Origin of the sequence: Streptomyces camponoticapitis, from assembly GCF_014646115.1 — a bacterium.
Lineage (GTDB): Bacteria > Actinomycetota > Actinomycetes > Streptomycetales > Streptomycetaceae > Streptomyces > Streptomyces camponoticapitis.
The window spans coordinates 173,015-214,052 of the sequence record NZ_BMMV01000015.1; the positions used below are offsets into that span (position 1 = coordinate 173,015).

Annotated in this window: 14 protein-coding genes (1 of these 14 only partly in view); 5 read left to right on the forward strand and 9 right to left on the reverse strand. The window is 71.8% G+C overall.

Annotation, left to right across the window (positions count from 1 at the left end; translation table 11 throughout):
* Nucleotides 1–11,853, forward strand: partial view of a type I polyketide synthase gene (locus IEY79_RS22880; protein WP_444544902.1) — the 3' portion only. Its footprint begins 7,299 nt before the window's first position; the window shows 11,853 of its 19,152 coding nt (coding positions 7,300–19,152); its start codon lies beyond the left edge, outside the window; its stop codon occupies nucleotides 11,851–11,853.
* Nucleotides 11,854–11,887: 34 nt separating this feature from the next.
* Entirely contained in the window at nucleotides 11,888–15,022 is a 3,135-nt protein-coding gene (locus tag IEY79_RS22885; RefSeq protein ID WP_373292599.1) for a type I polyketide synthase, read from the forward strand.
* A 207-nt stretch (nucleotides 15,023–15,229) separates the two neighbouring features.
* Here the strand turns inward: IEY79_RS22885 and thiO are convergent, their stop codons facing one another.
* From thiO to IEY79_RS22910, 5 genes are all read right to left on the reverse strand, one after another.
* Nucleotides 15,230–16,321, reverse strand: a complete 1,092-nt coding sequence (gene thiO / locus IEY79_RS22890) for a glycine oxidase ThiO (protein ID WP_189109437.1) — start codon at nucleotides 16,319–16,321, stop codon at nucleotides 15,230–15,232.
* Nucleotides 16,318–18,405, reverse strand: coding sequence for a type I polyketide synthase (locus IEY79_RS22895; protein WP_189109438.1), 2,088 nt, complete (start codon nucleotides 18,403–18,405; stop codon nucleotides 16,318–16,320). Before IEY79_RS22895 ends, thiO begins: the two co-directional genes overlap by 4 nt.
* Before the next feature lie 31 nt (nucleotides 18,406–18,436).
* Nucleotides 18,437–19,000 (reverse strand): FcoT family thioesterase, encoded by a 564-nt coding sequence (locus IEY79_RS22900; RefSeq protein ID WP_189109439.1) that lies wholly within the window; start codon nucleotides 18,998–19,000, stop codon nucleotides 18,437–18,439.
* A complete protein-coding gene (locus IEY79_RS22905; protein ID WP_444544904.1) occupies nucleotides 18,997–29,535 on the reverse strand; it encodes an SDR family NAD(P)-dependent oxidoreductase in 10,539 nt (3,512 codons plus the stop codon). Before IEY79_RS22905 ends, IEY79_RS22900 begins: the two co-directional genes overlap by 4 nt.
* Before the next feature lie 82 nt (nucleotides 29,536–29,617).
* Entirely contained in the window at nucleotides 29,618–31,216 is a 1,599-nt protein-coding gene (locus IEY79_RS22910) for an AMP-binding protein (protein WP_189109441.1), read from the reverse strand.
* A 226-nt stretch (nucleotides 31,217–31,442) separates the two neighbouring features.
* On the opposite strand from IEY79_RS22910, the gene IEY79_RS22915 reads away from it, so the two are divergent.
* Nucleotides 31,443–32,384 carry an ACP S-malonyltransferase gene (locus tag IEY79_RS22915; RefSeq protein ID WP_189109442.1) on the forward strand — a complete coding sequence of 314 codons (942 nt, stop codon included), beginning with the start codon at nucleotides 31,443–31,445 and terminating at the stop codon, nucleotides 32,382–32,384.
* Between the two features lie 16 nt (nucleotides 32,385–32,400).
* On the opposite strand, the gene IEY79_RS22920 is transcribed toward IEY79_RS22915, so the two are convergent.
* A complete protein-coding gene (locus tag IEY79_RS22920) occupies nucleotides 32,401–32,637 on the reverse strand; it encodes an acyl carrier protein (protein ID WP_189109443.1) in 237 nt (78 codons plus the stop codon).
* Between the two features lie 117 nt (nucleotides 32,638–32,754).
* Here IEY79_RS22920 and IEY79_RS22925 point away from each other — a divergent pair, with 117 nt between their 5' ends.
* The gene (locus IEY79_RS22925) at nucleotides 32,755–34,269 is read left to right on the forward strand and encodes an amino acid adenylation domain-containing protein (protein WP_189109444.1); all 1,515 of its coding nucleotides are present in this window, start codon (nucleotides 32,755–32,757) and stop codon (nucleotides 34,267–34,269) included.
* Here IEY79_RS22925 and IEY79_RS22930 read toward each other — a convergent pair.
* On the reverse strand, nucleotides 34,252–34,848 hold the full coding sequence (locus tag IEY79_RS22930) for a TetR/AcrR family transcriptional regulator (RefSeq protein WP_189109445.1): 597 nt from the start codon (nucleotides 34,846–34,848) through the stop codon (nucleotides 34,252–34,254). The genes IEY79_RS22925 and IEY79_RS22930 overlap by 18 nt on opposite strands.
* A 100-nt stretch (nucleotides 34,849–34,948) precedes the next feature.
* On the opposite strand from IEY79_RS22930, the gene IEY79_RS22935 reads away from it, so the two are divergent.
* Complete coding sequence (locus IEY79_RS22935; RefSeq protein ID WP_189109446.1) at nucleotides 34,949–36,514, forward strand: MFS transporter; 1,566 nt, start codon at nucleotides 34,949–34,951, stop codon at nucleotides 36,512–36,514.
* 111 nt (nucleotides 36,515–36,625) lie between these two features.
* On the opposite strand, the gene IEY79_RS22940 is transcribed toward IEY79_RS22935, so the two are convergent.
* Together IEY79_RS22940 and IEY79_RS22945 are read right to left on the reverse strand one after the other, a co-directional pair.
* Nucleotides 36,626–37,861, reverse strand: coding sequence for a cytochrome P450 (locus tag IEY79_RS22940; RefSeq protein ID WP_229701050.1), 1,236 nt, complete (start codon nucleotides 37,859–37,861; stop codon nucleotides 36,626–36,628).
* Nucleotides 37,862–37,909: 48 nt separating this feature from the next.
* A complete protein-coding gene (locus IEY79_RS22945; RefSeq protein WP_189109447.1) occupies nucleotides 37,910–40,945 on the reverse strand; it encodes a type I polyketide synthase in 3,036 nt (1,011 codons plus the stop codon).
* Nucleotides 40,946–41,038 lie beyond the last annotated feature (93 nt).

The window sequence follows — 41,038 nt, forward strand, 5'->3', positions numbered from 1 at the left end:
GTCAGGAAGCTGCTGCTGACCAGCCGCAGCGGCCGTACGGCGGACAGCACCCTCACCGCGGAGCTGGCCGGACTCGGCGCCGAGGTCACGGTCGCGGCCTGCGACGCGTCGGACCGGCAGTCGCTCGAAGCCCTGCTGGCGGGTCTCCCGGAGGAGTCCCCGCTCGGCGCGGTGGTCCACTGCGCCGGTGTCCTGGACGACGGCGTGGTCACGGAGCTCACCCCGGACCGGCTGGACGACGTGCTCCGTCCGAAGGTGGACGGCGCGTGGAACCTGCACGAGCTGACCAAGGACATGGACCTGGACGTCTTCGTCCTGTTCTCGTCGGTGGTCGGTGTCCTGGGCTCTCCCGGACAGGCGAACTACGCCGCCGCCAACTCCTTCCTCGACCAGCTCGCCGAGCACCGCCGGGCCGCCGGACTCCCCGCGAAGTCTCTCGCGTGGGGTCTGTGGGAAGCCGGTATGGCCGACACTCTGGACGAGCAGGACCGGGCGCGCATGAACCGCGGCGGACTGGCGCCGATGCCCACCGAGCGGGCGCTCGGGCTCTTCGACTCGGCCCTCGCGACGGCGCGAGCGGTGCTCGTGCCCGCCGGTGTCGACGTCTCCGGCGCACGCTCGCAGCGGGCCTCTATGCTGTCGCCGCTGCTCGCCGAACTGCTTCCCGCCCAGGCACCGCCCGCCGAGCGAAGCGGCGAGGCCGTGGACGAGTCGTCGCTGCGTCAGCGGCTCGCCGGCGTGTCCGAGGACGAGCAGCGCGAACTCCTCCTGGAGGTGCTGCGCAAGCACGTCGCGGCCGTCCTGGGTCACAGCTCGCCGCTCGCCATCGACCCCGAGAGCTCGTTCAAGGACCTCGGCTTCGACTCGCTGGCCGGTATCGAACTCCTTATGGTGCTGGGCGAGTCGATGGGACTGCACCTGCCGTCCACGATGCTGTTCGACCATCCGACGCCCGACGCGCTGATCACCCACCTCAGGGACGAACTCGTGGACGACGAGGCCCCGGTGGAGGACGCGGTGGTCACCGCCGTCGTCCCCGTGGCCCCGCGCGACGACGACGACCCGATCGCCGTCATCGGTATGGGTTGCCGCTATCCCGGTGGCGCGACCACGCCGGACGAGCTGTGGCGGCTGGTCACGGAGGGGGTGGACGCCATCGGCTCCTTCCCCTCCAACCGCGGCTGGGATCTTGAGGAGTTGTTCGACCCCGACCCGGATGTGCGCGGGAGGACCTATGCCCGCACGGGCGGATTCCTCTACGACGCCGACCGGTTCGACCCCGAGTTCTTCGGCATCAGCCCCCGTGAGGCGCTCGCCCTCGACCCCCAGCAGCGGCTGCTGCTGGAGACCACGTGGGAGACGTTCGAGAACGCGGGCATCCGCCCCGACGCCCTGCGCGGCAAGCCGGTCGGCGTCTTCGCCGGTGTCGTCACCCAGGAGTACGGCTCCCTCGTCCACAAGGGCAGCGAGCCTGTCGACGGCTTCCTGCTGACGGGTACGACGGCGAGTGTCGCCTCCGGGCGAGTCGCCTACACACTGGGTCTTGAGGGTCCGGCGGTCACGGTCGACACGGCGTGCTCGTCGTCTCTGGTCGCGATGCACCTGGCGTGCCAGTCGCTGCGGAACGGCGAATCCACCATGGCTCTCGCCGGTGGCGCCACCGTCATGGCCAACCCGGGCATGTTCCTGGAGTTCAGCCGCCAGCGCGGGCTGGCGCCCGACGGCCGCTGCAAGTCGTTCGCCGGCGCCGCCGACGGCACGATCTGGGCCGAGGGCGCGGGCATGGTCCTGCTGGAGCGGCTGTCGGACGCCAAGGCCAACGGCCACACGGTGTTGGCCGTCATCCGCGGCTCGGCGGTCAACCAGGACGGTGCGAGCAACGGCCTCACCGCTCCGAACGGTCCCTCTCAGCAGCGCGTCATCAACGCCGCGCTGGCCGGAGCCGGTCTTACCGCCGACCAGGTCGACGCGGTCGAGGCCCACGGCACGGGCACCCCGCTGGGTGACCCGATCGAGGCCCAGGCACTGCTCGCGACGTACGGCCAGGACCGCGAAGAGCCCCTGTGGCTCGGCTCGTTGAAGTCCAACATCGGACACGCCCAGGCCGCCGCCGGTATCGGCGGAGTCATCAAGATGATCCAGGCCATGCGCCACGGCACCCTGCCGCAGACGCTCCACGTGGACGAGCCCAGCCCGCACATCGACTGGACGTCCGGCAATGTGCAGCTGCTGACGGAGGCCCGCGACTGGCCGGAGACCGACCACCCGCGTCGCTCCGCCGTCTCCTCCTTCGGCATCAGCGGCACCAACGCCCACGTCATCCTCGAACAGGCCCCGGTCACGCCGGAGCCCGTGGAGAACGACCAGGAGCAGGACACGCCCCAGGCGGCCCTCATCCCCTGGCTCCTGTCCGCCAAGACCGACCAGGCGCTCCGCGACCAGGCGCGGCAGCTGCGCGCGTACCTCGAACTCAACCCCGAGGTGCGTCCCGACCGGGTCGCCCACGCTCTCGCCACCACCCGGGCCCAGTTCCAGTACCGAGCCGTGGTGTTCGGGAACGAGCACGAGGCGTTCGACCGCGCGCTGGGCTCGCTCACCCTCGGTGAGCCGTCCCCCGCGCTGGTCCGTGGCACGCCCCACCCCGGCAAGACCGCGTTCCTCTTCACGGGACAGGGTGCGCAACGGGCCGGTATGGGCCGGGAGTTGTACGAGACCTACCCGGTGTTCCGCGACACGTTCGACGAGGTCTGCGCCACTCTCGACCGGCATCTGAACGCCGAAGTCCCGGTCAAGGACGTCGTCTTCGCCGACGACCCGGAACTCCTCAACCAGACCCGGTACACCCAGTCCGCGCTCTTCGCGATCGAGACCGCGCTCTACCGCCTGGTCGAATCGTTCGGTGTCACGCCTCAGTACTTGGCCGGACACTCGATCGGTGAAATCGCCGCCGCGCATGTCGCGGGGATCTTCTCCCTCGACGACGCGTCCCGGCTCGTGGCCGCCCGCGGCTCGCTCATGCAGGCCCTGCCGGCCAACGGCGCCATGATCTCGCTGCGCACCACCGAGGAGCAGATCCTTCCGTTCCTCGAAGGGCACGAGCACCACGTCACCATCGCCGCGGTCAACGGCCCGGACTCGATCGTCATCTCCGGCGACGAGAAGGCCGCCACCCAGATCGCGGAAACGCTCGCCGAAACCGGTGTCAAGACACGGCGCCTGACGGTCTCCCACGCCTTCCATTCGCCCCACATGGAGCCGATGCTGGACGAGTTCGAACTCGTCGCCGGAGAGCTGATCTACCACAGCCCGACGGTCCCGATCGTCTCCGCCCTCACCGGCGAACTCGCCGATCACTACATCACCACTCCGCAGTACTGGGTCCAGCACGTCCGCGACGCCGTCCGCTTCGCCGACACCATCACCACCCTCGACCGGCTCGGCACCCGGCACTACCTCGAACTCGGACCCGACCCCGTCCTCACCGCCATGGCACAGGACAGTGTGCCGGACGACGTCGACGCCATCCACGTCGCGACCCTGCACCGCGACCGGGACGAGAACCAGAGCTTCCTCACCGCCCTGGCCACCGCGCACGCCAACGGCACGCAGGTCCGCTGGACCCCGGTGATCGGCGAGAGCGCGGCCCCCGCGCCCGGCCTGCCCACCTACCCCTTCCAGCGCCAGCACTACTGGCTGGAGGCGGCGAAGCCCACCTCGGGCGCCGACGGTCTGGGGCTGACGGCGACCAGTCACCCGGTGCTGACCACGCTGGCCGAACTCCCGGACGGCGGCGGGCACCTGTTCACCGGCCGCGTCTCGGGGAACGATCCGGACTGGGTGGCCGAGCACATCATCTTCGGGACGATGATCGTCCCCGGTGTGGCCTTCGTCGACCTCCTTCTCCACGCGGCACGCCATGTGGACTGTGAGCACATCGAGGAACTCACCCACCACGTGTTCCTCGCCGTGCCGGAGCGTGCCGCCCTTCAGCTGAGGCTTCTCGTCGAGCCGGCGGACAGCTCCGGAAGCCGGGCCTTCGCGTTCTACTCCCGGCCGGAGGACGTTCCGGTCGAGACCGACTGGACCCTCCACGCCACGGGAGCGCTCGGAGCCGAGCGCAGGGAAGTCCCCGCGGGTGCCGACTCGCTCAGGAACGAGGTCTGGCCGCCGGACATCTCGGACACCATGGACGTGGCGGAGTTCTACCGCCGGGTCACCGACGGTGGCTTCGGCTACGGACCGCTGTTCCGGGGGCTCAAGAAGGCCTGGCAGGACGGCAACACGACGTACGCGGAAGTCTCCCTGCCCACCGGCGCCGATCCCGGCGACTACGGCATCCACCCCGGTCTGCTCGACTCGGCGCTCCAGCCGGCCGCGCTGATCATGGGCGAGACCGAGGCGGACGACTCGATCCGGGTGCCGTTCTCCTGGGCCGGTGTCTCGCTCCACGCGACAGGGGCCAGTTCCCTGCGGATCCGCCACACGTGGACCACACCCGACACCGCGTCACTGGTCATCGCCGACCAGACGGGGACGCCGGTCATGACGATCGACTCCCTCGCCATGCGTACGGTCGGCGCCGACCAGCTCGCCGCCACCCGTGCGGCCGACGCCGGGGAGCTGTACAAGGTCGACTGGACCGAGGTCCAGTCGGTCGATGACAAGACGCAGAGCGCCGGCGCCAGGTGGGCCGTGGTCGCCGACCCGGGCAACGCCCAGGTCGCGGCGGCACTCTCGCCGCTCGGCGCGGCGGTCGAGGTGGCGCCGGACGCCATCACGCTTCCGACGGCCCCGGGCGACGACACCACCAGGCCGGACGTGGTCTTCGCCTGGTGCGTCTCCGAGCCCGGCAGCGACCCGGCGCGGACCGCCCGCTCCTTCACGCATCGCGTGCTCGGCCTCGTCCAGACGCTCCTGTCCGACGATCGGCCCGACTCCCGCCTGGTGCTCCTCACCAGGGGCGCGATGTCCATGGGTACCGGCGGCGAGGCCGATCTGGCCGGAGCGGCGGTGTGGGGACTGATCCGCACCGCGCAGACGGAACACCCCGACCGGTTCACACTGATCGACCTCGACTCCTCGGATTCGTCCCTGCGGGCCCTCCCGGCGGCTCTCGCCACCGACGAGCCCCAACTGGCCGTTCGTGACGGCCGGCTTCTCGCCCCTCGCCTCGCCCGTGTCGGCGCGAGCTCCACTGACTCCGGCGCGACCGCGTCCGCGGCGCCGTTCGACCCGGACAAGACGGTCCTCATCACCGGTGGCACCGGCGCGCTGGGCACGCTCCTCGCCCGTCACCTCGTCACCGAGCACGGCGTGAGGAAGCTGCTGCTGACGAGCCGGCGCGGACGTACGGCGGACAGCACCATCACCGAGGAACTCGCCGAACTCGGCGCCGAGGTCACGATCGCGGCCTGCGACACGGCCGACCGGGACTCGCTGGAAGCGCTGCTGGCGAGCCTGCCGCAGGAGCACCCGCTCGGCGCGGTGGTCCACTGCGCCGGAACCCTCGACGACGGCATCGTCACGGCGCTGAGTCCGGAGCGGTTCGACGGGGTGCTCCGTCCGAAGGTGGACGGCGCGTGGAACCTGCACGAGCTGACCCGCGACCTGGATCTGAACGCCTTCGTGATGTTCTCGTCGGTGGTCGGTGTCCTGGGCTCTCCCGGACAGTCCAACTACGCGGCAGCGAACGTCTTCCTCGACGAACTCGCCGAGCACCGCCGGGCCGCCGGACTCCCCGCGAAGTCCCTCGCGTGGGGTCTGTGGGAGAGCGGCATGGCCGACACGCTCGACGAGCAGGACCAGGCGCGGATGAACCGCGGCGGTCTGCTGCCGATGCCCGCCGAACAGGCGCTCGGCCACTTCGACGCGGCTCTCGAAGCCGATCAGGTCGTGGTGGTCCCGGCCAAGCTCGACCTGGCCGGGCTGCGTGCCCGCGCCGCCACGGTCCCGGTCGCGCCGGTCTTCCGCGGTCTCGTCCGTACGCCCCTGCGCAGCGCCGCCCAGTCGGCCGGCGCCGGAGCGGAGGCCGGGGCGCTGGGCCAGGCGATCGCGGGCCGTCCGGAGGCCGAGCAGGACAAGATCATCCTCGACTTCCTGCGCAACCACGTGGCCACCGTCCTCGGACACGGATCGCCCAACTCGATCGACCCCGTGCACTCGTTCAAGGAGCTCGGGTTCGACTCGCTCAGCTCCGTGGAGCTGCGCAACTCGCTCAACAAGGCGTCGGGGATGCGACTGCCCTCCACGCTGCTCTTCGACTACCCCACCCCCACCGTGCTGGCCGGCTACATCCGGGGCCAGCTGGTGGGCAGCGGGCAGGCCGAGGCGGGTAACCAGGTGGCTCGCCGCACCACGCGCGGCGCGTCGTCGCGGAGCGACGCGGCCGACCCGATCGTGATCGTGGGTATGGGCTGCCGCTTCCCGGGTGCCGACACGCCCGAGGCGCTGTGGCAGCTGGTCGTGGACGAGCGCGACGCGGTCGGGGCCTTCCCGGACAACCGTGGCTGGGACATCGAGAACCTCTTCGACGCCGACCCGGACGTGCGCGGGAAGTCGTACGCCAGTGAGGGCGGATTCCTCTACGACGCCGACCGGTTCGACCCCGAGTTCTTCGGCATCAGCCCCCGCGAGGCGCTCGCCCTCGACCCCCAGCAGCGGCTGCTGCTGGAGACCACGTGGGAGACGTTCGAGAACGCGGGCATCCGCCCGGACGCCCTGCGCGGCAAGCCGGTCGGCGTCTTCGCCGGTGTCGCGGCGGCGGAGTACGTCTCGCTCACCCACCAGAGTGACGAACCCGTCGAGGGTTACCTGCTGACGGGTACGACGGCGAGTGTCGCCTCGGGACGTATCTCGTACACGCTGGGTCTGGAGGGTCCGGCGGTCACCGTCGACACGGCCTGCTCCTCCTCGCTCGTCGCGATGCACCTGGCGTGCCAGTCGCTGCGGAACGGCGAATCCACCATGGCTCTCGCCGGTGGCGCCACGATCATGGCCAACCCCGGCATGTTCATGGAGTTCAGCCGCCAGCGCGGGCTCGCTCCCGACAGCCGCGCCAAGTCGTACGCGGGCGCTGCCGACGGCACGATCTGGGCCGAGGGCGCGGGCATGGTCCTGCTGGAGCGTCTGTCGGACGCCAAGGCCAACGGCCACACCGTGCTTGCCGTCATCCGCGGCTCGGCCGTCAACCAGGACGGCGCGAGCAACGGCCTCACCGCCCCCAACGGACCGTCCCAGCAGCGCGTCATCAACGCCGCGCTCGCCGGCGCCGGGCTCAGCCCCGACCAGGTCGACGCGGTCGAAGGACACGGCACCGGAACGCCCCTCGGCGACCCGATCGAGGCCCAGGCACTGCTCGCGACCTACGGTCAGAACCGCGAAGAGCCCCTGTGGCTCGGGTCGTTGAAGTCCAACATCGGACACGCCCAGGCCGCCGCCGGTATCGGCGGAGTCATCAAGATGATCCAGGCCATGCGCCACGGGACACTCCCCCGGACGCTCCACGTGGACGAGCCCAGTCCTCAGATCGACTGGGAGTCGGGCAATGTGCAGCTCCTCACCGAGGCGCGTGCCTGGCCCGAGACCGACCACCCGCGCCGCTCCGCCGTCTCCTCCTTCGGCATCAGCGGCACCAACGCCCATCTGATCCTTGAGGAAGCTCCCACCCCGACCCACCCGGAGTCGGCGCACGACACCGAGCCGACGGTCACCACGGTCCCCTGGCTCCTGTCCGCCAAGACCGAGCAGGCGCTCCGCGACCAGGCGCGGCAGTTGAGCGCGTATCTCGAACGCGACACCGAGGTGCGGCCGGACCAGGTCGCCCACGCGCTCGCCTCCACCCGGTCCCAGTTCCAGCACCGCGCCGTGGTCGTCGGTGAGGGTCGTGACGAACTCCTCGCGGGACTCCTCGCGCTGAGCGAAGACGAGACCTCACGTACCGTCGTCACCGGAACGGCACGCCAGGGCGGTACCGCGTTCCTCTTCACGGGACAGGGTGCGCAGCGGGCCGGTATGGGCCGGGAGTTGTACGACACGTACCCGGTGTTCCGCGACACGTTCGACGAGGTCTGCACGACTCTCGACCGGCATCTGAACGCCGAAGTCCCGGTCAAGGACGTCGTCTTCGCCGACGACCCCACCCTGCTGAACCAGACCCGGTACACCCAGTCCGCGCTCTTCGCCATCGAGACCGCCCTCTACCGCCTGGTCGAATCGTTCGGTGTCACGCCCCACCATCTGGCCGGACACTCGATCGGTGAGATCACCGCCGCCCACGTCGCCGGCATCTTCACCCTGAACGACGCCTGCCGACTCGTGGCCGCACGCGGCTCACTCATGCAGGCCCTGCCCGCCAACGGCGCCATGATCTCCCTGCGTGCCACCGAGGAACAGGTCCTCCCGCTGCTGGAGGGCCACGAGCACCACGTCACCATCGCCGCGGTCAACGGCCCGGACTCGATCGTCATCTCCGGCGACGAGAAGGCCGCCACCCAGATCGCGGAGACGCTCGCCGAAACCGGTGTCAAGACACGGCGCCTGACGGTCTCCCACGCCTTCCACTCCCCTCACATGGATCCCATGCTGGAGGAGTTCGAACGCGTCGCCGCGGATCTGACGTACCACAGCCCGACCGTCCCGATCGTCTCCGCCGTCACCGGCGAACTCGCCGACCACCGCATCACCACCCCGCGGTACTGGGTCCAGCACGTCCGCGACGCCGTCCGCTTCGCCGACACCATCACCACCCTCGACGGACTCGGCACCCGCCACTACCTCGAACTCGGACCCGACCCCGTCCTCACCACCCTCGCCAACGAAACCCTCAGCACCACGAACGGCACCCACGCCTCGACCCCGGCCTCCGTGCTCCGCAAGGGACACCGCGAGGCCGCCGCACTCCTCACCGCCCTCGCCACCGCGCACACGGCCGGCGCTCCCGCCGACCTCACCGCCCACCTGCCCTCTCGCCGGACCCGGCCCGACCTCCCCACGTACCCCTTCCAGCGCCAGCGCTACTGGCTGGACCAGGCGGCTCCCGCCTCAAAGGTCCGACACGGCTCGGGGCACCCCCTCCTCACGGCGGCGATCCCTCTGCCCGACGGGGAAGGCGCGGTGTTCACCGGCCGGGTTTCCCTCAAGGCGCAGCCCTGGCTGCGGGACCACGTGGTGCACGGAACGGTCGTGCTGCCGGGTGTCGCCTTCGTGGATCTCCTGCTGCACGCCGGCGGGTACGTCGACTGCGACCAGATCGAAGAGCTCACGCACCACGCGTTCCTCGCGGTGCCCGAGCAGGGTGGCCGGGAGCTGCGGGTCACCGTGGGCGCCGCGGACGAGGGCGGGCGGCGACCGTTCTCCCTCTACTCGGCACCGGAGAGCGAGGTCGCCGAGGAGGCGGCCGAGTGGACGCGGCACGCCAGTGGCTTCCTCACCGGCTCGGCGCCGGAGCCCGACTTCGATCTGACGGTCTGGCCGCCCGCGGAGGGCGAGGCCGTCGAGATGGACGAGTTCTACCGGGGCTTCATCGGGCGCGGATACGACTACGGGCCGCTGTTCCAGGGCTTCAAGGCGGGCTGGCGGGTCGGTGACACCCTCTACGCGGAGATCGCGCTCCCGGAGGGCACGGACCCCGAGGCGTACGGCATCCACCCCGCGCTCCTCGACTCGGCACTGCACCCGCTGATGCTCTTCTGGTACGGGTCGGACGCCGTACGGCTGCCCTTCTCCTGGAGCGGTGTGGCTCTGCACGCCTTCGGCCCGTCCCGGCTGCGGGTGCGGCTGACCCGCTCCGAGCGGGATCTGATGTCGCTGGCGGTGGCCGATCCCACCGGCGCCCCGGTCCTGACCATCACCGGTCTGTCCATGCGTGAGGTGGCCTCCGACCAGGTCGCCGCCGCCCGTGCCCAGCAGAGCAACGCCCTGTACGAGATGGGCTGGAGCCCCCTCTCCGCGCCGGCGTCCGTCGACGGCGGCCGGTGGGCGGGACTCGGTCTGACGGACCTGACGGCCGCGCTCCGCGGAGCCGGGGTCGACGTGGTGGACCACTCCACCCTCGCCACACTGGGCGGGCCGGCGTCGAACGGCGCCAGGCCGCCGAAGATCGTGCTGGCCGGGCCCGGACGCTTCGACGGCGACGACCTCGCGGCGCACACCCACACCTCGGTCGACGAACTGGTGAGGCTGATCCGGGACTTCGTCTCGGACGACGCCCTCGCCGACTCGCGGCTGGTGGTGGTGACCCGGAACGCGGTGGCCACGGAGGACGGCGAGGAGGTGCCGGACCCGGCGGGGACCGCGGTATGGGGTCTGATGCGTACGGCGGGGTCGGAGTACCCCGACCGGTTCGTGGTCGTCGACATCGACGGCTCGGACGCCACTCTCGCCGCGCTCCCGGCGGCACTCTCCACGGGTGAGCCGCAACTGGCCGTCCGCGAGGGCAGGTTGCTCGTACCTCGACTGGTGCACGCGACGCTGCCCACCCAGGAGGACGGCGGGGACGCCGAAGTGACCGGTGCCGGGTTCGACCCCGAGGGGACCGTACTCATCACCGGCGGCACCGGCACCCTCGGCAGCCTGCTGGCCCGCCACCTGGTGGAGCGGCACGGCGTACGGCATCTGCTCCTGGCGAGCCGGCGCGGCGCGGCCGCGGACGGTGCGACGGAGCTGGCCGCCGAGCTGAAGGCACTGGGCGCCGAGGTGAGCATCGCTTCCTGCGACACGACGGACGCCGAGGCGGCGGCCGGACTTCTGAAGTCGATCCCCGACGCGCACCCGCTGACCGGTGTGTTCCACACGGCCGGCGTGCTCGACGACGCCGCGCTCTCCTCGCTGACGCCGGAGCGGCTGTCGGCGGTGATGCGGCCGAAGGTCGACGCCGCCTACCACCTGCACCAGCTGACCGAGTCCATGGACCTGGCCGCGTTCGTCCTGTTCTCCTCCGCGGCCGGCGCGATCGGCAACCCCGGTCAGGCCAACTACGCGGCGGCGAACACCTTCCTGGACGGGCTCGCCTCCCACCGCCGGGGGCGGGGCCTGCCGGCCCTCTCCCTGGCGTGGGGCCTGTGGGCGCAGACCAGCGAGCTGACGGCGGGTCTGGACCCGGCCGGACGGGCGCGGCTGGACCGCGGCGGCATCGGCGCGATGCCCACGGCGCAGGCGCTCGCCCTGCTCGACGTCGCGCTCGCCTCGGACCGGACGCTGCTGGTACCCGCCAAGCTCAACCTCGCCCGGCTGGGCGAGGGCGACGCCCCGGTCCCGCCGGTCCTGCACGGACTGGTCCGCCCCCGCAGCCGGCGCGCCGCGGCCCAGGGCGGCACCACGGCCCCGAACGCGCTGCGGCAGCGACTGCTCTCGTCCCAGGACGAGGCCGCGCAGCTGGACATCCTGCTCACCTACATCCACGGCCAGGTCGCCGCGGTCCTCGGCCACGGTTCACCGGACGCCATCGACCCCGACAACGGGTTCCTGGACATGGGGCTCGACTCGCTCACCACTGTCGAGTTCCGTAACAACCTCAACCAGGCCACCGGGCTCCGGCTGCCTCCGACCACCCTGTTCGACTACCCGACGCCGGTTCAGCTGGCTTCCATGCTCCGCGCGGAGCTGGCACCCGAAGGGGCCGAAAGCGCCTCGGAGGAGCTTCCGCGGACGGTGGTCGCCGAACTGGACAGGCTGGAGGGCAGCCTCGGGACCGTCGCGCCCGGCGCCCGTACCGCGGTCGTGGCACGGATGCAGGCCCTCCTGCAGAAGCTGGACGGCCTGGACGACGCCGAACGGCAGGGAACGAACGTGGCGATCGACAGCGCGACGGACGACGAGATCTTCGACTTCATCGACAACGAGCTGGGGCTGTCATGACTCGGCACACGACTCGGCAAAGGAGCGGCGTCGCATCATGAACGAGGACAAACTGCGGGACTACCTGAAGCGGGTGACCGCCGACCTCCAGCGGACCCGCCGGCGGCTGGCCGAGGTGGAGTCGCGGGACAGTGAGCCCATCGCGGTCGTGGGCATGGCCTGCCGGTTCCCCGGCGGGGCCGGCACGCCCGAGGAGCTGTGGGAGCTCGTCGCGGAGGGCCGCGACGCGGTCGGCCCGTTCCCGGACAACCGGGGCTGGGACCTGGAGGAGCTGTACGACGCCGATCCCAACGCGTCAGGGAAGACGTACGCCCGTGAGGGCGGCTTCATCTACGACGCCGACCGTTTCGACTCCGAGTTCTTCGGCATCAGCCCCCGCGAGGCGCTCGCCCTCGACCCCCAGCAGCGACTGCTGCTGGAGGTGACGTGGGAGAGCCTGGAGAGCGCCGGGCTGGCGCCGGCCGAGCTGCGTGGCAGCCGTACCGGGGTATTCAGCGGCGTCTCCGGGCACGAGTACGCGTCGCTGATCCACCAGGGCCCCGAGGATGTCGAGGGGCACCTGCTCACCGGCACCACCCTCAGCGTGGCCTCCGGGCGGATCGCGTACACGCTAGGGCTGGAGGGTCCGGCGGTCACCGTCGACACCGCCTGCTCCTCCTCGCTGGTGGCCCTGCACCTGGCCTGCCAGTCACTGCGGAGCGGTGAGTCCACCATGGCTCTGGCCGGTGGCGCCGCGGTGATGCCGACACCGGGAATGTTCGTGGAGTTCAGCCGACAGCGCGGTCTGGCGCCCGACGGCCGGTGCAAGTCGTTCGCGGGCGCCGCCGACGGCACGATCTGGGCCGAGGGCGTGGGTGTCGTACTGCTGGAGCGGCTGTCGGACGCCGAGGCCAACGGACACCGGGTGCTTGCCGTCATCCGCGGCTCGGCGGTCAACCAGGACGGCAAGAGCAGCCAGTTGAGCGCGCCCAACGGGCCGGCTCAGCAGCGGGTCATCCAGGCCGCCCTGGCTGTCGCGGGGCTCACTGCCGACCAGGTCGACGCGGTCGAAGGACATGGCACGGGAACGCCCCTCGGCGACCCGATCGAGGCCCAGGCGCTCCTCGCGACGTACGGCCAGAGTCATGGGGCGGACCAGCCGCTGTGGCTGGGGTCGTTGAAGTCGAACATCGGTCACGCCCAGGCCGCCGCCGGTATCGGCGGAGTCATCAAGATGATCCAGGCCATGCGGCACGGCACCCTGCCCAGGACGCTCCACGTCGACGAGCCCAGCCCCCAGACCGACTGGACCACCGGCAACGTACGGCTCCTCACCGAGGCGCGCGCCTGGCCGGAGACCGACCACCCGCGCCGCTCCGCCGTCTCCTCCTTCGGCATCAGCGGCACCAACGCCCATCTGATCCTTGAGGAAGCCCCCACTCCGGCCGATCCGGCGCCGGGCACGACGCCGGAGACCACCACGGTCCCCTGGCTCCTGTCCGCCAAGACCGAGCAGGGCCTCCGGGAGCAGGCGCAGCGCCTGGTCGACCACGTGACCGAGCACCCGGATCTCCGGCCCGCCGACATCGCGTACTCCCTGGTCGCCACCCGGACCGCCTTCGAGCACCAGGCGGCGGTGGTCGGCAAGACCCGTGACGAACTGGTCGAGAGTCTGCGCACGCTCGCCCAGGACTCCGGTGCCGCCTCCCTCCAGGGGCACTCCCGCTCGAAGAAGGTCGCCTTCCTCTTCACCGGCCAGGGTGCCCAGCACCCGGGCATGGGCCGGGGGCTCTACGACGCGTACCCGGTCTTCCGGGAGGCGTTCGACGAGGTGTGCGCCAACCTGGACCGGCATCTGAAGGCCGAAGTCCCGGTCAGGGAAGTCGTCTTCGCGGACGACCCCACGCTCCTCAACCAGACCCGCTACACCCAGCCCGCCCTCTTCGCCTTCCAGACGGCCCTCACCCGGCTCCTGGCCGCCGACTTCGGCGTCACGCCCACGCATCTCATCGGTCACTCGATCGGCGAGATCGCCGCGGCCCACACGGCGGGGATCCTCTCGCTGGACGACGCCTGCCGGCTGGTCGCCGCCCGCGGCTCGCTGATGCAGGCCCTGCCCGGCGGCGGCGCCATGCTCGCCGTCGAGGCGACCGAGGAGGAGGTGATCCCGCATCTCACCGAGCGTGTGGGTATCGCCGCCGTCAACGGCGCCCGTTCCGTCGTCGTCTCCGGCGACGAGGAGGACGTCAACAACATCGGGCTGGAGTTCACCGCCCAGGGGCGGCGCACCCGCCGGCTGACGGTGAGCCACGCCTTCCACTCCCCGCACATGGACCCGATACTCGGGGACTTCCACGACATCGCCGGGACGCTGGCCTACCACGCGCCCCGGATCCCCCTCGTCTCGACCGTCACCGGCCGTCCGGCCGGCTCCGAGATCATCGGCGCGGCCTACTGGACCGATCACATCCGCAACACCACCCGCTTCCTGGACGGGCTCAACCAGCTCCAGGAGCAGGGCGTCACCACCTTCCTGGAGATCGGTCCCGACGGCGTACTCACCGCGCTCACCCGCTCCGCGCTGCCCAACGCCACCGCCGTACCGCTGCTGCGTCCGAACCTTCCCGAGCCGGCCACACTCCTGGGCGGCCTGGTCCAGGCCCATGTGTGCGGAGCCGCCGTCGACTGGGCCGGGTTCCTCGCGGCACGCGGGGCGCGGACCGTCAGCCTTCCGACGTACGCCTTCCAGCGCCGCCGCCACTGGCTGGAGGTGCCCGACCCGACCGGTTCGGCAGCGGGTCTCGGCCTGGAGCCGGCCTCGCATCCGCTGCTGGCCACGGCCACCGAACTCCCGGACGGTACACGGCTGTTCACGGGCCGGGTCACGCTGGCCGGCCACGCGTGGCTGGCGGACCACACCGTCATGGGGACGGTGATCCTCCCGGGCACGGCCTTCGTCGAGCTGGCGCTGCACGCCGCGCAGACGGTGGGTCTCGACGAGATCGCGGAGCTCGTCCTGAACGCGCCCGTCACCTTCGGGTCGCAGTCCGCCGCTCTTCTCCAGGTGATCGTGGGGCCCGACGACCCGTCGGCGGGCCGCTCGCTCACCATCAGGTCACGCTCGGAGGAGGACCACTCCTGGACCGACAACGCGACGGGCACCCTGAGCGCCCTCACGGCGGTCCACTGACCCCCGGGGTCCGGAGTCCGGAAGAACGACACCGGCAGCCGTCCACGATGCCCGAGAGGGCGCGTGGGCGGCTGTCGGTCTCTGTGCTGCCTGTGTGTTCGACGGGCTCCCGCGCCCGGGCGAGTCACGCGCGCACGGAAACGTCCTCCCTCCCCGCACGATCGCCGCGTCGCGGCTTGCGGGGAGGGAGGACGTCGGAGGGGTCCGTCAGGAGAAGCGGAGCGGGGTGAACGGCGGCGCCGAGTCGTGCGGGGTGGTGTCCGTCAGGTACGAGGCCATGATCGAGGCCGTGATGGGAGTGAGCTGGACGCCCATCCGGAAGTGGCCGGAGGCCATGTACACGTCCGGTACCGCGGTCGGGCCGATGACCGGGAGCCCGTCGGGCGAGGCGGGGCGGAGCCCGGCGCCGATCTCCGCGAAGCGCAGGGAGCCGACGCCGGGGATGAACTTGGCCACCCGGGTCAGCAGGCTCTGGGTGCCTTCGGCCGTGACCGTCTCGTCGTAACCGGTCTCCTCGTAGGTGGAGCCGACGACGAGCTCACCGTCCAGGCGGGGCACCAGGTACAGGGACGCGCCGCCCGTGGAGAGGGCACGCGACGTCAGGTTGAGCAGCGGCGTCTCGGAGTGCAGACGGAGGATCTGGCCCTTGACGGGACGGATCTCCGGGATCGCGCCCTCGGGCAGGCCCTCGATCTGGTGCGTCCAGCAGCCGGCGGCCAGCACGACGCGGTCGAAGGGGACCTTGTCGCCGTTGTCGAGGACGACGGTGTGGTCCTCGACGCGGGTGGCACCCCTGCGGATGACGGTGCCGCCCAGGGCTTCGATGGCCGTGATCAGCGCGGGCTGGAGGATGCGCGGGTCGACGGCGCCGTCGTCCGGCATCAGCACGCCGGCGAGCACGGGCCCGAAGGCCGGCTGGAGCTTGGCGCACTCCTCGGGGCTGAGGCGTTCGGCGTGGATACCGAGCGACTCCTGGAAGGCGAACTGCTGGTCGAGGTCGCGCAGGGCGTCCTCGTCGAACGCCACGTCCAGTACGCCGTCCCGGCGGAAGCCGGCGGGAGCGAACTCCTCCAGCTCGGCGATGAAGGACGGGTAGAGGTCGCGGGAGGCCAGGCAGAGGCGCAGCAGCTCCTCCTGTTCGTAGAGCTGTCCGCTGTGACCGGGGAGCATGCCGGCGGAGGCGTGGGACGCCTTGCTGCCGGGGGCCGGGTCGATCACCGTGACGGAGACGCCTTCACGCGCGGCCCGCCATGCGGTGGCCAGGCCGATGACGCCACCGCCGACGACAACAGTTTTCATGAATTGCTCTCCTGGAGGAGTTGACGCAGATGGGAGGCGAGACCTGCGGGTGTCGGATGGTCGAAGACGAGGGTCGCGGGCAGGCGCAGCCCAGTGGCGGCCGCCAGATGGCGGCTGAGTTCGAGGTTGCCGATGGAGTCCAGGCCGATCTCGCCGAACTCCCGGTCCGGGTCGATGTCGTCGGCGCTGTCGTAGCCGAGGACGGTGGCGGCCACGGCGCGGACGAACTCCACCGCCGCGGCGTCGCGTTCGTCGTCCGGCAGGTCGGCGAGACGGCTGACCAGTGTGTCGGTCACGCCGTGCTTGCCGGTGCGGGCGGGCGCCAGCTCTTCCAGGACGGCCGGGATGTCGCCGGTGAGGCCCGCCTCGTTGAGGCGGACGGGCGAGAGGACCGCGTCGTCGCCGGAGAGCGCCACGTCGAAGAGGGCCAGGCCCTGGTCGTACCCGAGGGGGGCGAAGCCGGAGCGCTTCATACGGTTGCGGTCGGCGGCCGACAGGTCGGAGCCCATGCCGCCCTCGCTCTCCCACAGACCCCAGGCGAGGGACATGCCCTGGAGGCCGTGGGTGCGGCGGTGGTGCGCGAGCGCGTCGAGTACGGCGTTGGCGGCGGCGTAGTTGGCCTGTCCGGCGTTGCCGGCCAGCCCCGCCACGGAGGAGAACATCACGAACACGCAGTCCGGGTCCCGGATCAGCTCGTGCAGGTGGAGCGCGGCGTCGACCTTGGGGCGCAGGACCTTGTCGAGTCCGCGCGGGGTGAGGGTGCCGACCGCGGCGTCGGCCAGCACACCCGCGGTGTGGATGACGGCGGACGGCGCGGGGATGCCGGCCAGCGCGCGCTCCAGGGAGGGCCGGTCGGCGGCGTCGCAGGCGATCACGTCGGCGCGGGCGCCCAACTCGTCGAGTTCGGCGACCAGTTCGGCGGCGCCGGGCGCGTCGGGACCGCGCCGGCTGAGCAGGACGAGGTGTTTGACGTCGTGCCGGGTGACCAGGTGCCGGGCGAACAGGCGGCCGAGCGCTCCGGTGCCGCCGGTGATCACCACGGTGCCGGTGAGGCTCTTGCGCCCCTGCGGGGGCGGGCACCGTACGAGGCGCGGCCGGAGCAGCGAGCCCTGGCGTACGGCGAGCTGCGGCTCGTCGGAGGCCACGGCGGCGACGAGGGCGCGGCCGGAGTTGCCGGGGTCGTCGACGTCGACCAGCACGAAGCGGCCGGGGTGCTCGGACTGGGCGCTGCGGAGCAGACCCCAGACGGCGGCGCCCGACACGTCGGAGAGGTCCTCCTCGGCGCGGGCCGCGACGGCTCCGCTGCTGACGAGGACGAGACGGGACTTGGCCAGGCGGTCGTCGGCCAGCCACTCCTGTACGAGCATCAGGGCGCGCTGCGCGGCCGAGCGCACGGGCGAGTCCTCGTCCGTGCAGGAGACGACGACCACGTCCGGCACGGAGGTGCCCTCGCGCAGCACGGAGTCGAGCTCGCTCAGTGAGGGGTAGGAGTCGAACGAGCGGCGGGTGGCCTTGAGCGCGCCGGTGAGTCCGATGCGGTCGGTGCCGAGGAATCCCCAGTGCAGCTGGTCGGCGTGGTCGCTCTGCTGGACGACGGACTTCCAGGCGACGCGCAGCAGTTGGGTGCGCTGCGCGGCGGCATCGAGCTGATCGGCCGTGACGGCTCGCCTGACGAGGGTGCCGACCGTGGCGACCGGTTCGCCGTCGTCGCCGGTGAGCGCCAGGGAGACGCCTCCGTCGCCGGGGACGGTGTGGATACGGACGGCGCGGACGCCCGTCCGGTGGACGCGTATCCCCCGCAGCGCGAAGGGCAGGAACGTCCTGTCGTCGCGTTCGAGGTCAGGCACCAGCGCCGCTTGCAGCGCGGTGTCGAGGAGCGCCGGGTGGAGGAGGTAGTCGTCGCCGCCGGCCGTGCTGTCGAGCGCGGAGTCGGCGTAGACCTCCTCGCCGTGCGACCACACCGACCGCAGGCCCCGGAACGCGGGCCCGTACTGGAGCCCGCGGTCGGCGAAGCGGCTGTAGAGGTGCTCGATGTCGACCTCACGGACTCCGTCAGGAAGCCCGGGCCGTTCTGCTTTGCTCATTGTCGCTTCCTTCGCGAAGTCCGGACGGGGGTCAGATCACGGGCGGGTTGGTGACGGCGGCGGTGACCTCGCCGTGGCTCTCGCCACCGTGCTCGTCGGCGTAGTGGCACCGGGTCCGCAGGATCACCAGGGCTTCGCGCAGGTCGTTGGCGTCCCACTCGGCGATGTCGACAATCTCGATCTCGCCCTTGAAGCGGCGGCCGCGCATGGCCTTGCGGAAGGTGCTCTTGAAGTCGGTGATGAAGACGTCGGCGAGCTGCCGGGTCCAGAACTGGTCAAGCGTCCACCGGGAGAAGGGCTCGACCAGCGATTCCTTCACCGACTTGGCCATCAGGTAGTAGGCCATCTGGTTGAAGCAGATGTTGAACTCGACCGAGTTGAAGTGCCCGGTGTCGTCGATGTAGCAGGACTCGGGGATCTCGAAGGTGCACGCGGCGGAGAGTCGTCCGCCGTCGCGGGGGTCGCCTTCGGAGGTGACCGTGGCCGAGGTGAGGTACTCGCACCGCTTGGCCCGGTAGGGGGTCAGCACACGGTGCAGGAGTTCCTCGTCGGTGGCGAATACGCTCCGGTCGGTGTCGTCGAGCAGCTGGGTCATGTGGGGTCTCCTGATCGTCGCGCGGTGCGGAGAAGTTCGGCCAGGTCCATGCTCTGGATCGCGGCGGTGCGGTCCTCGGTGTCCTCGGCCGGCTCCGGCTCGGGTTCCGGTTCGTTGATCGCCATTTCCTCGAGCAGATGCCTGGTGAGGACGAGCGCCGTCGGGTGGTCGAAGACGATCGTCGCGGGCAGGCGCTCCCCGACGGCCTCACCGAGGCCGTTGCGGAACTTCACGGCGGCGAGGGAGTCGAAGCCCATGTCGCGGAACGACCGTTCGGCGTCGACCTCGTCGGCGTCGGCGAAGCCGAGGGTGGCGGCGGCCTGGGCGCGCACCACGTCGAGCAGCGCCTGTTCGCGGCGGGTCGGCGTGAGCCGGGCCAGCCGGTCGCGCAGGCTCTCGGCGGGTTCGGCGGCCGGCGCGGCGACGTCGACGACACGGCGGGCCGGGCCGCGTACCAGGTCGCGCATCAGATACGGCACGTCGGCGCGGCTCTGCCCGCTCAGGTCGAGCCGGACAGGTGCCAGGAACGCCCGGTCGAGCGCTCCCGCCGCGTCCAGCATCGCCAGTCCCTCCTGGGAGGCGATGGGCAGGACGCCGTCGTTCTGCATGACGGCCACGTCGGCCTCGGCCAGTTCGCCGGTCATACCGCTGGCCTCCTCCCACAGTCCCCAGGCGAGCGACTGTGCGGGCAGCCCGTTCGCGCGCCGGTGCGCGGCGAGGCCGTCGAGGAAGGTGTTGGCGGCGGCGTAGTTGCCCTGGCCCGCGCCTCCGGTCACGCCGGCGGCGGACGAGAAGAGTACGAAGGCCGAGAGGTCCTGGTCCGCGGTGAGTTCATGCAGGTTCAGCGCCGCGTCGACCTTGGGGCGCATCACCGCGGCCATCTTCTCCGGTGTCAGCGAGGAGATGATCCCGTCGTCGAGGACGCCCGCGGTGTGGACGACTCCGGCGATGGTGCGGTCGGTCAGTACGGCGGCCAGCGCGTCCCGGTCGGCGGTGTCGCAGGCGACCACCTCGACGCGCGCGCCGAGTCCGGTGAGTTCGCCGGAGAGTGCGGCGGCGCCGGGTGCGTCGGGGCCGCGCCGGCTGGTGAGCAGCAGGTCGGTGACGCCGTGGGCGGTGACCAGGTGCCGGGCGACGAGGCTGCCCAGGGTGCCGGTGCCGCCGGTGATCAGTACGGTGCCCGGCCGGTCGCCGAAGACGGTGGCTGCGGTGCCCCGGTCGCCGGTGACCCGGGCGAGGCGGGGGCGGAGCACGGCATCGTGCCGGATGGCGAGCTGGGCTTCGCCGGTGGCGACCGACGGGCCGAGATCGATGGCGGTGTCCTCGGCGCCGGGGTCCAGGTCGATCAGGACGACGCGGCCGGGGTTCTCCGTCTGGGCGCTGCGGACGAGGCCCCAGACGGCCGCTCCGGCGAGGTCGGTGACGTCCTCGTCGGCGACCTGGACGGCGCCCCGGGTGACGACGGCCAGTACGGCGTCCTCGGCGCCGTCCTCCAGCCAGGACCGGAGGACACCGAGCGTCGCGGCGGTCTCGGTGTGGGCCGCCTCGGCGGTGTTGCCGCCCGCGACGCGGTGCACGACCGTACGGGGGGCGGAGCCGCCCGGCGCGGCGGGTGCCCACACGAGCTCGAACAGTGAGTCGTCGTACGCGCCTGCCTGGGCCGGCCCGCCCGCGGCCACCGGCCGCAGGACGAGCGACTCGACGGACGCGACGGGGCGGCCGGCGGTGTCGGTGAGGCGCAGTGCGACCTCGTCCTCGCCCAGGCGGGTCATCCGCAGTCTGAGCGCGGCGGCTCCGGACGCGTGCAGGTCGACCCGGGTCCAGGCGAACGGCAGCGTGACCCGTTCGGCATCGGTGGCCAGCAGCGCGGTGGCGTGCAGGGCGGCGTCGAGTACGGCCGGGTGGAGCCCGAACCGCTGGGCCTCGGCGGCGGCCCGCTCGGGCAGCGCGATGTCCGCGAACACCTCGTCACCGGAGCGCCAGGCGGCGCGCATGCCCTGGAACACCTCGCCGTAGACGAGGCCGTCCTCGGAGATGGGCTCGTAGAAGCCGGTGAGGTCGAGCGGTTCGGCGCCCGGCGGCGGCCAGGAGGCCGGCTCGTGGGCCGGTTCGGGACCGGCGTCGGCGAGGGTGCCCTGGGCGTGCCGGGTCCAGACGGTGTCGGCGGGGGCGTTGTCGGGCCGCGAGTGGATGGACACGGTGCGCAGGTCGGCGTCGACGGTGACCTGGATGGCCACGCCGCCGCGTTCGGGCACGACGAGAGGTGCCTCCAGGGTCAGCTCGTCCACGCGTCCCCGGCCGACCTCGTCCCCGGCCCGGACGGCCAGTTCCACGAAGCCCGATCCGGGGAACAGCATGGTGCCGCCGACGACATGGTCCGCGAGCCACGGCTGCGCGGAGAGCGACAGGCGTCCGGTGAGCAGCACTCCCCCGGCCCCGGCGAGCGGTACCGCCGCGCCGAGCAGCGGGTGGTCGGCGGGCTGCTGGCCGACGCCCAGCGCGTCGCCGGGCTGCTCGGTCATGTGGAGCCAGTAGCGCTTGCGCTGGAAGGGGTAGGTGGGCAGGTCGACGCGCCGGGCGCCGGTCCCGGCGAACTGGCTCTCCCAGTCGACGGCCGCGCCCCGCACGTACGCCTCGGCCAGCGAGGTGAGGAACTCGCGCGGGCTGCCGGAGTCGCGGCGCAGTGTGCCCACGAGCGTGGCGGCGACCCCGGCGGACTCGGCGGTCTCGTCGAGTCCGGTGAGCAGACCCGGGTGCGGGCTGGCCTCGACGAAGATCTCGAAGCCGTCGGCCAGCAGCGCCCGGGTGGTCTCCTCGAACCGGACGGTCCTGCGCAGGTTCTCGTACCAGTACTCGGCGCCGAGGCTCTCGGTGTCCAGCGGTCCGGCGGTGACGGTGGAGTAGAACGGGACGGAGGAGGTACGCGGCGTCAGTCCGGTGAGTTCGGTGAGCAGCCGGTCGCGGATCTCCTCCACGAAGACCGAGTGCGAGGCGTAGTCCACGGGGATACGGCGGGCCTGGACACCGTCGGTGTCCAGCCTGGCGCGCAGTTCGTCGAGGGCTTCCGGGCTGCCGCACACGACGACGGAGCCGGGGCCGTTGACGACGGCCAGTTGGAGGCGGCCGTCCCATTCGGCGAGGTACTTGGCGGCGTTGTCGGAGGACAGCGCGACCGACATCATGCCGCCGCGGCCCGCGAGGTCCTGGCGGATGACCTGGCTGCGCAGGGCGACGACGCGGGCGCCGTCCTCCAGCGACAGCGCGCCCGCCACGCAGGCGGCGGCGATCTCGCCCTGCGAGTGGCCGACCACGGCGGCCGGTTCGACGCCGGCGGCGCGCCAGGCCTCGGCCAGCGACACCATCAGCGCCCACAGCGTGGGCTGTACGACATCGACGGCGTCCAGGACCGGTGCGCCGGGGGCGCCGTGCAGCACGTCGAGCAGGTTCCAGTCGACGTACGGCTCCAGGGCCTTGGCGCATTCGCCGAGGCGGGTCGCGAACGCCGGTGAGTGCTCCAGCAGTTCGACGCCCATGCCCTGCCACTGCGAGCCCTGCCCGGGGAAGACCAGTACGGCGCGCGAGTCGCCGCGCCGTACGCCCTGGACGAGGGAGGGGTGCGAGTTCCCGGCGGCCAGCGCGTCGAGCCCGGCGAGCAGGCCGTCACGGTCGGCGTCCACGATCACGGCGCGGTGTTCCAGGGCGGCGCGACCGCGCACGAGCGTGGCGGCGACGTCGAGTTCGTCCACGTCGTCGTGGTCGCGCAGATGAGCCGCGATCCTCGCCGCCTGGTCGCGCAGCGCCTCGGGCGACGAACCGGACACGGTCAGCGGCAGGATGGCGGGGCGCTCGCCGCGCGGTTCCACGGGTGCGGGTGCCGGTGCCTGCTCGACGATCACGTGCGCGTTGGTGCCGCTGACGCCGAACGAGGACACCGCGGCGCGGCGCGGGCGGCCGTCGGCCGGCCACTCCCTGCGCTCGCCGAGCAGTTCGACGGCGCCCTCGGTCCAGTCGATGTGCGGGGAGGGCGTCTCGGCGTGCAGGGTGGCGGGCAGTACGCCGTTGCGTATGGCCATGACCATCTTGATGACGCCGGCGACACCGGCGGCGGCCTGGGTGTGTCCGAGGTTGGACTTGACCGAGCCGAGCCACAGCGGGTCACCGTTCCGGCGTTCCTGGCCGTAGGTCGCCATCAGCGCCTGGGCCTCGATCGGGTCGCCGAGGGTGGTGCCGGTGCCGTGGCCCTCGACCGCGTCGATGTCGGCGAGGGTGAGTCCGGCGGAGGCCACGGCCTGCCGGATGACCCGCTGCTGGGCGGGGCCGTTGGGCGCCGACAGACCGTTGGACGCGCCGTCCTGGTTGACGGCCGAGCCGCGGATCACCGCGAGCACCGGGTGTCCGGCGCGGCGCGCGTCCGAGAGGCGTTCGAGCAGCAGCAGTCCCGCGCCCTCGCCCCAGCCGGTGCCGTCGGCGGACGCGCCGTACGCCTTGCAGCGGCCGTCGGCGGCCAGGCCGCTCTGCAGGCTCATCCCGACGAATGTCTCGGGGGTGGCCATCACGGTGACACCACCGGCCAGGGCGAGCGAGCACTCGCCCTGCCGCAGCGACTGCATGGCCCAGTGCATGGCCACCAGGGAGGAGGAGCAGGCGGTGTCGATGGTGACCGCGGGGCCGGTGAGACCGAGGGTGTAGGAGATTCGGCCGGAGGCGATACTGCCCAGTCCGCCGCCGTCGGTGAAGCCGGCCAGGTCCTCGGGGACGGTGCCGGGGCGGTTGGACCAGTCGTGGTTCATGACCCCGGCGAAGACGCCGGCGGCGGTGCCCTTCAGTGAGAGCGGGTCGATACCGCCCCGCTCCAGGGCCTCCCAGGCGACCTCCAGGAGCAGGCGGTGCTGGGGGTCCATGGCCTGGGCCTCCTTCGGGCTGATACCGAAGAAGGCGGGATCGAAGTCGGCGGCGTCGTGGAGGAAGCCGCCCTCCCGGGTGTACGTCGTGCCGTGCTTGCCGGGCTCGGGGTCGTAGATGTCCTCGGTGTGCCAGTCCCGGTCCTCGGGGAACGGCGTAATGGCGTCGGTGCCTTCGGCGACCAGCCGCCACAGCTCCTCGGGGGAGGTCACGCCGCCCGGGTAGCGGCAGCCCATGGCCACGATGGCGATGGGCTCGTCCGTCGCGGCCCGTACGGTGGCCCGCGGCGCGGCGACGACGGGCGCCGCGCCGCGCACGGTTTCCAGCACATGGTCGACCAGGGCGCGCGGGGTCGGGTGGTCGAAGATCAGCGTGGAGGTGAGCCGCAGCCCGGTGGCCGAACCGAGCGCGTTACGCAGCTCGATGGCGGCCAGCGAGTCGAAGCCCAGCTCGGTGAAGGCGCGGCGGGGGTCGATCGCGGTGCCGCTGTCGTGGCCGAGGACGGCGGCGATCTGCGTCCGGACCAGATCGAGGACGATCCGCTCGCGTTCGGCGTCCGGCTTCCCGGCGAGGCGGTCGGCCAGCGCTCCGCCGGGACCGTTCGCGGCCGCCGCCGCGGCGGTGTTCCGCCGGGCGGGCGCGCGGACCAGGCCGCGCAGCATCGGCGGGATGCCCTCGGTACGGGCCCGCAGCGCGGGTGCGTCGAGGCGCAGCGGGACAAGTGCGGGCGCGCCGGTGAGCAGCGCCTGGTCGAGGAGGGCGAGGTTCTCCTCGGAGTTCAGGGCGGGAAGCCCGGATCGCTCGGCGCGGCGCAGCGTCACCTCGTCGAGGCGCGCGCCCATTCCGGCGTCGCCCGCCCACAGGTTCCAGGCGAGGGCGGTCGCGGGGAGGCCCTCGGCGGCGCGGTGCTCCGCGAGGGCGTCCAGGAAGGCGTTGGCGGCCGCGTAGTTGCCCTGCCCGGCGGACTCCAGGGTGCCGGCCGCGGAGGAGAAGAGCACGAACGCGGCGAGCGGGAGGTCCCGGGTCAGCTCGTGCAGGTGCCAGGCGCCGTCGGCCTTGCCGTGGAAGACGGCGCCGACCTGCTCGGGGGTGAGCGATCCGGCCAGGCCGTCGTTCACGACCCCGGCGCTGTGGACGACACCCGTCAGCGGGTGTTCGCCGGGGATCGTCTCCAGCAGCGCGGCCACGGCGTCGCGGTCGGCGACGTCGCAGGCGGCCACTGTCGCTGTGGCGCCCAACTCGGCCAGTTCGGCGACGAGTTCGGCGGATCCGGGACTGTCGGGGCCGCGTCGTCCGGTGAGCAGGAGGTGCTTGATTCCGTGCTGCTGGACGAGGTGGCGGGCGACGACTCCGCCGAGACCTCCGGTGCCGCCGGTGATCAGCACGGTGCCGTCGGGGTGCCACGCGACGGGGCGCGGGTCCTCGGGTACGGGGGTGCGGGCGAGCCGCGGTACGAGCAGCTCGCCGTCACGCAGGGCGAGTTGCGGCTCTCCGGTGGCCAGGGCGGCTCGCAGCTCGTCCTCGGGGACGTCGCGGTCCGTGCCGACAAGGACGAAACGCCCGGGGTTCTCGGCCTGGGCGGAGCGCACCATCGCCCACAGGGGCGCGAGGGCGAGGTCGTACGGGGCGCCCCGGGTGACGATCGCCAGCCGGGTGTCGTCGCGCAGCGCGTCCTGGATCAGCGTCAGGGCGTGCAGGGTCGCCTCGCGCGCCGCGTCGGCGGGCGCGCCGGGGAAGGCCGCGGGGACGTACGCCAGTTGGAACTCACCGGCGGCGGTGTCCGGCTCCGCCGGGGTCCGGATCCCGGTCCATTCGACGCGCAGCAGCGAGCCGCCTCCCGCGCCGCCGGAGGTCCGTACGCCGTCCATCGGCACGGGCCGCTGGACGAGGGACCGTACGGTGGCGACGGGCGCCCCGCCCGCGTCCGCCAGCTCGACCGTGACCTCGTCCGGTCCCGTCTGGACCAGATGGACACGGACGGCCGTGGCGCCGGAGGCGTGCAGTTCGACGCCGAGCCAGGCGAACGGGAGCCGCACCTGGCCGTCGTCCTCCGGCCCTTCGGCGGCGTGCAGCGAGGCGTCGAGGAGCGCCGGGTGCAGTCCGAAACGGTCGGCGCCCGCCTCGTCGAGGGAGACCTCGGCGAACACCTCGCTCCCCCGACGCCAGGCGGCCTGTACGCGCCGGAACGAGGGCCCGTAGCCGTATCCGCCGGCCGCGTGGCGCTCGTAGAGGTCCTCGATGTCGACCGGCTCCGCGTCGGCCGGCGGCCACTGGGTGAAGACGGCCGGGTCGGCCGTGGCGCCCTGGCCGTGCTCGGTCAGGATGCCGCTGGCGTGACGGGTCCAGTTCTCCTCGCTGCCCGCGGGGCGGGAGTAGATCTCGACCGAGCGGCGGCCCGAGGTGTCGAGCGCGCCGACGACGACCTGGACCTCCACACCGGCGGCGGTGGTGACCGTCAGCGGTGTCTCCAGGGTGAGTTCCTCGACCGCGGCGCAGCCCGCCTCGTCCCCGGCGCGGACGGCCAGTTCGACGAGACCGGTACCGGGTACGAGGACGACGCCCGCGATGACGTGGTCGGCCAGCCACGGCTGGGACCGGGTGGACATCCGGCCGGTGAGGATCAGTCCGTCGGCGCCGGCGAGGTGGACGGCGGTGTCCAGCAGCGGGTGCCCGATCGTGCCCGGCCGGCTGCTTCCGCCGTCCAGCCAGTAGCGCTTGCGCTGGAAGGAGTAGGTGGGCAGCGCGGTGCGGCGGGCGCCGCGGCCGTCGAAGAAGCGGTCCCAGTCCACGGCGACGCCGTGGGCGTGTGCCAGACCGAGCGCGGTGACGGTCTGGCGCTCCTCGTCGTGCCCGTCGCGCAGCAGCGCGGCGAACGCGGCGTCGGCGCCGCCGTCGGCGAGGCACTCACGGCCCATGGCCGACAGGACGGCGTCGGGGCCCAGTTCCAGGTAGGTGGTGACGCCCTGGGACTCCAGGTGGCTCATCTGGTCGGCGAACCGCACCGGCTCGCGTACGTGCCGCACCCAGTGGTCGGCGTCGAACTCGGTGACGGGCTCGCCCGTCAGGTTGGACACGACGGGGATGCGCGGCGGCAGATAGGTCAGGGTCTCGGCGACCCGGCGGAAGTCGTCGAGCATCGGCTCCATGAGCGGCGAGTGGAACGCGTGCGAGACACGCAGCCGGCGCGTCTTGCGTCCTTCCTCGGCGAAGCGGGCGGCGACGGCGAGGACGGCGTCGGTCTCACCGGAGAGCACGACCGCGGCCGGGCCGTTGACGGCTCCGATGCCCACCTTGTCGGTGAGGTACGGGGCGACCTCCGCCTCCGACGCCTGGACGGCGACCATCGCGCCGCCGTTGGGCAGTTCCTGCATCAGCGTGCCGCGCGTGCCGACCAGCAGGGCCGCGTCGGCCAGCGACATGACACCGGCGGCGTGGGCGGCGGCGATCTCACCGATGGAGTGTCCGGTGAGGAGGGCGGGCGTGACGCCCCACGACTCCAGCAGCCGGAACAGGGCGGTCTCGACCGCGAAGAGCGCGGCCTGCGCGTAGCGGGTCTGCTGGAGCAGTTCGGCGCCCGGCGAACCGGGCTCGGCGAACAGCACCTCGCCCAGGGGCTCGTCGAGGTGGAGGTCGAGGTGGTCGGCGGCGTCCTGGAGCGCCCGCGCGAACACCGGGAAGGCACGCACCAGTTCGCGGCCCATGCCGGGACGCTGGCTGCCCTGGCCGGTGAAGAGGAAGGCGGTACGGCCGGTGGCCAGCGTGGTGCCGGTGAGCAGTCCGGGCGCGGTCTCGCCCGTGGCGAGGGCGGTGAGGGCGCGGCGCAGTTCGTCGCGGTCGGCGGCGACGACGGTGGCGCGGTCGCGCAGCGCGGCGCGGGTGGTGGCGACGGAGTACGCGATGTCCAGCGGTGACGCTTCGTCGAGCGTCGCCAGGAGCCGTTCGGCCTGGCCGCGCAGGGCGTCCTGGCCCCGGGCCGACAGCGTGAACGGCACCGGCCGGCCGGCCGGGGGCTGTTCGGCGGCCTCGCCGGTCTCGGTGACGGCGGGCGGGGCCTCGATGATGACGTGGGCGTTGGTGCCGCTCGCGCCGAAGGAGGAGATTCCCGCGCGCTGCGGCGCGTCGGTGGTCTCCCACGGGACGGGCTCGGTGAGGAGCCGGACGGTGCCGTCGGACCAGTCGACGTGCGGGGTCGGCTCGTCCACGTGCAGGGTGCGGGGCAGGGTGCGGTGACGCATCGCCTGGACCATCTTGATGATCCCGGCCGCGCCGGCGGCGGCGCCGGTGTGTCCGATGTTGGACTTCACCGATCCCAGCCACAGGGGGTTGTCGGCGGAGCGTCCGCGTCCGTAGGCGGCTACCAGTGCCTGGCCTTCGATGGGGTCGCCGAGCATGGTGCCGGTGCCGTGGGCCTCGACGGCGTCGATCTCGTCGGGCGTCAGACGCGCGTCGGCGAGCGCCTGGCGGATGACCCGCTGCTGGGCGAGTCCGTTGGGCGCGGAGAGGCCGTTGCTCGCGCCGTCCTGGTTGATGGCGCTGCCCCGGATGACGGCGAGCACGGGGTGTCCGTCGCGCAGCGCGTCGGAGAGCCTGGCGAGGACGAACACGCCCGCGCCCTCGGCGAAGGAGGTGCCGTCCGCCGCGTTGGCGAACGCCTTGATCCGTCCGTCGGGGGCCAGTCCGCGCTGCCGGCTGAAGGTGGTGAACGTGCCGGGGCTGGAGATGACGGTGACGCCACCGGCCAGCGCCAGCCCGCACTCCCCGCCCTGGAGCGAGCGCACGGCCAGGTGAAGGGCCGTCAGCGAGCCGGAGCAGGCGGTGTCGACGGTGAGGGTGGGGCCTTCGAGGCCGAGGGTGTAGGCGACGCGTCCGGACACGACGCTGGGCAGGTTGCCGCCGAGTACGTAGCCGTCGAGACCTTCGGGGGCCTCGTGGGTGCGGGGCCCGTACTCGTGCGGCTCCACACCGATGAACACACCCGAGGGTGTGCCGCGCAGCCGGTCCGGGTCGATGCCGGCGTGCTCCAGCGCCTCCCAGGCGGTCTCCAGCAGCAGCCGCTGCTGGGGGTCCATCGCCAACGCCTCTTTGGGGTTGATCTGGAAGAAGTCGGCGTCGAAGTCCGCGGCGTCCGGCAGGAATCCGCCGTGCCGTACGTAGCTGGAGCCGGTGGCGGAGGGGTCCGGGTTGTAGATGCGGTCGAGGTCCCAGCCGCGGTCGGCGGGGAAGTCGGTGAGCACGTGGGTGTCGTCGGCCACGATGCGCCACAGGTCGTCGGGCGAGGTGACGCCACCGGGGTAGCGGCAGCCGATGCCGACGATCGCGATCGGCTCGCCGAACGCCGACGGGGCGGCGGGCGCGGTGGCCGCCGCCGACTCGTCGGGGGCTCCCGCCCCGGCGGTGCCGTGCACCACGTCCACCAGGTGGTTCGCCAGGGCCACCGGCGTGGGGTGGTCGAAGCCGACGGTGACGGGCAGCTCCACCCCCAGCTCGGCGGTGAGCCGGCGGTGCAGCTGGACCAGGCCCAGTGAGTCCAGGCCTCCCGCCAGGAACGGGTGGTCGGCCGCCACATGGATGGCCCCGTCCCCGTAGGCGTCCGGATCGGCGGCGCGCAGCACGGCTGCGGCTTGCGCCAGCACCAGTTCCAGCATCGCGGCCCTTGACTGCTCGGTCATGTGCATACTCCGCAACGAAGAAGAGGCTTGGAGGCGGTCGGGGTGGTCAGGACGCCACGTGGGCGGCCAGGGCGGCGCGGTCGACCTTGCCATTGACGGTCAGCGGGAAGACGTCCACCACGCGCACACCCTGCGGGACCATGTAGGCGGGCAGCGCGGCGCGGCAGAACGCGACGACTGCCTTGGCGTCCGGCGCGGGGCCGTCGGGGGCGCAGGTGACGAACGCGTGCAGCAGCGGGTCGCCGTCCGGGCGCGGCAGGATCATCGCGACCGCGCCGGTGATGCCGTCGAACTGACCGATACGGCGTTCCACCTCGCCCAGTTCGACGCGGTTGCCGCGGATCTGGACCTGGGAGTCGGCGCGGCCGTGGAAGTACAGCTCGCCCTCCTGACCCATGGACGCCAGGTCGCCGGTCTTGAACACCAGTTGCCCCGAACGGGGGTTGAGCGGGTCGGGGACGACGACGGCGCGGGTGGCCTCGGGGTCGTTCCAGTATCCGGAGAAGAGCGAGGGGCTGCGCAGGTAGATCTCGCCGAGCACGCCCGGCTCGTCCACCGGGCCGCCGTCGGGACCGACGAGCAGCATCTCCGCGCCGGCGACGGCGTAGCCGATCGACAGCCGCTCGGTCTCGGCGGGCAGCGGGTTGGGCACCTCGGTGATGGACGCGGCCATCGTCTCGGTGGCGCCGTAGCCGTTGGTGAAGTGGGCCTTCGGCAGCAGTTCCTGGAGGCGCCGCAGCTCCTCCAGGGGGAAGTTCTCGCCGGAGAACGCGATGCGGCGCAGGATGCCCTCCTGGCCCATCTCGGCCAGCATGTCGGGCTCGTGCTGAAGGACGGGACGCCAGACCGACGGGACGCTGTCGACCTGTGTGGCGCCGGTGTCGCGCAGGTACGACAGGAAGCGCCGGGGCCAGTTGAGGCGGTCGCGCGGTACGGGCACCAGCGTGGCACCGTGCCCGAGGGCGAGCCCGATGTCGAACAGCGCGAAGTCGAACTGGAGCGGCGAGGTGCCCGCCACCCGGTCCTCGGAGGTGATGAGCTCCGCCGCCTCCGCACCGCGCAGGAACGCGATGACCCCGCGGTGGCTCATGACGACGCCCTTGGGCCGGCCGGTGGTGCCCGAGGTGAAGGTGATGTACGCGGTGTCGAGGGGCGTCACCACGCGGCGGCGCCGGACCCGCGGCAGGGGCTGACGCTCGACGGTGAGGCCCTCGGGGCCGAACCGGGCGGTGCCGACCGACTCCGGTATGCCGGTCCGCTTCCCGTGCGCGGACTGCAGGTACAGCGCGGGCTCGGCGCTGTCGATGATCGTCAGGAGGCGCTCGTCGGGCACCTCGGGGCTGGTGGGCACGAACGGCAGTCCCAGCGTCGCGCAGGCGAGGAGGGTCGCCACGGCGTCGGCGTTGGTGTCGGACTCCAGGATGACGCGGTCGCCGACCTCCAGGCCGAGGGCGCCGAGCCCTTCGACGCAGGCGTCGACGCGGCGCTCCAGCTCGCCGTAGGTGACCGTCTCCAGACCGCCGTCCGCGGCCGCCTGGATCACGGCGGGCCGGTCGGGGGCCCTCCGGGCGGCGGCCAGCAGATAAGTCCGCAGATTGTCCACCGATGCGTGCGCCCGGGCCGGACGAGCTCCATTCGGGCTCATGCGCCACCCTTCCGATTCAGCGTTTGACGACCAACTAATGCCAGCCCGTTTCTAACAGGTGCGCTTTTCGCCCCACAAGGACTCCTGGCCGGTCACCCCAGAACTAGGGGGCATTAGGGGTTATGCCGTCAGGGGGCCCACACAAGACTGAACCGGAAACATAGGACCGAAGTGCCGGGCTTTCGGAACGTACCCGATAAGCGCGGAAAACAGGGAGAGCGAGAATATGTCGGCGATTGTCTTTCCGGGAATCGGCCCGACGCGGTTCGCCGACTCGGCGCGCTTCATGGCGGCCCATCCCGTGGCCCGCCGGCTCGTCGCCGAGACGGACCGGATCCTGGGCTATTCCCTCCTCGACCGGTACCGGGAGAGCGAGACCCAGGACGGTGTGGGCGCGTTCCCGGAGCCGGCGCGGATCGCGTTCCTGGTCAACTGCCTGGCGCTGGCCGAGTGGACGGTCGCGGAGCACGACGTGGAGCCGGTGGCCTGCGCGGGTGCCAGCTTCGGCGGCACGGCCGCCGCGGTGCACTCGGGCGCGCTGCCCTTCGCCGAGGCAGTCGAGATGACCCTGGCGTGGGGCCGCCGCGTGGACACCTATTTCGCACGTGAGCACCGCGACATCGTCACCCAGTCGTTCGCGCGCGTCCCGGCCGACCGGCTCGCCGAGATCCGCGCGGAGCTGGACGCGCGGGGCGACTGGAACGAGGTGGCCTGCCACGTCGACCACGACTTCCACATGCTGTCGGTGTACGAGGACGTGGTGGAGTGGCTGCAGGGACGGCTCCGCGCGGCGGGCGGTCTGCCGCTGTACGTCATGCGGCCCCCGATGCACTCGGGGGTGTTCGCCGCGCTGCGCGAGGAGATCGCGACCGAGGTCACCGCGGACATCAAGTTCGCCGATCCCCGTGTCCCCGTGGTGTCCGACCACGACGGATCGCTGGTGGAGACGGGCGAGGGTGTACGGGAGTTGCTGCTGGACGCCGTGACGCACACCGTGCGCTGGCCGGCGGTCGTCGACACGATCAAGGGCCTTGGCGCCGAGCGGGTCTACGTCACCGGGCAGGACGCGTTGTGGGGCCGTGTGGAGGTCATGACCGGCGCGTTCGAGGTGATCGCCGTGAAGCCGGACACGGCTATGCGACCGCGCCGTCGCAGCACGATCGCATAGCAGCGGGAAGAACCGGTCAGCGCATGGCTTCGAGGGTTTTCCAAAGAGTTCCGGGAGTCGCGAAGTTTTCCGTGTCGAGGGCATCGTCGACGAAACGGACGCCATATGTGTCCTCCAGCGAGGACAGCAGTGAGACCATTCCCATGGAGTCCAGGCCGAAATCGCGCAGACTCAACTCGGCGGTCAACTCCTCATTCGGTTCCAGCAAGGGAATCTGTTTGCGGAGAAGTTGCTCGAAAGACTCGTCCCACATGCGGGCTCCTGTGTTTTCCCGACGTTTACCGAATAGTCGGCGTCGCTGCCAACCTAATCTCTGCGCAGTACCGGTCGGCACCCCTATCCACCCCTTTTCCTCTTCGGAGTACGGACTATGACCCAGACACCCGTCCCTGGAAACGGTCTGCATGAACGGTTCCTGCGCGGCCTGGCCCTGTCGCCCGGCCGTACGGCGATCCGTGTGGACGCCGAGAGCCTGACGTACGAGGAGATGCACGAGCTCGCCCTACGCCGGGCCGGGGCGCTCCGCGACAGGGCTCCGCAGGGGCCGCACAACGTCGCCGTGCTGGCCGACAAGAGCCTGACCGCGTACGTCGGGATCATGGCCGCGCTCTACTCGGGCGCCACCGTCGTACCGCTCAATCCCCGGTTCCCGGCCGAGCGCACCCGGTCCATGCTCACCGCCGCGAACGTCTCGACGGTCATCGCCGACGGGGCCGGCCGGGCCGCGCTCGCGGAGACCGAGCTGGATCTGAGCGTCCTCGACGAGGCCGCGCCCGCGAAGGCGCTCGACGCGCCGGAGGCCGTGCTGCCGTCCGACATCGCGTACGTCCTGTTCACGTCGGGGTCGACGGGCCGCCCCAAGGGCGTGCCGATCACGCACGAGGCCAACGTCCACTACTTCGACCTGCTGGACGAGCGCTACGACTTCAGCCCCGACGACGTGTTCTGCCAGAACGTCGGCCTGAACTTCGACTGCGCGATGTTCGAGCTGTTCTGCGCCTGGGGCAAGGGGGCGCCGGTGCACGCCATCCCCGCCGCCGCCCACCGGGATCTGCCGGCGTTCTTCGCCGACCGGCGGATGACCGTGTGGTTCTCCACCCCGAGCGGCATCTCCTTCGTCCGGCGGATGGGCAGCCTGAAGCCCGGGTCGATGCCCACCCTGCGGTGGAGCTTCTTCGCCGGTGAGGCGCTGCTGCACGAGGACGCCGCCGACTGGCAGGTCGCCGCCCCCCAGTCGAAGATCGAGAACCTGTACGGGCCGACCGAACTGACCGTGACCATCACCGGGCACCGCTGGTCGCCCGAGACCTCTGAGCGCCAGTCGGTGAACGGCGTGGTCCCGATCGGCAAGGTGCACCCCGGCCACGACCATCTGCTGCTGGACGAGGACACGGAGTCCGCGGTGCAGGGCGAACTGTGCGTCACCGGACCGCAGATGACACCCGGCTACCTGGATCCCGAGGACAACGAGGGCCGGTTCCTGGAGCGCGACGGCCGCCGCTGGTACCGGACCGGTGACCGCGTACGGCGTCTGGACGACGGCGAGCTGGTCTACCTCGGCCGGCTGGACGCCCAGGTACAGGTCCAGGGCTTCCGGGTCGAGCTGGCCGAGGTCGACCACATCGTCCGCCAGTGCACGGGAGTCCAGAACGCGGCCACGGTGACCCGCCCGGCAGCGGGCGGCGGGCTGGAGCTCGTCCTCTACTACACCGGTGAGCGCATCCCTCCGGTGACGCTGCGGCGCGAGCTGTCCGCGTATCTGCCCGACCCGATGATGCCCAGGGCGTTCCTGCACGTGGCGGAGTTCCCGCTCAACTCCAACCGCAAGGTCGACCGCGCGCAGCTGGCCCGCGAGGCCGCCGCCGCGTCAGAGAGCCGTACCTGACCGGAAGTGCCGGGCGTTCTCCGCGACCGTCCGCAACGCCTCGGCGAGCGATTCGCCCGTCGAGGCGTGCTCCGGGTTGACCACCCACTGCATCATCACGCCGCTGAGCAGGGCGTGGTAGAACTGCCCGACCGCCGCCTCGGTCTCCGGCGACAGCTCGCTGCCGTCCCAGAGGAGCTGGACCAGGCCCTTCTGTGCCTGCTGCTGGGCCTCGGCGAAGAAGCGGCGGACCTCCGGCACATGGTCGCGCTGGGAGATCGCGTCGAACTGGGCGCCCCACACCGGGCGGTGACGCTCGAACAGCTCGATCACACGGGTCCAGACCGTCTCGAACCGTTTGATCGGGTCCTCGGGCAGGTCCGCCGCGTCGGCCAGGGCCCTCTTCAGCTCCTGGACCCACTCCTCGGCCGCCTCCATGATGGCGGCGTTCAGGAGCGCTTCCTTGGTGCCGTAGTGGTAGCCGATCGAGGCCAGGTTCGCGCCGGACGCCTCGACGATGTCCCGGGCGGTGGTACGTGCGTACCCCTTCTCGTACAGGCATTGCTTCGCGCCGGCCAGAAGATCCTCTCGGTGTCCCATGCGTGAAGTCTAGCCATGTGATCAGAGATCTGTCTTAAACAATCGTCTTAAACAGAATCTGACATAGACGGATTACTTATACAGATCTAGAGTCGACTCCATGAGCCCCGAACGCGCGACCTTGAAGGAGTGGGTCGGCCTCGCCGTCCTCGTCGTCCCTGTCCTCATGATGTCGATGGACATGACCGTGCTGTACTTCGCGCTGCCGTTCCTCAGCGCGTCGCTGGAGCCCAGCGCCACACAGCAGTTGTGGATCGTCGACATCTACGCATTCATGCTCGCCGGACTGCTCATCGCCATGGGCACTCTCGGCGACCACATCGGCCGCAGGAAGCTGCTGATGATCGGCGCGGTCGTGTTCGGCGCGTCGTCACTCGCCGCCGCCTACGCGAGCAGCGCCGAGCTGCTGATCCTCGCGCGCGCCGTCCTCGGTATGTCCGGGGCCGTTCTCGCGCCGTCCACCCTCGCCCTGATCCGCAACATGTTCCACGACCCCAACCAGCGCCGTACCGCCATCGCGATCTGGACGGCCGGTCTCTCGGGCGGCGCCGCGCTCGGCCCGATCGTCTCGGGAGCGCTGCTGGAAGAGTTCTGGTGGGGCTCCGTCTTCCTGATCAACATCCCCGTCACCATCCTGATCCTGGTGTTCGGCCCGATGCTCCTGCCGGAGTACCGCGACCCCGAGCCGGGCCGCTTCGACTTCCTCGGTGCCGTCCTGTCCCTCGCCGCCATCCTTCCGGTCATCTACGGCATCAAGGAACTCGCCGACGACGGCTTCGCCTGGGAGCACGCGGCCGTCATCGCCGCCGGCCTGGTCATCGGCGCGCTGTTCGTCATGCGCCAGCGCAGGGCGCCGAACCCGCTGATCGACCTGAGCCTGTTCCGGGACCGGGGGTTCACCGCGTCCATCGGCGTCAACCTCGTCGCCCTGTTCGCGATGGTCGGCTTCCTGCTGTTCGCCACCCAGTGGATCCAGCTCGTCTACGGGCTGAGCCCGCTGGAGGCCGGACTCTGGACCCTGCCCGCGCCGTTGGCGGTGGCGGTCACGACATCGGTGGCGGTCGGGCTGGCCAAGAAGGTCCGCCCCGGTTACATCATCGCCGTCGGCATGGTCGTCGCGTCGGCGGGATTCGCCATCATGACGCAGCTGCGCGCCGATTCGGACCTGGCCGTCGCGGTGATCGGCGCGAGCGTGCTGTCCGCCGGAGTCGGCATGGCGATCCCGCTGACCGCCGACCTGATCGTCTCCGCCGCTCCGGCCGAACGCGTGGGCGCCGCGGCCGCGCTGCCCGAGACCAGCAACCAGCTCGGCGGAGCGCTGGGCGTCGCGATCCTGGGCAGCATCGGCGCCGCCGTCTACACCCGCGACGTCGCCGACTCGACGTCGGGGCTGCCGCCCGAGGCGGCCGAGGCCGCCGAGGGTTCGCTCGGCGGCGCGACCGAGGTCGCCGCGCACCTGCCCGACGACGCGGGCGACTCCCTCGTCCAGGCCGCCGGGGAGGCCTTCACCCGCGGTATGAACCTCAGCGCCGCGGTGGGCGGCGCCGTCATGCTGGTGGGCGCCGTGGGCGCGGCGGTGCTGCTGCGCCATGTCGGGACACCCGGCGCGACCGACGAGGCCGACCTCACGAAGACCGGGACCGCCCCCGCACCCGCCTCCGAGTAGGAACTTCCGCTCCGCGGAGCCGAGTTCCGACAACACCCCCGACCCAAGAAGGAGTCCCCGCGCGAACGTCGCGCGGGGACTCCTTCTTGGGCTGATCCTGGTACGGGCCGTTCAGCGGCCGAGGCGCACCGGGAGCGAGGTGTAGCCGGTCAGGCCCATGATGGCGCGGCGCCCGGGGGTGCCGGCCAGCTCCATGGTCGCGAACGTGTCGATCAGCTTCGGGAAGAGATCGGCGGCCTCCATACGGGCGAGGCTGCCACCGAAGCAGAAGTGGCCACCGGCGCTGAAGCTCAGGTGGGTGCCGTTGTCCCGGGTCAGGTCCAGACGGTGCGGGTCGGGGAACTTCGCCGGGTCCCGGTTCGCCGCGGACAGAAGAGCCAGGACGAGGACGCCCTCGGGTATCTCGGTGCCGCCGATGGTGATCGGGCGGGTCGTGAGACGGCTCGACGCCGTGGTGTGGGCGGTGTGGCGCAGCAGTTCCTCGACGGCCGTCGGCGTGATGCTCTTGTCCGCGCGCCAGCGCTTCAGCTCGTCGGGGTGCTCCATGAGGGCGAGCACGCCGGTGGCGATGAGGTTGGTGGTGGCCGCGAAGCCCGCCGTGAACAGGAAGAGGATGAGCGCCAGCAGCTCCTCCTCGTCGAGCTTGCCGTTGGTGGCCTCCTGGACGAGCGACGACATCAGGTCGTCCTTGGGCTCGGCGCGGCACGCCTTGATCACGTCACGGAAGTATCCGGTCAGCTCCTCGGCCGCGGAGTCGGCGACCGCCAGGTCCTCCTCGGTGTAGATGCCGGAGAAGACGCGTGACCAGTCGTCGGCCAGCTCCCAGGTGCGCTTGCCGTCCTCGTAGGGGAGGCCGAGCATGTCGCTGATGACCGCGACGGGGAAGGGCATCGCCAGCATCTCGACGATGTCGACCGGCTCGCCGCCCTCGGACTTCTCGATGATGGCGTTGATCAGCTCGTCGGTCCGCCGCTCGACCGCCGGCTGCATCTTCTTGATCTTGTTGGGGGTGAAGACGCGGCTGGCCAGGCCCCGGACGCGGCCGTGGTCGGGCGCGTTGAGGGTGACCATCGAGTTCAGGTACATCCGCAGCGAGATGTGGTCGGCCCAGTCCTCACGCATCTGCGCGGCGGCACGGGCACCGCTGTGCACGTCGGGCATCTTCAGGAGCGCTGTCACCTCCTCGTACCCGGAGAGCGCGTAGATGCCGAGCGCGGACTTGTGCACCCGGTTGACCGACTGCAGCGTCTCGTAGATCGGGAACGGGTCGTCGGGGAAGGGCGGCGAGAGCAGCTTGATCAACGCGTCGTCGGCCTGCTGGAACGTGGGTGTCGCTTCGGTGGTCACGTGGATGGTTCTCCTCGTCATGGATGGTTGTTCCGGTCCGGCGCGGTTCTACGGCGCGGACCGTGTGTCCAGCTCGCCGTCGAGAACGTCGAACAGTTCGTCGGCCGAGAGCGATTCGAGTTCGGTCTCGCTCTCGTCCGGCCTGTGGGTCTCCGCCCAGCCGGCCGCGAGGGCGCGCAGCCGCTCGGCGACGCGAAGTGCGGTCTCCTCGTTGGGCGTCGCCGACGCCAACGCCGCCTCCAGACGGGCCAGTTCGGCGTCCAGCGGTGAGGCAGCCGGTTCCTGGTCGCCGCCCAGCTGTTCGCTCAGCCGCTCGGCGACGGCCACGGGCGTCGGGTGGTCGAACACCAGGGTGGCGGGGAGCTTCAGGCCCGTCGCCGTACGCAGGCTGTTGCGCAGCTCGACGGCAGTCAGCGAGTCGAACCCGAGGTCCTTGAACGCCCGGTCGGCCCGGACGGCGTCCACACCGTCGTGCCCGAGCACCGCCGCCACGTGTGTCCGCACCAGGTCCACCAGGAGCCGGTCACGTTCGGCCTGGTCGGCGGCGGCCGCCAGGCCGCGCCGCAGCGCCGCGCCGTCGTCCCCGCCGCCCGTCGCACCCGGTCCGCCGGTGCGGCGACGCGAGGCGGGCACCAGGCCGCGCAGCAGCGCCGGCAGCCGGTCCGTCGGGCGTGACCGCAGGGCGGCGGTGTCCAGGCGGAACGGCGCCAGCGCGGGCTCTCCCGTACGCAACGCGTCGTCCAGCAGCGCAAGCCCTTCCTCCTGCGAGAGGGCGGGCAGGCCCATGCGGAGCATGCGCTTGCGGTCGGCGTCGGCCAGTTCGCCGAGGCCGGTCTCGGCCTCCCAGAGGCCGAACGCCAGCGAGGTGACCGGCAGTCCGGCCTGGTGGCGGTGGCGGGCGAGGGCGTCCAGGAACACGTTCGCGGCGGCGTAGTTGCCCTGACCCGCCGCGAGCAGCAGGCCGCCCATCGAGGAGAACAGGACGAACGCCGACAGGTCACGGTCGGCGGTGAGCTCGTGAAGGTGCCAGGCCCCGTCCACCTTGGGGCGCAGGACGGCGTCCATACGCTCCGGTGTCAGCCCGCGGACGAGCCCGTTGTCCACGACACCGGCCGCGTGGACCACCGCCCCGACGGGGTGACGGTCCAGCACCGCGGCGACCGCGGCGCGGTCGGCCACGTCGCACGCCTCGATGTCCACCCGCGCGCCGTGGGCGGTCAGTTCGGCGTGGAGTTCCGCCGCGCCGGGCGCCTTCTCACCGCGGCGGCTGGTCAGGACGAGGTGCTTGACGCCGTGGGTGGTCACCAGATGGCGGGCGACGATGGCGCCAAGACCGCTCGTACCGCCCGTGATCAGCACCGTCGTCGCCGGGTCCCACGGATCGCGCTCCGCGTCGACCGATGCGGCGGGTACGCGGGTGAGTGCGGGGACGAGCAGTTCGCCGCCCCGGACGGCCGTCTCGGGCCGGTCGACCAGAGGCGGCACGGTGGCGCCGTCCCCCAGGTCGAGCAGCAGGAACCGGCCGGGGTTCTCGGCCGCCGCCGCCCGGACCAGACCCCATACGGGTGCCTGGCTGAGATCGACGTCCTCACCCTCCATCGGCACCGCGCGACGGGTGACGACGGCGAGTTTCTCCTCGGTGCCCCCCTTGTCGGCGAGCCATTCCTGGATACGGGCCAGCACCTGGTCGGCGACCGCGTGCGCGGCCTCGGGCGTGTCGCCGTCGGCCCGCGGAACCTCGTACACCACGACGGGTGTCTCCAGCGCGGGTGTCTCGGCGGCCTTGGTCCAGGTGAGGGAGAACAGCGACTCGCGGTGTTCGCCGTCGGCCCGTAGCTGGTCGGTGGAGACGGGCCTCGATGTGAGGGCGGCGACGGAGAGAACGGGCGCGCCGCTCTCGTCGGTGACCAGCACCTCCGTGCCGTCCTGGCCTTGGTTCGACAGCCGGACGCGCAGCGCGGAGGCGCCGGCGCGGTGGAGCGAGACACCGTTCCAGGAGAAGGGCAGTTCCGGTGCCCCGGAGGCGTCGCCCTCCTCGATGAGCCCGACGTGCATCGCCGCGTCCAGCAGCGCCGGATGCAGGCCGAACCGTGCGGCGTCCGACCCCTCCGGGAGCGCGACCTCGGCGAACACGACGTCGTCGTCGAGCCGCCAGGCCGCCTTGAGCCCCTGGAAGGTGGGTCCGTAGTCGTAACCGCGGGCGAGCAGTCGCTCGTACGCGCCGTCCACGTGGAGCGGTTTGGCGCCGACCGGCGGCCACTGGGTCAGGTCGGCCGGCGGGGCGTCCGCCGACGGGGCGAGGCCACCGGCCGCGTTACGGGTCCAGATCTCGTCGTCCAGGGACGAGTAGATCTCGACGGTGCGCGCCTCGGAGTCGTCGGCTCCGCCGACGAGGACACGGACGGCGACCGCGCCCTTCTCGGGCACGACGAGGGGTGCCTCCAGCATCAGCTCGTCGATGGTCCCGCAACCGACCTGTTCGCCCGCTGTCAGGGCGAGTTCGACCAGGCCGGTGCCGGGCAGCAGCAGGGTGCCCAGTACGTCGTGGTCGCCGAGCCAGGGGTGGGTGTCGAGGGAGAGACGCCCGGTGAACACCACACCGCCCGTGTCGGGGAGAACGATCCCCGACGTCAGCAGAGGGTGGTCCACCGCGTCAGCCCCGGCCGTGGTCCTGGACTGCTCGATGAGCCAGTAGCGCTTGCGCTGGAAGGGATACGTCGGCAGGTCCACCCGGCGGGCACCACGACCGTCGAACACCCTGTCCCAGTCCACCGGCACACCCGCCGCGAACAGACGCCCCACACCCGCGAAGAGACTCTCCACCTCGGGACGGTCCCGACGCAGCGTCGCCGCCAGCGTCCCCTCGACACTCTGACCCGCCATCGCCGTCAGCACACCGTCCGGCCCGATCTCCAGGAACCGCGACACACCCCCGGCCCCCACCTCACGCACATCGTCCGCGAACCGCACCGCACCACGCACATGCGCCACCCAGTAGTCCGCCGACGCCACATCCCGCACCAGACGGAGCCGCGGCTCCGAGTACGTGACGCTCTCCGCGACCTTCCGGAAATCGTCCAGCATCGGATCCATCAACGGCGAATGAAAAGCGTGCGACACCGTCAGACGGCTCCGCTTACGGTCCGTGAAATACTCCGCGACCGCCTCCACCTCATC

What these genes read in the sequence shown, in the direction of transcription:
- IEY79_RS22915 (WP_189109442.1), top strand. Translation starts at nt 31,443, where the DNA reads ATGTCGGCGATTGTCTTTCCGGGAATCGGCCCGACGCGGTTCGCCGAC.
- IEY79_RS22895 (WP_189109438.1), bottom strand. Translation starts at nt 18,405, where the DNA reads ATGAGCAAAGCAGAACGGCCCGGGCTTCCTGACGGAGTCCGTGAGGTC.
- IEY79_RS22945 (WP_189109447.1), bottom strand. Translation starts at nt 40,945, where the DNA reads ATGCTGGACGATTTCCGGAAGGTCGCGGAGAGCGTCACGTACTCGGAG.
- IEY79_RS22900 (WP_189109439.1), bottom strand. Translation starts at nt 19,000, where the DNA reads ATGACCCAGCTGCTCGACGACACCGACCGGAGCGTATTCGCCACCGAC.
- IEY79_RS22920 (WP_189109443.1), bottom strand. Translation starts at nt 32,637, where the DNA reads ATGTGGGACGAGTCTTTCGAGCAACTTCTCCGCAAACAGATTCCCTTG.
- IEY79_RS22910 (WP_189109441.1), bottom strand. Translation starts at nt 31,216, where the DNA reads ATGAGCCCGAATGGAGCTCGTCCGGCCCGGGCGCACGCATCGGTGGAC.
- IEY79_RS22925 (WP_189109444.1), top strand. Translation starts at nt 32,755, where the DNA reads ATGACCCAGACACCCGTCCCTGGAAACGGTCTGCATGAACGGTTCCTG.
- thiO (WP_189109437.1), bottom strand. Translation starts at nt 16,321, where the DNA reads ATGAAAACTGTTGTCGTCGGCGGTGGCGTCATCGGCCTGGCCACCGCA.
- IEY79_RS22930 (WP_189109445.1), bottom strand. Translation starts at nt 34,848, where the DNA reads ATGGGACACCGAGAGGATCTTCTGGCCGGCGCGAAGCAATGCCTGTAC.
- IEY79_RS22935 (WP_189109446.1), top strand. Translation starts at nt 34,949, where the DNA reads ATGAGCCCCGAACGCGCGACCTTGAAGGAGTGGGTCGGCCTCGCCGTC.